This window comes from Streptomyces sp. NPDC054883 (assembly GCF_053610645.1).
Map to the genome: position 1 here is coordinate 54728 of NZ_JBSGYT010000020.1, position 57050 is coordinate 111777.

Genomic DNA, 57050 nt, shown 5'->3' on the forward strand with positions numbered 1-57050 from the left:
GGATACCGCCATGCCGCGTCCGACTGCCGCACAGCTCGCCTACGGGTCCGCCACCGTCATCGTGTCGACGATCGCCATGCTGCTGCTGTCGCAGACCAGCACGGGGATCGGCATCGCGGTCATCTCCGCCGCCGCGCTCGCCCTCGGGCTCCTCGTCGCGCTCACCGTGCCGATCCCGCGCAGGCGCGGCCGGCACGCCGCCCGGCGGGGCGATTCGCTGCACACGGCCGGTGCGGTCCCCGCCGGCCTGGCGGCCCCGGCGCCGGCACGGGTGCCCGAGCCGCGGGCCGCGTCCGAACACCCCGCGCACCCCGTGCACCACTGAACCGGCGGGCACCCGGCGGTGCGGGCGGGGCCCCGCACCTCCCTAAGTCGTGCGGACCACCACGGTCTTCGCCACCTTGTCGTGCAGCCCCTGCTTGTACGGCTTGTCGACCAGCATCGAGACGATCAGCGCGAGCGGCCACAGGCAGAAGCAGCAGATCAGGGTCGGCACCCACAGCACCGCGCCGCGGCTGAGCGCGGGGCCGGACGGCGGCACGCTGCCGTCGTTGAGCATCGCGACGCGCAGGCCCAGCGCCCGCTTGCCGACCGTCTGCCCGTTCCGCTTGGTGAACCACCAGTCGTAGCCGACGTACGCGACGATCGAGATGAGCGTCCAGAGCAGTCCGCTGCCGTTGTACGACTTCGTGATGACCTCGGTGACGTCCTCGCCCTTGCTCGTGTCGACGGAGTAGCGCCGCGAGCCGAACGGCAGCTGGATCAGGAACAGCGGTACTGCGACGATGATCACATCGATGACGCGGGCGCCGAGCCGCTTGCCGAAGTCCGCGAGCGGGGGCATGCCGGCGAGCGGGTCCGGCATCCCGTACGGCCCTCCGGCGCCGCCGCTCCCGTTGTACTGACCCGGTGGCGGCGGGTAGCCCCCGCTGCCGGGCCCGCCGGGGGGCGGGGGCGGGGGCGGCGGGTAGCCGCCGCCACCGGGCGGCGGACCGTACGGCGAACCGCCCGACGGGGGCGTCGGCTCCTGGGGCCTCTTGCGGAACGGGTCGTCCTCGGGCGGCTGGTCCGGCGGCGGCTGATCGGTGCTCATGGCCCGAGTCGACCCCGGGCGCGCGCACCCCGCAACGGGAAGGCGTCCGTCCGGGGGTGGGACAGGGCCGGGCGGGCGCGGCGCAGGGCCTACCGGGCTACGTACGTCTTCGCCGCCTTGTCGTGCCAGGCCTGCCGGCGGGGCCGGTCGACCAGGCACCAGAGGCTGCCCGGGACGCCGAGGGCCGCGTACACCAGCCAGCGCCGCAGGGCCGCCCCGAAGGTGGGCGGGCGCCGGGTGGCGGTCGCCAGGACCCGGACGCCGAGCAGCTTCTTCCCCGGGGTGCGGCCCCAGCGGGCGGTGGGCAGGACCTCGTAGAGGACTCCGAAGAGCAGGACGGCGGCGAGCACCAGGCCCAGGTAGCCGGTGACGGTGGCGTCGAGCAGCCAGACGGTGGTGTGCCGCCCGATCGCCCGGGCGGCGTCCACCTTGGCCTGGACGTGGGCCGTCACCCGGGGGACGAGGGGCCGGGCGGCACCCGCCGCGACGGCGCCGAGTACGAGGGAGTCCAGGAGGCGGGCGAGGGCGCGGCGGACGAGACCCGCGGGGCGGACGGCCCGCTCGGCCATGCGCTCGAAGACGGCGTGCGCGGTGGGGAGCGGGGCGGCGGCGGGCGCGGGCAGCGGGGCGGCGGCCGGCGCCGGGACTTCGGGCGGGGTCGGCGCCGGGACTTCGGGCGGGGTCGGCGCCGGGACTTCGGGCGGGGTCGGCGAAGTCGGTGGGGTGCGGTCGGCGGCGGGCGCGGGCCGTGGGGGCTCGGGGGCCGGCCTGGGCGCCGTCACCGCCGGACGGGGCCGCGCGGGAGCGGGCCGGGCGGCCGACGCGGGCCAGGAGGAGGTGACCCCGGACGGCGCACCGCCGTCCCCGCCGCCGGGAGCCGCCGGCCACGCGGTCGCCGGGGCGGGGGCCGGGGCGGTTGCCGCGGCGGGGGCGGCCGCCGCCACGGGCGAGCGGGCCGACAGGATGCCCACCGCCTCCGCCGGGGCCTGCGCGGAGTACCGGTCCCCGGGCGGCGCGGCGAGCGCCGCCCGGGCGGGCAGCGCCCCGGCGCCCTCCTCGGGGTGGCCCCAGGACACCCGTACGTCGCGCGGGCCGCCGAAGCCCGCCTGGTGCGCGGGGTCCGCCTGCCAGGCCGCCACCTCGGCCACTGCGGCGGCCACCGGCTCGGGGCCGCGCGCGGGCCGGGGGGCGGGTTCCGGGTCGGGGTCGGGCAGCACCTCGGTCGCGGACGTCTCGTCCGGCAGGGCCGGGCCCGTCCCGTCCGCGGGCGTGGCGGGCCTGCTCGTACCCGGAACCCAGTTCGAGCCGTTCCAGTACCGGACGTACCCGGGGATGGAGGGATCGGGGTAGTAGCCCTCGCGGGCCGCGTGCTCGCCGTCACCAGGGGAGGCCGTCAATGTCCCCAACTCCGATCGTGGCTTGAGGCTGTGAAGGGCAGGACCATAGCGAAGAACCTTCCTCCGGCAGGTCCGGTAACGGGAGAATCCAAGCCTTCGAGCGAACCCTTTCCTCAGCCGCCCGGTTTCGGTCATCCGACAGATTTCGGCCAATCTCCGCTTCACCCCGCGAAGTCGCGTCATACCCCGGCACATCGGGGCTCTCTCCGGACGTGGGGCTCGATCCCGGCCCCGCGCACCGGACGCGAGATCCGCAACGAAGTGAGGCCCCCATGCACCACCCCGTCATCGAGCGCGAGCTGGAACTCAAGCTGGTCCTGTCCCCCGAGCGCAGCATCCCCGTCTCCGCCAGGCTGCTCTACCTGACCGACGACCCGTACGCCGTGCACATCACCTTCCACACCGGCTCCAGCGCCCCGGTGAACTGGACCTTCGCGCGTGAGCTGCTGGTCGAGGGGGTGTTCCGTCCGTGCGGCCACGGAGACGTCCGGATCTGGCCCACGAAGGTCGACAACCGCTCCGTGCTGGCCATGGCGCTCAGCTCGCCCGACGGCGACGCCCTGCTGGAGGCTCCCGCCGCCTGCGTGTCGGCGTGGCTGGAGCGGACCCTGCACGTGGTACCGCCGGGGACGGAGGCGGAGCGGCTCGGCCTGGACGCGGCGCTGGCGGAGCTGCTCACCCCGACCCCGGCGGACGACATGTGGCTGCGGGACCCGTGGCCCTCGGACGAGTCGCCGGACGGGGACTTCTGAGGGCCCCCGGGTGGCGACGCGCGGGCGGTCCGCTCGCCGGGCCCGGAGCCCGTATCAGAACAGCTTGCCGGGGTTCAGCAGGCCCAGGGGATCGAAGGCGCGCTTCAGATTGCGCTGCACCTCCAGCCCCACCGGTCCCAGCTCGCGGGCGAGCCAGTCCTTCTTCAGGACGCCGACCCCGTGCTCGCCGGTGATGGTGCCGCCCAGCTCCAGCCCGAGCGCCATGATGGCGTCGAAGGACGCGCGGGCCCGCCGCGCCTCGTCCTCGTCGGCCGGGTCGAAGCAGACCACCGGGTGGGTGTTGCCGTCCCCGGCGTGCGCGCAGACCCCGATGAGCAGATCGTGCGTACGGGCGATCCCGGCGGTCCCGTCCAGCATCTCGGCGAGCCGCGAGCGCGGGACGCACACGTCGTCGATCATCGTCGCGGGCCGCAGGGCCTCCAGCGCGGTCAGCGACATCCGCCGGGCCTGGAGCAGCAGTTCCGACTCGGCCTCGTCCTCGGCCGGTACGACGGCGGTGGCCCCGGCGCCCGCGCACAGCTGCGCGACGGCGGCGAGGTCGTCGGGCGCCTGCGGGGTGTCGAAGGCGGCGAGCAGCAGCGCCTCGGTGCTCTCGGGCAGGCCCATCTTGCCCAGGGCGTTGACCGCCCGGACGGTCGTACGGTCCATCAGTTCCAGCAGCGACGGCGTGAATCCGGCTTCCATGACGGCGCAGACCGCCGCGCAGGCGGCCGCGGCGGAGGGGAACTCGGCGGCGAGCGCGAGCTGCCGGGGCGGCGCGGGGCGCAGTCCGAGCACGGCCCGCACGACGACGCCGAGGCTGCCCTCGGAGCCGACGAACAGGCGGGTGACGTCGTACCCGGCGACGCCCTTGGCGGTGCGCCGGCCGGTGCGCAGCAGCCGCCCGTCGGCGAGGACCACGTCGAGGCCGAGGACGTACTCGGCGGTGACGCCGTACTTGACGCAGCACAGACCGCCGGACGCGGTGCCGATGTTGCCGCCGATGGTGCACTGCTCCCAGCTGGAGGGGTCGGGCGGGTAGTACAGGCCCTGTTCGGCGACGGCGCGGGAGAGGACGGCGTTGACCACGCCCGGTTCGACGACGGCGATCCGGTCGACGGCGGAGATCTCCAGGATCCGGTCCATCTTCACCAGGGAGAGCACGATGCAGCCCTCGGAGGCGTTGGCGGCCCCCGACAGGCCCGTCCGGGCGCCTTGGGGCACCACGGGGACGCGCAGGGCGGTCGCGGTGCGCAGCACGTGCTGCACCTGTTCCACGGTCCGGGGCAGGACGACGGCGGCCGGTGTGCCGGCGGCGCAGAAGCTCGCCATGTCGGTGGAGTAGGAGGCGGTCACCTCGGGGTCGGTCAGGACCGCTTCCGCGGGCAGCCCGTCGAGGAGCGCTGCGAGGAGTGCCTCGTGGGGCGCTGCTTCGCGCAGGTCCGTGCGGGGTGGGGTGGAGAGGTCATCATCCATGGGGTCAGCGTGGCAGCTGGGGCCATAGGTGTGAACACGGACGCGACCTTCTTCGGACACCCCGGCGTACTCTTCATATTGACGCACAGTGACCCCATGGACCGTATCGACTACGCATCGGAGCAGGCCGAGCCGGCCGTGACGTTCACCGGCCGCAAGACGCTCGTGGCGGCCGCGGTCGCGGTGGTCCTGATCGTCGGGGCCCTGGTCGTCAGGCCGGCCCGGACCGGGGACGACGCGCGGCCGCCCGGCCCCGGTGAGCGGGCGGCGTCGGCGATGGGCCTGGGCGCCCCGGCAGCGGCGGTGGACCTGACGGCGCTGGTCACGGACCGGGAGAAGTGGCTCGCGGCACATCCCGGCGACGAGGCGTCGTGGGCGGTGCTCGGTTCGGCCTACCTGGAGCAGGGCCGGCGCACGGCCGCCGCGGACTGGTTCCCGAAGGCGGAGGGGGCGCTGAAACGGTCGCTGGAGCTGCGGCCCGCCGAGAAGGGCAACTTCGACGCGATGACGGGCATGGGCGCGCTGGCCAACGCCCGGCGCGACTTCGGGACGGCGAAGAAGTGGGGCGAGCTGGTACGGGCGCAGGCGCCGCGGCGCTGGACGGCGTACCCCGTGCTGGTGGACGCGTACACCGGGCTCGGCGACTACAAGGCCGCGCAGCAGGCGCTGGAGCAGCTGAACGAGCTGCACTCGGGGCTGGCGGTGTACGTCAAGGCCTCGCAGGTGTACCGGGACCGCGGCTGGCGCGAGGACGCGGTGATGGCGATGGAGCACGCGGCGGGCGCGGCGAAGGCCCCGGTGGAGAAGGCGTACGCGCTGTTCCGGCTCGGGGAGCTGTCCTGGGAGCGGGGCGACGCGGAGGAGGCGCTGGGCCAGTACGAGGCGGCGCTGCGGACGGACCCGGCGCAGGCGGAGGCGCTGGGCGGCCGGGCGCGGGCGCTGGCCTCGCTGGGGCGGGGCGGGGAAGCGGTACGGGACTACCGGATGGCGCTGGGCCGGGCGACCGTACCGCGGTTGCAGCTGGAGCTGGGCGAGCTGCTGGAGTCGCTGGGCCGGGCGGAGGAGGCACGGGTGCCGTACGAGGCGCTGGGGGCGCTGGCGGCGCAGGAGGGGGCACAGCCGGTGGACGAGAGCGTGGTGCTCGGGCTGTACGAGGCCGACCACCGCGATCCGGAGGCGGCGGTACGGCGGCTGACGCAGGAGTGGGGGCGGCACAAGAGCATGGAGGTCGCGGACGCGCTGGGGTGGGCGCTGCACAAGACGGGCGACGACGCGATGGCGCTGGAGTACGCGAAGAAGGCGACGGAACCGGGGCTGCGGAGCGCGGAGTTCTCCTTCCACCGGGCGATGATCGAGCGCGGCCTGGGCGACGAGGCGGGGTCGCGACGGCACTTGCAGGAGGCCCTGCGGACGAACCCGGGCTTCTCGCCGCTGCGGGGCCCGCTGGCGAAGGAGACCCTGGCCGCCCTGGCCCAGCCCCCACCGGGCGGCCCGGAGAACATGCAGCCGACCACCCCCTGGGTGGCTCCGGACCTCCCCAAGGCCACCCCCAAACCCAAACCCCAGCCCACCCCGCCGGCCAAGCCCGCCCCCGCCGACACCTCCAGCCCCGCCGCCACCCCCAGCCCCGCCGGCGCTTGAGGCGCGGGGCGCGGGGCGGAGCAGCCCGGCCGGCCACATCCAGCCCCGCCGGCGCTTGAGGCGCGGGGCGCGGGGCGGAGCCCCGGAAGCCCGGCGCAGCCGGGGCCGCTCCGCGCGACGGCGCCGCACCGGCGAACGGCCCCGCCGAGCCCCCGCAGGGACCCGGCGGGGCCGCGGCCCGGCACGTCGGCGCAACCTACAGGTTGCCCCGCTTCTCCTGCTCCCGCTCGATCGCCTCGAACAGCGCCTTGAAGTTGCCCTTCCCGAACCCCATGGACCCGTGCCGCTCGATGATCTCGAAGAACACCGTCGGCCGGTCCTGCACCGGCTTCGTGAAGATCTGCAGCAGGTACCCGTCCTCGTCGCGGTCGACGAGGATCTTCAGCTCGCGCAGCGTCTCCACCGGCACCCGCGTCTCGCCGGCCCACTCGCCCAGCGTGTCGTAGTACGAGTCCGGGGTGTCCAGGAACTGCACGCCCGCCGCCCGCATCGACCGCACCGTCGCCACGATGTCGTTCGACGCCAGCGCGATGTGCTGGACGCCCGCGCCGCCGTAGAACTCCAGGTACTCGTCGATCTGCGACTTCTTCTTCGCGATCGCCGGCTCGTTGATCGGGAACTTCACCTTGAGGGTGCCGTCCGCGACCACCTTCGACATCAGCGCCGAGTACTCGGTCGCGATGTCGTCGCCCACGAACTCCTTCATGTTCGTGAAGCCCATGACCTTGTTGTAGAACGCCACCCACTCGTTCATCCGGCCGAGCTCGACGTTGCCCACGCAGTGGTCGATCGCCTGGAAGGTCCGCTTGGCCGGCGGCTCGACCATCGGGTCGACGGCGACGAAGCCCGGCAGGTAGGGGCCGGAGTACTCCTTGCGCTCCACCAGCGTGTGGCGGGTCTGGCCGTACGTCGCGATTGCGGCGAGCACGACCGTGCCGTGCTCGTCCTTGACCTCGTACGGCTCGTCCAGGCCGCGCGCGCCGTGCTCGACGGCGTACGCGTACGCCGCCCGGGCGTCCGGGACCTCGATCGCGAGGTCGATCACGCCGTCGCCGTGCTCGGCGACGTGCTCGGCGAGGAACCGGCCGTGGTCCGTGGCCGCCTTGATGACGGAGGTCAGGACGAAGCGGGCGGAGCCGTTGGTCAGGACGTAGCTGGCCGTCTCGCGGACGCCGTTCTCCGGTCCGGAGTAGGCGACGAGCTTCATGCCGAACGCGGTGGAGTAGTAGTGCGCGGCCTGCTTGGCGTTGCCCACGGCGAAGACGACCGCGTCCATGCCCTTCACCGGGAAGGGGTCTGCCTCACGTGCGGTGGCCGGGGTGGTTTCGAGGTTCGCCAAAGACTCAGTCATGAGCGCAGATTCCCGCCGATCCACAAGCTGCGCAATAGTTTCCATTTCCGCTGTACAGAATGACCAGCACAGCCGCAGGATGACTGAAGGATCTGTGCAGTATGACCACCCGCCGAGCGGTCCGGAGGCAGTCATGGGAATCGACGAACTGGACGGGCGCCTGATCGTGCTGCTGGCCCGCGAGCCCCGGATCGGGGTGCTGGAGGCGTCCCGGCGGCTCGGCGTGGCCCGCGGGACGGTCCAGGCGCGCCTGGACCGGCTCCAGTCCAACGGGGTCATCCGCGGTTTCGGCCCGCAGGTCGATCCGGCCGCACTGGGGTACCCGGTGACCGCGTTCGCCACGCTGGAGATCAAGCAGGGCCAGGGGGCCGACGTACGGGCCCACCTGGACGGGGTGCCGGAGGTGCTGGAGCTGCACACGACGACCGGTCACGGGGACATGCTGTGCCGGCTGGTGGCCCGCTCCAACGCGGATCTGCAGCGGGTGATCGACCGGGTGGTCGGCTTCGGGGGGATCGTGCGGGCGTCGACGGCGATCGTCATGGAGAACCCGGTCCCGCTTCGGATCATCCCGCTGGTGGAGCAGGCGGCCGCGGACGACTGACCCCGGGGACGCGCCAGTTGCAAAGAAACCCTTGCATAGGAACCTTTGCAACTCTACGGTAGGCCCGTGCCCGAGACCCCGGAAGTCCCGCAGCCCCAGCCCCGGTTCGCGTCCCAGCCCCGGCCGCAGCCCCTGGTCCGCACCCTCGACGCCCGCTCGCTGCGCGGGATCGCCCACCCGCTGCGCATGCGCATGCTGGCCGCACTGCGCCACGACGGGCCCGCCACCGCCTCCCAACTGGCCGAACGGCTCGGGGAGTCCAGCGGTTCCACCAGCTACCACCTGCGCCAGCTCGCCGCATACGGCTTCGTCGAGGACGCGCCCGAGCACGGCAAGGGCCGCGAGCGGTGGTGGAAGGCCTCGCACGACGGCATGCGGTTCGACGAGGGCCTGCTCTACGACGACGACCCGGCCACCCGCGGCGCGGCGGACTTCTTCCTGCACGAGGTCGCGACGATCCACACGCAGGAGCTGAGCACCTGGCTCGGCAACGCCCACGCCTGGTCCGCCGAGTGGCGGCACGGCTCCGACCTCAGCGACTTCACGCTGCACCTGACCGCCGAGGAGAGCCGCGAGCTGATCCGCCGGATGCACGACCTGGTCAACGGCTTCCGCGACCTGCCGCCCGCGGAAGGCCGGCTGCCGGTCCGCGTCCACACGCACGCCTTCCCCCGCAACGGCGCCGACACCCCCCGGAGCACGTCATGAGCAGGCGACCCTTAGCGGCGGTGCTCACCGCCAACACCATCTCCATAGCGGGCAGTTCGCTCACCGTCATCGGCGTTCCGTGGTTCGTGCTCCAGACCACGGGCAGCGCCGGCCGGGCCGGCGTCGTCGCCTTCTGCGCCACCCTGCCGGTGGTCGTGGCCGCCCTCGTCGGCGGTCCCGTCATCGACCGGATCGGGCGCCGCCGGGTCTCCGCCGTCTCCGACCTGATCTGTGCGCTGGCGGTCGGCGCGATCCCGTTGCTGCACTACGCGGGGGTGCTGGAGTTCTGGATGCTGTGCGCGCTGATGGCCCTGAGCGGCCTCGTGCACACTCCGGGCCTGACCGCCCGCGGCGTGCTGCTCCCGGACCTGGCCGAGCACGCCGGCACCCCCCTCGCCCGGGCGGCCGGCTTCTACGACGCCGTCTCCCGCGGGGCCCGCATGATCGGGGCGGCCCTGGCCGGAGTGCTGATCGCCGCCTTCGGGACCGAATCCGTCCTGCTGGTGGACGCCGCCAGCTACGCCGCGTCGGCGCTGCTGGTCACCGCCTTCCTGCGGGGCGTCCCGGCGGCCGAACCGCAGCGGGCCGCCGGGAAGGTCTCGTTCGCCGGCTACCGGGCCGACCTGGCGGAGGGCTGGGCCTTCGTGGCCCGTTCGAGGCTGCTGCTGGGCATCACGGTGATGGTGATGACGACCAACGGCCTGGATCAGGGCTGGTCTTCGGTGCTGCTGCCGGTGCACGGCCGCGAGGCCCTCGGCGGCCCCTCCGCGCTCGGCCTGATGGTCTCCCTCTTCGGCGGCTCCGCGCTGCTCGGCGCCCTGCTGTACGGAGCGTGGGGCGAGCGGCTGGACCGCCGGGCGGTGTTCACGGTGGCGTTCCTGCTGTGCGGGGCACCCCGGTACGTGGTGGCCGCCGTCACCGACACTTCGCTGCCGCTCTCGGTGACCATGGCGCTCTCCGGGCTGGGCGCGGGCGTGCTCAACCCGATCCTGTCCACACTGGTCTACGAGCACGTGCCGGACGCGCTGCGCAGCCGGGTCGCCGGGGTGACCACGGCGGGCTGCGAGCTGACCATGCCGCTGGGCGGCCTCGCCGCGGGCCTGCTGGTCGACGGCTTCGGCGCCGCCCCGGCGCTGCTCGCCTTCGGCGGCGTCTACTTGCTGGCGACGCTGAGCCCCCTGGTCTTCCCGGCCTGGCGCGGCATGGACCGCCGGGCGGCGGCGGCCGGTGCGTCCGCGCCGGTCAGCAGGACGGAACCGGCTGCCCCCGGTTCAGCGCGCGAAGGGCGTTCACCGCATCCGTCAGAGAGGTGACGGGGATCAGCTGCAGTCCCTCGGGGAGCTCGGAGCCGGCGTCGGAGCATTCGGCCTTGGGGACGAGGAACACGCTCGCCCCGTCCCGCTTGGCGGCCTGCGTCTTGAGTGCGACGCCGCCGACCGCGCCGACCTCGCCCCCGGCGGTGATGGTTCCCGTACCGGCGACCACCCGGCCGCCGGTGAGGTCACCGCCGCTGCCGTCGCCGTCGAGCTTGTCGACGATGCCGAGGGAGAACAGCAGGCCTGCGCTGGGACCGCCGACGTCGGCGAGGTTGAGGTCGGCCTTCACCGCCTTGGGGTCTTTGTGCAGAAAGCCGAGGGCGGCCTCGGAGGCGGTCGACTGGGACTTGGCCATTTCCTCCAGGTTGTGCGCCTCGATCTCCTTGTCGCTTCCGCCCGTCGGGTAGACGGACTCGCGGGGCATGACGGCCCGGGTGCCGTCGAACCAGCGGGCGACGAGTTCGGGCAGCCGCACCGTCGAGGAGGGGCCGGTGGCCTGGATGGTCGTCATCCGCAGCTGGCCCTTGGTCTCGCGGGTGGGGGCGCCGGTGACGGCGATGACCGGCTTGCCGTCGCGGGCGCCGAGCACGTCGGCGGTGAGCCCCGGCTGGGCGATCACGAAGGGCAGCGGCGCGAAGGCCGCCGCGGCGAACAGCCCGAGGACGGGCACGGCGCAGACGGCCAGGGCAGCGGGACGCGGCAGACGTGTGAGGCGAGAGAGCACGCGGTCAATCTATCGGGCCGCCGCGGAGCGCCGGCGTGCGCACGCCGCGGCCCGCGCCCCGGCGGACCGGGACGCGGAGGGCGCGGCCGTAGCGCAGGACGCCGGCGCGGGACCTCGGCGGGCAGGTGTCAGCGCAGGGCGTCGGAGCCGGACCTCGGCGCGAGGCGTCAGCGCAGGGCGTCGGCGACCTCGCGGGCCGCGTCGACCACGCGCGGGCCGACCCGCTCGGGCACCGCGTCGGCCAGCATGACGACGCCGACGCTGCCCTCCAGCCCGGTGACGCCGACGAGGGGTGCGGCGGCACCGCTGGCGCCCGCTTCGAGCTCTCCGTGGGTCAGGGTGTAGCCGGGCTCGATGAGCGCCCCCTGACGGGCGGCCAGGATGGCCCGGCCCGCGGCCCCGCGGTCCAGCGGGTGGCGGAAGCCTGCCCGGTAGGCCACGTGGTAGTCGGTCCAGGTCGGCTCCACGACGGCCACCGCGAGCGCCTCGGTGCCGTCGACGAGGGTCAGGTGCGCGGTCGCCCCGATGTCCTCGGCGAGGGAGCGCAGCGCGGGCAGGGCCGCCTCGCGGACGAGCGGGTGGACCTGTCGCCCCAGCCTGAGCACACCGAGCCCGACCCGGGCCCGGCCGCCGAGGTCGCGGCGGACCAGGGCGTGCTGTTCGAGCGTGGCGAGCAGACGGTAGACGACGGTGCGGTTGACACCGAGTCGGTTGGAGAGCTCGGTGACGGTCAGACCGTGGTCGGTGTCGGCGAGCAGCTTGAGAACTCTGAGCCCTCGGTCGAGGGTCTGGGAGGTTTCCGCAGTCACGACGCCTCTCCCTCTTTCACTGGGCGGCGGTGACTCTCGCGGGGTGGAGCGCAGCCGGTCCCTCGGCGACGCACGGAGAGGCCGCCGGTTGCGGCCATGGCATGGCTCCGGCTGCGCTCCCGCGGCGGCGCTGCCACGGGGCGTTCGATGCGGGGACAGTAGCGAGCAGGTCCGCTCAGCGGAAGGCCTCGTCCAGAATCCGGGCGCCTACCGCCGGTTTGTTCCGATTTTTTCTTCCCCGTGTGTCAATTCGTAATGTTCATTGCCGCAATGTGGCGTTACCCCGACCCTAGGCTGATCACGCTAAAAGGACGCTGGGGGTGGCCGGGCACATCGCCGGGAGCACGCGGAGGGGAAAAGCAACTAATGAAGCTCAAGCGCATGGCCGTCGTCGCCGCTGCCGCCGTGGTCGGTCCGACGGTGCTCATGGCCACGCCCGCGATGGCGGACGAGGTCGAGAACCCGGCGGTCACGACGCCCGACGCGGCCCCGAAGGACGACTCCGCCGCGGCCGGGACCCCGGCTCCGGTGACGAAGCCCCCCGCCAAGGAGACCCCGGCGGCGCAGACGCCGGCCCCGACGGCCCAGACCCCGGCTCCGGTCACCCTGCCCGGGCCGGAGCAGCCGGACATGGGCGACGGCGACTTCTTCGAGCACGGCACCGGCCCCGAGCTCGGCCTGAACGGTGTCCCGGGCACCTTCAAGGCCGGCGGCGAGTGGACGGACTTCACCCTCGCCGTGGACAACTCCCAGGGCAAGGCCCAGGAGAGCTACGTCCTCGTCCTGGCCGTCGCCCACCAGCGCGCGGCGCTGGAGGCCGGCGACGCCCGGGTGCAGGTCCGCTTCGCGGGTCAGTGGCACGATGTCGCGATCGAGGACGAGGGCGGCGTGCTCGTCGCCCTGCTGACGGACGACCTGAACATCCCGAAGGGCGCCTTCGGCCTCGAGGTCCGCGTCAAGTTCGGCGCGGGCGCCCCGGCGGGCGACATCGCCATCGCCGCCGCCGGCGGCAGCAACGCGGACGATGGCGTCTTCTCGGACACCGTCTGGACCGAAGCGAAGATCGTCAAGGGCGGCACCGGCAACGGTGGCGGCCACGACAACGGCAACGTGCCGAAGCCGAACGGCGGCAGCAACACCACGCCGATCGGGGACGACAGCACGCACAGCGGTGGCGCGGGCACCACCGGCAACACTGGCACCACCGGCAACGGCCAGACCGGCGGCCGGCTCGCCGAGACCGGCACCGACGCGGCCACCACCTGGGCCCTCGGCGCCGGTGGTGTGGCCCTCGCGATGGGCGCCGCCCTGGTCGCCGGCACCGGCCGTCGGCGCCGCACCACCGCGTAAGCGGCGGGCGAAGGCGAGCAGCCGGGCACCACATGGGGACGGCCCGCGCGCATGGGCGGGCGGGCCCCGTTCCGCGTTCGGGGACGGCCCGGGACGACCCGCGGGGACGCCGCGGGGACGCCGCCGGGACGGCAACGACTCACCGCATGCGGGTGGCCCACTCCTGGACCTTCTTGATGCGCTCGCGCAGCTGTCCCGCCGTCGCCTCCGCGCTCGGCGGGCCGCCGCACACGCGGCGCAGCTCCGTGTGGATCACCCCGTGCGGCTTGCCGCTCTGGTGGACGTACGCGCCGACCATCGTGTTCAACGACTTGCGCAGCTCCAGCAGCTCCTTGTGCGAAACCACGGGCCGCCGGTCGGCCGGCAGTTCCAGCAGGTCCGCCTCGGTGTCCGGCTTGCGCCGGCTGTGCGCGATCTGCCGCGACTGCCGCTTCTGGAGCAGCATCTGCACCTGGTCGGGCTCCAGCAGTCCGGGGATGCCGAGGTAGTCCTGCTCCTCCTCGCTGCCCGGGTGCGCCTGCATGCCGAATTCGGCGCCGTCGTAGAGGACCCGGTCGAAGACGGCGTCGGACTCCAGCGCCTCGAAGGACATCTGCTCGTCCTCGCCGGTGTCCTCGTCCTCCAGCTTGTTCGCCTCGTCCATTTCCTTCTCGGACTCGGCATAAGGGTCTTCCTCACCCTGTTTCTTCGGTTTGTCGAGAACGTGGTCCCGTTCGACTTCCATCTCATTGGCGAATCCGAGCAGGTACGGAATCGTCGGAAGGAACACAGAAGCGGTCTCGCCGCGCCTGCGCGAACGTACGAAACGCCCGACGGCCTGCGCGAAGAACAGCGGCGTGGAAATGGTGGTGGCATAAACCCCCACCGCCAGGCGCGGCACGTCGACGCCTTCCGACACCATCCGGACCGCGACCATCCAGCGGTCGTCACTCGCGCTGAAGTCGTCGATCCGCTTCGAGGCGCCCGTGTCGTCGGACAGTACGACGGTCGCCTTGGTCCCGGTGATCTCCCGGATCAGCTTGGCGTACGCGCGCGCCGAGTCCTGGTCGGAGGCGATGACGAGACCGCCCGCGTCCGGGATGCCCTTGCGCACCTCCGTCAGCCGCTGGTCGGCGGCGCGCAGCACGTTCGGCATCCAGTCGCCGCGCGGATCCAGCGCGGTGCGCCAGGCCTGCGAGATGGCGTCCTTGGTCATCGGCTCGCCGAGGCGGGCGGCGATCTCGTCGCCCGCCTTGGTGCGCCAGCGCATGTTGCCGCTGTAGGAGAGGAAGATCACCGGCCGGACGACGCCGTCGCCGAGGGCGTTGCCGTAGCCGTAGGTGTAGTCGGCCGACGAGCGCCGGATGCCGTCGTTGCCCTCCTCGTACGTCACGAAGGGGATCGGGTTGGTGTCCGACCGGAAGGGCGTACCGGTCAGCGCGAGCCGGCGGGTGGCCGGGTCGAACGCCTCCAGGCAGGCCTCGCCCCAGGACTTGGAGTCGCCCGCGTGGTGGATCTCGTCCAGGATCACGAGGGTCTTGCGCTGCTCGCACCGGTTGCGGTGCAGCATCGGGCGCACGCCCACGCCGGCGTAGGTGACGGCGACGCCGTGGTAGTCCTTGCTCAGCGGCCCGGCCGAGTACTCCGGGTCGAGCCGGATGCCTATCCGGGCGGCGGCCTCGGCCCACTGCTTCTTGAGGTGCTCGGTCGGCGCGACGACGGTCACCTGCTGGACGACGTGGTGGTGCAGCAGCCAGGAGGCGAGCGTCAGCGCGAAGGTCGTCTTGCCGGCGCCGGGGGTCGCCACGGCGAGGAAGTCGCGCGGCTGCGTCTCCAGGTATCGGCCCAGCGCACTCTCCTGCCAGGCACGCAGCTTGCTGGCGGTACCCCACGGCGCGCGGCCGGGGAAGGCGGGTGAGAGGTGGTGGGAGGCGGTAGTAGTCACGGTCTCCGGTTCGTCGCTCTCGGCAGTCGTACGTAGGACAACCGGGCCACCCTACCGGTGCGCACGCACCCCCCGCGGGGGGACAGGCCCACGACCTCGGCGGGTGCGGCGAGCGTCACACGCGTCCGGCGGCGACGAGGGCGTCAGGCGGCCGGGGCGGCGGCCGGGTCCGGCTCCGGGCCCCGGTCCGGGTCCGGCTCCGGCTCCGAATCCGGGTCCGGGTCCGGGTCCAGCCGGGTCGCGACCCAGGCGCCCACCAGTGCCACCGCGGCCATCGGCAGGAAGACGGCCACGAAGGCCGCGGGATGTGAGGCCGTCGCCCCCTCCGCGGAACCGTGCCCCGCCCCCACCGCTCCGCCGCCCAGCGCGGCGAACGCCGCCCCGCCCGCCGCCAGCAGCACCACGTTCGCCAGCGCGTCCGAGATCTGCAGCGCGGCGGAGTTGGCCCCGGCCTCCTGCGGCGGGGACAGCTTCATCAGCAGCACGCCGGTCGGCCCGATCACGAGGCCCATGCCGAAACACCCCACGCCCCAGGCCAGCGCCGGCGTCCACACCGGCACCCACGGCACCAGCACGGCCGGCGCGGTCGCGATGGCCACCGCCACCATCACCATCCCGGCCGTCATCAGCCGCTCCCGGTACGGCTCCATCCGCCCCTTGGACTGCACCCACGACCCGACTGCCCAGGTCAGCCCGCCGAGCGCCAGCGAGAACCCCGCCATGGTCGGGCTGAGCCCCCGCTGGGTGACCAGCATCAACGGTACGAAGCTCTCCGCCGCGATGAACGCCCCCGCCGCCACCCCGCGCAGCAGCACCACCGAAGGCAGCCCGCGCCGCGCCCGGTAGGTCCCGCGCGGCAGCAGCCCCAGCGCCGCCGGCACCAGCAGGGCCGCGCCCGCCGCGCCCGGCAGCAGCGACAGCCACCGCAGGTCCTGGGCCGCGTACTGGAGCAGCCCCGCGCCCGCCGAGATGCCGAGCGCGAGCCGGATCCGGCGGCGGTCGAACGGCTCGGGACCGTCCGCCGTCCGTACGGGCCCGCCCGCGGTCCGGCGTATCGCCGGCAGCGCCACCACCAGCGGTACGACGACCAGCGCGGGTATCGCGAGGAACACCCAGCGCCACCCGAGCCGTTCGGTCACCGTCCCGGCGGCCAGCGGCCCCACGATGGACGGCACCACCCAGCTCGCGGCGAAGGCCGCCATGATGGCGGGCCGCAGCCGCTCCTCGTAGGCCCGGCTGACCACCACGTACAGGGCGACGATCACCAGGCCGCCCCCGAACCCCTGCACCGCCCGCCCGATCAGGAACACCCACATCACACCGGCGGTCCCCGACACCACCAGCCCGGCGGCGAAGCCCCCGATCCCGACGGCGAGCGGCCGCAGCGGGCCCTGCAGGTCGGCCCACTGGCCGGCGAGCACCATGCCGAAGAGGCTGGTGGTGAAGTAGGCGGAGAAGGCGAAGGCGTAGAGCCCGATCCCGTCCAACTCGCGGGCGGCGACGGGCATCGCGGTACCCACGGCGGTGGCCTCGAAGGCGATCAGGAAGACGACGGAGACCATCCCGATGCTCAGCGTCCGGTACGGCGGCGCGAGGACCCCACCCTGCGAGCGGGGCGGTACAGACGCGTCGGCCGTCTGGGGGACACGGGGTTTCAGGACGCTCATCGCCCCAGAGTAAGGTCCGTAGCCGCGTCCCGCCCCTGTCATTTCGACGGATCCGCCCTCCGCCCCGGGACCTACGCCCAGGCCGGTTGTGAACGCCGCATGGCAATCACATTGCACCCGCGCCCGCCCCCTTCCCCACCCCCGCCACCCCTCGTACGGTCGTCTCAACACCACCACCCAGCCGTGTGCCCGAGTGGTTGAGGGACTCGCCTGCAAAGCGAGTTACGCCGGTTCGATTCCGGTCACGGCTTCTGCAACGGCGGCCCGCTCGGGGGGCTCCCCGAGCGGGCCGCGGTCACGCCCGCTCCGCTACCTGGTGGGGGCGGCCTTCTCCTTCACCACCAGCCGCTCCGGCAGACCGCCGCCGTCCTTGCAGCCGAGTTCCTTGGCCATGGCCCGCGCGGCGGAGTGGACGATGGTGAGGTTCGCCTCGCGCAGCGCCCGTTCATCGACGTTGGCCGGTGGCCCAATGGTGTCCACATTCGTCCTTACCGGTACGGCCTTGTCCGGTCCCGCGAGCCGGTCGCTCGCGCAGTCGAAGAAAAGCCGGCCCTGTTTCGCGCTGGCAAGAGCATTGCGGCCCAGGTCGTACTCCCAGTAGTAACCCTTGCCGCTTTCGCTCTGCTCACCCAGCCGTGTGAGTTCGTGCTCGATCTCGAGCGACACCGAGAGATCACGAGCCTTCGTGCGGTCAACCGGACGGGCACTGCATACCTCCCCGCCGGGCGACGCACGGTTCTGCGCGTAGCCCCGCTCCAGTACGCCCGCCATCCAAGCCACGTCCCCTACGTCCTTGGGCGGTTTGAACGGCGTGCCAGCGCCGGTCAGCAATTCCAAAGCGCGCACGGCGTCCTCGTTGAGCAACCCCTCAGAACAGACCTCAGCGGCGAAGACTTCGCTCGGCCCGGGGGGCGGCTCCTCAACACCACATCCGGTCACGATCACGCTCACGACCAGCAACCTCAAAAGTATGTGGACCTCCGAGCAGAGCCTGGTCATTCGCCCGCCTTCTTCGGCTTCACTGGCTCATTGCCCATGTGCTGTTCGTTTGCCCACCCGCTGTTGTACCCGGTCAGAAGGGCCTGCCGGAGCCGCTCGTCGAACGGGTCCGACGGACCCACGGGGTGCCGTTCCAGGAAGTGTTCAACCGGCCCGGATGCCGATGCCTCTCCTTGGCTGTACACCCTCGCCTTCGTGTCATGTGCCTTGCCGTCGTTGAGGTCCTTCTGCCGTTCGGCCTCGTCGTGAGACCAGTCGCCAACGAGGTCTCCGGCCACCTGCTCCAGCGCACCAGTACTTAGGTCGACCCCAAGTGGCACCAGAACAGCTGCCGCGCCGGCTGCGGCAGCTGTAGCCGGGAGGAAGGCAACGCCAGCAGCGATCGCCCCGGTCGCCCCGAACTCGACCCAGCCCGACCGCTTCTCCAAGGCCCTCTCGTAGTCTTCGTTCCATTTGTCGGCGTCTTGCTGGATCTGCTTCGCCCGGGATTCGTCCAGGGCACCCTGGAACTCGCCGCCTGTCCGGGCGATCTCCTCAAGACTGCTCTGGTTGATGGTGCCGTTCGGCCCCACTTGGGCTTCCAGCATCGAGGCCGAGAAGACTGACTCAGCACGGGACATCGTGAGATACGAGTCGGGGTACTGACCCAGGCTGCTCAGGAACTTCCGGGCGTCTCCCTGGGTGAATTCCGCGTTCCCCTTCGCACCCGGCTCGAACACGCTGTGGGTGTCGTTGTTACGCAGCGCGTAGTTGAGATCGTCGATGTAGCCGGCGCCCATACGCCCCAGGCTGTCGGAAATCGTTTCCTGTTCCTTCAGTAACTCGGCATCCCCGCCGTACTTGGTCACCACTTCATGCATGACGCGCGCTCCGGACTCGGTGCGGACCAGATGGGGCGCGGGGTCGTCCCAGGCGTGGCCGAGGGTGGCGGCCTCGAGGGCGTGGCCCAGGGCGTCCGGCATGTACTTCTGGATCTTCGGGAGGTCGTCGGGGTTGAAGCCCTCCATGTCGATGGTGGCGTCGTACTTCGCGTGGCCGAAGAAGTCGAGGTAGCTCTTGATCGGCTTCTTGTCCACACCCGTGCCCAGGTCCGGGTGGCCCGCCTTCTCCGTGCCGTCCTTGTTGAAGGCGTGCGGTGCGCGTTCCGGGTCGAAGAACTGGGCCGCGGCGTCCGGGCTGTGACCCAGCGCCTCCAGGAAGCTGGTCACCGGGTCGTAGCCGGCGCCGTTGATGCCGGACGGGTTGAGCAGGTTCTTGCCGTAGCCGTTGAGCTGCCGCGACTGGTTGAAGAAGTCGGGATCCTTGGCGTGGATCTGCGTCGCGTGCTCCGCGATCGGCAGCAGGAACTTGGGGTCGTAGTTCCCGTACCGCATGATGCCGCCGAGCAGCTGGTAGCCGAAGGGCGGGTTCTGGTCGTACCTCGCCAGTGGGATCCGCTCGGTGCCGAGCTTGCGCAACTCCAGCGCGAAGCTGTCGGGCAGGCGGGGCTGGGACGTGGACCGGGTGGCCGTCGCGAGGTTCAGGCCGAGGTTCTGCTGTAGCTGCTGGACGTCCTTGAGCCGCTGCGGGTCCTGCTTCGCGTAGTCGAAGGTGTCGGTGGACAGCTGTCCGTAGAACTCCAGCGCACCCTTGGGGCCGAGCGCACCGTAGAAGGCGGTGGAGAACTCGGCCTTCTTGGCGTTGTCCGCCAGCAGCTCGTTCAGTTCCGTCAGCTCGGCGTGGGTGAGGGTCCGGCCCTTGTGTGCCAGGTCGATGGCGTGGCCGGCCTGTTCGGCGGTGAGGTCGGCGTACTTGGGAGCGCCGAAGTTGTGGTCCTCGGCCACGTTCGCGTTGAGCAGGCGGGCCAGTGACTGGTCGACGTCGTCACAGGTGTCGATGATCGCGTCGATCTTCCCCTGCCACAGGGGCAGGTTGTCGCGGATCGACTGCTGGTAATCGGGGTCGTGGCGGGCCGCGGCCCGTTCGGCGTCGGTCAGCGGGACCGGTGTCACCTTGCCCTTGCCGTCCACCTGGAAGCCGGCGGCAGGGGCTTCTTCGTCGGCGATCTTCTTCAACTGTTCGCGGGAGGACTTGAAGGTGGCATGCCCTTGGCTGAGGGCCTGGTGGATGCCCTTGGCCTCCTTCGCGGCGTCCTCGAACTCCTTGGCCGTCTTGTCGACGAACGTCCGCCCCACGCTCGCGGTGACCCCGTGCCATTCGGCTTTGTCGGCCTTGGCCTTCATGCCGTTGCGGGCCGCCTCGGCGAGCTCCTCCAGCTTGGTGACCAAGGCCGCCCAGTCGGCGATCGCGGTCGCGAGCCGGTCGACGGGGGCGTTCAGGACGTTCTCGTACGACAACACGTGTCTACGTCGCCTTCCACGGTGCGGGGCGGGCTAGTTGAGGTACTCGTCGCTCTTGGAGCTGGTGAACTCGGCGTAGAGCTGCTTCTCGTCCTTGTTGTGCGAGGAGAGGGAGTAGTTGAGGCCGTTGGAGATGGTCGCGCAGGCGGCGACGAGGGTTTTGACCTGGCTCTCCCAGCGGTGTCCGGCCTTGAGCAGGGCCGCCCCGGTGGCGAACCCCTCCTTGGACAGCGCACCTGCGGCCGCGGCGGTGGAGGTGTCGGCGTGCTTGCCGTCGGTGGACAGCCGCTCGTGGAGAGTGAAGGCTTCGGTGCCGATGGCGCCGATGTGGTCCTGGTTGAGTTCCAGGTCTCCGGCGCCGGCACCGCTGCCGGGTTCGGTGGGCACGTGGTTGAGCCGCATGGACACGTTGGCCGCGGCCGTGGCGCGCGCGGTGGCCCACTCTTCGTCGAATGACATGCGCTGCTCTCCTTGCGTGGGTGAGGGCGTCGGGACCTCAGCGTCGTGAGCGCTGCCGGACGACGACCGCGGTGACGGCGCCGCCGATGATCAGGCAGGCGCCGAGTCCGAGGGCGATCCAGGGCAGGGCACTGCCGGTGTCACTTCCCTTGGCCTCGGCCTGCGGCGCGGGCTTGCCGCGCGCGGGGGCGGGTTTGCCGCCGGGCGCGGGGGCGGGCGATGCGGCCGCGAGGTCGGGGAGCGGGTAGACGTCGGCCGGGCCGGGGTCGCCGGGGGTGGGCACCGCGATGCGGGGGCGGACAACGCCGTAGCCGACGTAGTCGTTGCGTTCGACGCCGTCGGTCGGCTTTCCGGCGGTGTTGAGGAGGACGCGGAGGATCTGGTTGTTGGTCCAGTCCGGGTGGACGGACCAGAGGAGAGCGGCAGAGGCGGACGCGAGGGCAGTGGCGTCGCTGGTGCCGCTGCTGTTGCAGAGTCCCGTTCCACTGTCGCAGCCAGAAACAATATTTGTCCCGGGGGCCGCCATGTCCACGTAGCGGTTGTGCTGGGACTCCTTCATTGCCTCACCCTTGGCGTCGACCGCTGCAACACCCACCACTCCAGGCGTCGCAGCTGGCCAGATGACGTCTTCGTTCCCGTCGTTGCCGACGCTGGCAAAGATCAGCTTCCCCTTGCCCAAGGCGTACTGGACGGCGTTGTCCAATTCATCGCTCTGGTTGATGCCGCCCATCGAAATGTTGAGAACCTTGGCGTCCGAATCGGCGGCAAAGCGGATGGCCTGAATCATCGAACGGAAGGGGGCGGTACCGTCTCCTCCGAAATCGACCCGCAGAGGTAGGATTTTCACACCAGGCGCCAGACCAAATGCGCTGTCCGCGCCGCCGGGACCCTTGCCATTGCCCGCGATGAGCGCTGCGATGGCTGTTCCGTGGTGACTATGGTCAGTACGCTCGTCACCCTTGTAGCTGGCGGCAGCGAAATTCCGGCCTGGCAGAACCTGACCGTCAAGTTCAGGGATGCGCTTCACGCCGGTGTCGATTACCGCAACAGTGACATCCTTGCCCGTGCTGATCTTCCAGATGTCATCAGCCTTCATGGCATCGAGATGCCACTGCGTAGACCTAACGGTTTCTGCCTCGGCCGGGGTTGTGGCGACCCCGGCCAGCAGGAGACCCACCAGGGCTGAGGTCCCCTTCCGCATGCGCATCCTGTGCAACGTCCGTTCTGCTCAGTCGATCACTGGCGGCACAACAGGACGATCCGCCTGCCAGGTTTCTTCGTCCTCAGCCAGGTAGTCGGGGCGTTCGCCCCCACGGCCACCGTGCCGCTTACCCGGGACATGACTTCCCGCGCCTCCAACCGGGCCGGCTCCCGTCCCGTTGCGTACGAGGCCGGAACCGCCCTGCGTGAACGGCCTACCGCTCGCTGCCGACTGGCCGCCGACTCCGGCCTGACGGCCTCCGACGACTCCGCCCGGCTCCATGGCCAGTCGACGGCCCACAGTCGAGCCAGGGCCACCGTGGGGACCGCTCGCGCCACTCCCCATGCCACCGCCCATCATTCCGCGTCCATCAGTCTGGGAACCTTCCGCGCCGATGACCGTACCCCGTGGGATGCCCGCGCTGGGACCTCGGGGAGTCACCGGACGTCCGCCGACGATGCCTGTCTCATTCGGAGGCAGCCCGGGGGTGGCACCCCCCCTGCCATGAGGCAGGGTGGGGCGCTGGAATGCGCCTCCACCAACCGGCCGTATAAAGCTGCTGGTCGGGGGAAGCGTCAGCCGAGAAACCACCGGAACGGAAATAGGGCCGCCTCCCGAAATGACCGGCCCCGGGCCAGTGGGCAGGTTACTCGTCGGAGGTAGGTTGCTAGGCGGCAGTGTTCCGACGGTGTTCAGGTCCACGTTGACGTCACGCTCGGGGGGCAAGGGGATACTCGCCGGCGTGGAGGCTGGGGCCGGAGGTAGCGCCGCGCCAAGGTGTGATTGGCGATCAGGCGTGCTTATGGGGACACCAGTCTCGGGTGCCGGTGTCGTGTACCCAGAACCGCCCCCCGAGCCGGAGCTACCGCTGGCCCCTCCGCCCGGGCGTGCCCTCTCAGAGGAGGTGAGGGCATAGTCGCCGCCTGGCACGAAGCGCCCCGGCGGCGGCGGGAACGTCGGAACTTCCGCCGCGTTCATGTTGCGCGACGAGTCGTCGTAGGACTCCGCCAGCTTCTTCAGCTGCTGGACCGCGTGCAGCCGGTCCGTCTCCAGCTTCTGCGTGGCCAGCATGCCGATCTTCGCCGAGTCCGGGTCGTTGTGGAAGTCCCGGGCGGCCTGGAGGTTCTCCTTCGCCGACGCGTCGACGCCCGGGGTCTTCTGGGCCTCGTACATGTGCTGGGCGGCCAGGGTCATCCACTTCGATGCGCCCGCGCTGTACTCCGCCAGTCGCAGCGTCGCGTTGCCCGCCGAGTTCACCCACACCTGGAAGGCGTGGGCGGTCTCGCCCTCCCAGCCCGTGACCTTGTGGTTCTTGAGGTTCTCGCCGATCTCCTTGATCGCCTTGGCGGCCTCCTCGAGCTCGGTCGCCCGGGTCCGCACCAGCTCCGGCTTGATCGAGGCGATCATCGCCATCAGCTGTTCGTGGCTGTAGCCGTCGAAGTTCGTCACCATCAGATGTGGCCCCCAGCCTTGCTCGGCCCGGGGGCGGGCGTAGTCGCGCCCTGCGGCTGATGCTCCTTCTGGCCCTGCTTCGCCAGCAGGTCGCGGTCGTACTCCTTCTTCGCCCGCTGGGCGATCGCCAGCATCCGCTGCCGCGTCTCCTCGTCCACGCCCTCGAACCCCTTGCCCCCGGTGCTGATGGCGATGCCGAGGCCCTCGATCTGGTCCGCCAGGCCCTTCGACAAGTTCATCAGCTGCGTGTGCACCGTTCCGTACGCCTTGAACAGCGCCTCCGCCTCCGCGAAGCCCGTGCCCAGCGTGCCCGACGGGAGCGTGCCGTGTTCCAGCTTGGCCGGGTCCGCCGGGGAGCCGCCGAGTTTCTTGAGCTGGGCGTCGACCAGCTTCTTGAAGCCGCTCAGCGTCTCGTACTCGACCTCCAGCGCCTTCGCCTGGCGCATGATCGCATCCGCGACGCCGCTGCTCGCGCCGATGATGCCCTGCAGCCCGCTCGCGCTCGTCTCCCCTGCCACGGTGGCCTCCCCGACTCCCCGTCATCCCCGTACGGGGGCGACGCCCGCGCCGCACCCCGTCCCCGTTCGCCCGATCACTCTAGCGACCGGCACCGACACCCCGGGAACCCAATGCCCCTCAGGACCTCAGGAGTTCGGCGCCGCCACCGCCGCCGATGGCCGGATCGGGATCCTGTTCACCGGGCGGCCCGTCGCCGAGCGCACCGCCGAGGCGATGGCCGCCGGGGTCGTCACCACCGGGACCGCGCTCGCCGCCTTCGCGCCGAACGGGGCCACCACGTCCCGCTCTTCGACCAGCTTGACGATCCGCACCGCCGGGGCGTCCAGCGACGTCGGCAGGGCGTAGCCCGTCAGGTCGGGGTGGCGGATCACCCCCGCCACCGAGCGGAGGCTTTCGGTCAGCGCCGCACCCACGCCCTGCGTGACGCCCGCTTCGATACGGGCCTCCAGCTGGCCGGGGTTGAGGATCCGGCCCACGTCCTGGGCGACGGCCAGTTCGACCACGCGCACCGCGCCGAGTTCCACGTCCACGTCCACCACCGCCCGGACCGCGCAGAACGCGAGGCCGACGAAGGCGTCGCCCTGGCCGTGCGCGTCCAGGGGCTCGGTCGGGTGGGGCCGGCACTGGGCGGTCGCCCAGAGTTCCTTGCCCGCCATCGCCTCCGCGACCGTGGTGGAGAACGCGCCGTCGTACGACGTGATCCGGCCGTCCTGGATCTGCAGCAGCTCGGTCGACATGCCGAGCTTGTGGGCCATCGGCTGGAGGAGCTGCGTGCGGACCATCTTCGCGGCCCGCTCGACCGCGCCCCCGGACACCCACGTGTGGCGGCCGTGCGCCGCCGGGCCGGCCGGCGGCTGGTCGGTGTCGACCGGGGCGGTGACCACCTCGTCCACGCCCAGCACCTCCTGGACGATCTGGCGGGCGAGCGTCGAGAAGCCCTGGCCGGTGTCGACGGCCGCGCAGATCACGGTGGCCGCGCCGTCGACGACCTTCACCGTGGCGGTGGAGACCTCGTCGGCCCCCTCCGCGCCGAGCATGTGCACCATGCCCACGCCGTACCCGACCCCGCGCCGCACCGCGCCCGGCTCGCCCGCGCCCTCCGGGCCGCCCGGCAGCAGCCAGTCCTCCTCGGGGGAGTCCTTGGGGAGCGGGGGCAGCGGGAAGTCCCTTACCGAGCGCAGGAGTTCCGCGACCGGCGCCGGGCACGTGACCGTCTGGCCCGTCGGCAGCAGGTCGCCCGTCGCCAGTACGTTGCGCATCCGCAGTTCCGCGCCGTCGATGCCGAGCGCGGCCGCCAGCTTGTCCATCTGGCCCTCGTACGCGGCGCACACCTGCATCGCGCCCTCGCCCCGCACGTGCCCGGACGGCGGGTTGTTCGTGCGCACCGCCCAGCCCTCGACGAAGGCGTGCGGCACGACGTACGGGCCGCAGGCGAAGGCGACGGCCGCCGCGAGCGACTCCGCGGAGGCGTCGGCGTAGGCGCCCGCGTCCATCAGGATCTGGGCCTCCACCTTGACCAGCCGGCCCTCCGCGTCCGCGTGGTGGCGGTAGCGCAGCAGCGTCGGGTGGCGGTGGGCGTGGCCGAGGAAGGACTCCTCGCGGGTGGCGGCCAGCTTCACCGGGCAGCCGGTGCGCAGGGCGAGGAGCCCCAGCGGGAGCTGGAAGGCGGGGTCCTCGCGGTCGGCGGTCGCGCCCGGGACGCCGGTGACGACGATCCGTACCCGGTCCGGCTCCAGCCCGAAGCAGGCGGCGGCCAGGTCGCGGTCGGTGTGCGGGTCGGTGGAGGCGGTGTAGATCTCCACGCCCCCGTCGGGCCGCGGCACGGCCAGCCCCGCCTCGGCGCCGATGGGCGCGGGGTCCTGGCGGCCGATCCGGTACAGGCCCTCGACGACCACCTCGCCGGTCGCCTCCGGGTCGCCGTAGCGCAGCGGGATGTGCCGGATCAGGTTGCCGTCGGGGTGCAGGGCGGGCGCGCCGAACGACTGCTCGGGGTCGGTCACCGCGTCCAGCAGCTCGTACTCGACCGCGATGGCGGCGGCGGCGAGGCGGGCCGTGTCGGGGTGGTCGGCGGCGACGGCGGCGATGGGCTCGCCGTGGTGGCGGACCACGTCGTGGGCGAAGACGGGCCGGTCGGCGATCCGGCGGCCGTGGGTGGTGGCGCCGGGCACGTCGGCGTGGGTGACGACGGCGCGCACGCCGGGCATCGCGGCGGCGGCCGCGGTGTCGATGGAGAGGATGCGGGCGTGCGCGTGCGGGGAGCGGAGCACGGCGGCCCAGAGCAGGCCCTCGGCCCACAGGTCGGCGGCGTAGGGGAAGGTGCCCTCGGTCTTGGCGCGGGCGTGCGCGGAGGGGACGGAGACCCCGATTCCGCGCAGGACTTCCGGCGCCTCCCCCTCCCCGCCGCCGGCCGGCACCGTCGTGGTCGTCATCAGGGTGGCCGTGGCCGCGTCGTGCCCGCTCACGCCATGCCTCCGTTGTGGTGGATGCCGCCCTCGCCCGGCGCGGCCTGGTGCGGGATGCGCGGCTCGGCGGCCGCGGTTTCGTCCGTGGTGGCCGCCGCGCGCTCGGCCACCACTTCGCGGACCGCTTCGATGACGCCCTTGTAGCCGGAGCAGCGGCAGAGGTTGCCGCAAAGTGCCTGGCGGGTCTCCAGCTCGCTGGGGGCGTGGTTGCCTTCCAGCAGGTCGTGGATGGTCATGGCCATGCCGGGTACGCAGAACCCGCACTGCACCGCGCCCGACCGGCACAACGCCTGCTGCACGTCCGAGAGTTCCCCGTCGGTCGCGAGTCCTTCGACCGTACGGACCTCGCTGGACGCGGCCGTCGCGGCCGGGACCAGGCAGGACGCGACGAGCCGGCCGTCGACCTGCACCGCGCAGGCCCCGCACTCGCCCTGCGAGCAGCCGTCCTTGGCGCCGGCCAGCCCGAGGCGTTCGCGCAGCACGTAGAGGAGTGATTCGCCGATCCACGCACCGGTGACGGGCCGGTCGGCCCCGTTGACGCGCAGGACGTACGAGGCGAGCGGGTGCTCGTGATGGACGGCGGGGGCGTCGATGAGGGTTTCCTCGTACGTCGCATCCCCGGCCGGGAAACCTGCGGTGGTGTCCGCACCCGGGAGTGCTTCGCCGCTGTTGGCGCTTCCCGCACCCGGCGCGAACGACTCGGGGGCTCCGCCGACCGTCCCCTGCGCGAGCCCGCCGAACCCGTGCCCCGGCCCGGGCCCCGGCTCCGGCCCGGGCTCCGGGTGCACAGCGGCGTCCGCCCCCGGCTCCCCCACCGCGTCCGGCTCCGGCTCCGCCTGCGCGACGGCCCCGGCGAACCCGTGCACGTCGGCCAAACGGTGCCCGTCGGCGAACCCGTGCCCGGCCCCCGAGCCGTGTCCGTCGCCCGAGCCGTGTCCGTCGCCGAACCCGTGCCCGGCCCCCGGCTCCGCGCCCACCGGACGCGGCCGTTCCTCCTCGACCGGCATCCGCGCCGCCCCATGGGCCGCCTCGATGTCCGGCGCGGCGTACACCGCGGGCTCGACCTCCGGCTCGCCCGCCGGTGCCGGCAGCGGCGTGCCCACGCCGGGTCCGCCCAGCACCCGGGGACCGCGCCCCGCGCCCCCGGCGGCCGCGCCCGGGTCCTCCGCGCCCGGCAGTACGCCCGAGCTCATGGAGGTGTCGTACGCCGGCGTCGCCCAGGGCGCCGCGGCGCCGCCCGGCAGGGTCGCCGGGGCCTGGCTCCAGTCGGCGGCCGCGTTGCCGGCCGCGTCACCGCCCCCGAACGCCCACTGCCCGGTGGCCTGGGACTCCTCGGGCCGGCCCGCCTCCAGGAAGCGCCACTCCGCGGTGGCCCCGGGGTCGGGCTCGTGCCCGGCGTCCTGCCCGGGCCCCGCCTCCGCGTGCGCGGCTTCGGCGAACGCCGCCGCCACCGACGCCGGGAGCGGGATCGACGCCGGGATGGGCCCGCGCGCCGGTGTGTTGTCGGCGCCGCCGCCACCGCCCGCCTCGGGCCACGGCGTGGGCATCGTCCACGTGCCGGTGGCCGTGGGATCCGTACTGGCCGAGCCCAGCGGCACGATCATCGGCGGCGGCACGTACCCGTGCCCGGGCGCCGCCAGCGGCTCCCCGCCGTCGAGCGCGTCCAGCATGTCCTGCGGCAGTTTCACGAAGGCCGTGGCCTCGGAGTCGTACTCGCCGCCCTGCGGCACCGGCTCCCAGCCCCAGGCGGCGCCGGCCTGACCCGCGGCGGTGCCGGCGGAGCCCGCGCCCCCGTTCGTTCCGCTCACGTTCTCGTTCTCACTCATGAGCTCAGCGCCCTCCCCAGGGCCCTCCGTGCCAGTACGGCCACCGTCCGCCTCAGATGCAGTACCCCGGCGGCCACCGGTTCCCCCTGGTCGGGCACGCAGGCGGCCGCGACGTACTCGCCGAACGCCTCCAGCGCCTCGGGGGCCAGACCGCGTTCGCCGTCCCAGTCGATCAGCGAGGCCACCCACTGCTCGGCCTCCAGCGGCCGCAGCGGCATCGGCGCGACCGCGCCGATCGCGCAGCGCACGCCCCGGCGCGCGGGGTCCAGTACGAGCCCTACGGACGCCACCGCGCGCCCCGGCCCCGTACGCCCCGTCGCCTTCAAGAACACCTGCGGCGCGTGCAGCAGCGGCACCCGCACGAAGCCGATCAGCTCGCCCGGCCGCAGCATCTCGCGCCCGGCCAGCAGGTGGGAGACCGGGATCTCCCGCCGGGCCACGCCCGAGTCGCCGAGTCCGCCGGGCCCGACGATGACCAGCACCGCCTCCAGCGCCGCCAGCACGGGCAGCGCGTCACCGGTCGGCGCAGCCGAGGCGACGTTCCCGCCGAGGGTGCCCGCGTTGCGGATCTGCGGCGGACCGGCGGCCCGGGCGGCGGCCGCCAGGGCCGGGATCAGAGCGGCGAAATCCGGCCGCCCCATCCGCGCGTGGGTGAGCCCCGCGCCGAGCAGCGCGTGGCCGTCCTGGTACTGCCAGCCCCGGATCTCGTTGATCCGGCCGAGGCCGACGAGCGCGGCGGGGCGCAGCAGCCCGGCGTTGACGGCGGCCATCAGATCGGTGCCGCCGGCCACGGGCACGGCGGCGGGCATGGCGGTGAGTGCCGCGACGGCCTCGTCGAGCGAGGCGGGCAGCGTGACGGACTGCACCGTCCGGGCACCCTGAGGCCCCTGAGGTGAATGCGGTGTGTGCAGTGCATGCGGTGCGTGCGTGGTCAACCCAGCTGCCCCTTCCCGATGTCCCGGTCCCGGCGCTCACGCCTGTCCGCCGTACGGTACGTGCTCACCGCCGGGACGTGGCAACTCTGGCACATCTTCCGGGTCTCCCGGCGCGCAGGTCGCCCTCGTACCCCCGCGCCCCCGCCGCTCCCGTCCGGCCCGGCCAAGTCCGCTGCATTCACCGGGTTTCGACCGAATCGGGCAAGAATTCTGACAAACTCCGCATCGTTTACGAACCCGGCGCAACGATTGTGAATCACGGCGAACCACCCGGCCCGACGCCCGCCGGCACCCGGTCGCCCGGGTCACACGATCGGGGGCTCTCCCCCGATCGGCCGTCCCAGCACGCCCGGGCGCCGCTGGCGGGGCAACGGGCCGCCGGGCGGCCGGTAGTCGACCCCGAGCGCGTCCAGTCGCGCGTAGTGCCCGGCCATCCGCGCCTCGAAGGCCGCCGGGTCCCGCTCCGCCGGTTCCGGCAGCCGCGACCACACCACCTCGGCGAAGGCCGCCAACCGGGGGAACACCTGGTAGTCGACGCGGCTCTGGCTCTCCATCACCTCGGTCCACACGTTGGCCTGGGCGCCCAGCACGTGCGCCGCCGCCTCCGGTGACAGTTTCGGCGGAACCGGCTCAAAGCGGTACACGTCGGCCAGAGTCCGTACGTATCCGATCGGCATCGGCTCCTCGGGGCCGGCCGCCTGGCGGTGGTCCAAGTACACCTGCTGCTCGGGGCACATCACCACGTCGTGGCCCGCCTCGGCCGCGGCGACGCCGCCCGCGCAACCGCGCCAGGAGGACACGGCCGCGCCGGGCGCGAGACCGCCCTCCAGGATCTCGTCCCACCCGATCAGGCGCCGCCCGCGCTCGGCGAGCCAGCGGTCGAAGTGCCGGACGAACCAGGACTGGAGGCCGTCCTCCCCGTCCACCCCCAGCTCCCGGATCCGCCGCTGCGCCGCCGGGGAGGCCCGCCACTGCGCCTTGGGGCACTCGTCGCCGCCCACGTGCACGAAGGGCGAGACCTCCGCCGGGAACAGGTCCAGCAGCTCTTCGAAAACCCCTTCGTAGAAGCGCAGTACGCCCTCGGAGGGCGCCAGGACGTTCTCGCTGATGCCCCAGTCGTCCCACACCCCCAGCGCGACCGTGTCCACCACGTCGGTGTTCCCCAGCTCCGGGTAGGCGGCGATGGCCGCCTGCGAGTGCCCCGGTACGTCGATCTCGGGGACCACCCGCACGTGCCGCTGCGCCGCGTACGCGACGATCTCGCGGACGTCGTCCTGGGTGTAGTGGCCGCCGTGCGGCGTCTCGTTCCACAGCGGCGAGGCGCGGTGGCCCCACCGGCTGCGCGGCCGCCAGCCGCCGACCTCCGTGAGCCGCGGGTAGCGCTTGATCTCCACCCGCCAGCCCTGGTCGTCGGTCAGGTGCAGGTGCAGGACGTTCAGCTTGTGCGCCGCGAGCAGGTCGATGTAGCGCAGCACGCCGTCCTTGGGCATGAAGTGCCGGGCGACGTCGAGCATCATCCCGCGCCAGCCGAACCGGGGGCCGTCCTCCACCACCCCGCAGGGGAGTTCCCACACCCGCCCCGGCAGCGGCGCCCGCCGGTAGGCGTCGGGGCCGAGGAGCTGACGCAGCGTCTGGGCGCCCCAGAACGCGCCGGCCGCCGAGCCTCCCGACAGCTCCACCCCGTCGGCGTCGACCGCGAGCCGGTACTCCTCCGCCGCCAGGCCCGGGTCCAGCGCCAGCCGTACGGCGCCGCCCGCGCCCGGCGCCGCGTCCGGGAAGGCGAATCCGGTGGCGGCCCCCAGCTCCCGCCGCAGCCAGCCCGCCACCCCCTCGGTCCCGGACCCGGCGGCCAGCCCCGTCGCGGGCCCCAGCACCAGCCGCGGCCCCTCTTCTCGAAGCTCCGCCCGGCGGGGCAGGGGGATCAGGTCCATGTTCGGCCCTTCGCGACAGCGCGTCGCGCGCTGCGCAACACCCGCTGCGCAGAGCGCCCGTCGGGCCGACCCTACTGGTACGCGACGGGCCCCCGGAAGGCGCCGGGGCGCTTCCGGGGGCCCGTGACCGTACGCGTCCGGAAGCCGCCCCGCACGGTGTGCGGCGCTCGCGGACCGCGCGGCGGGACTACTTGTCCTTGCCGCCCTTGTCCTTGTCGCCGCCCGCGCCCATGGATTCGTAGATCTCCTTGCACATGGGGCAGACCGGGTACTTCTTCGGGTCGCGTCCCGGGACCCAGACCTTGCCGCACAGCGCGACGACGGGGGTCCCGTCGAGCGCGCTCGCCATGATCTTGTCCTTCTGGACGTAGTGGGCGAAGCGCTCGTGGTCGCCGTCGCCGTGGGACACCTGCGGCGTCGGCTCTACGAGGGTCCCCGTACCAGTCCCGCGCTCGGGCTCAAGAGTGCTCATGAAATCCAGGGTACCGACCCTCGCGCGGGTCAGTTGAGCGACGGGTCGTCCGGATAGGTGGCGACCATGGCGAGGTCGCTGCGCTGGCGGCGCAGCACGGCCCGCCAGAGCCGTTCGGGGTCCGGGAAGGACACGTCGCCGGGCTCGGAGTCCACCACGTACCAGGCGCCTTCGCCGAGCTCGTCCTCCAGCTGGCCGGGGCCCCATCCGGAGTAGCCGGCGAAGATCCGCAGCGAGCCCAGGGCGGCCGCCAGCAGCTCCGGCGGCGTCTCCAGGTCGACGAGGCCGATCGCCCCGTGCACCCGGCGCCACCCCAGCGGCCCCTCCTCGCCGGGGATGACCGCGATGCCCAGGGCCGAGTCCAGCCCCACCGGGCCGCCCTGGAACACCACCCCGGGGTCGCCGGCCAGCGGCGCCCAGGGCAGCAGGATGTCGACGACGCCCACCGGGGTGGGCCGGTTGAGGACGACGCCGAGCGAGCCCTGCTCGTCGTGGTCGAGCAGCAGCACCACCGCGCGGTCGAAGTTCGGGTCCGCGAGGGCGGGGGTGGCCACGAGCAGCCGCCCTGTGAGGGAGGACACCTCGGTCATGCGGACATGATCCCGCATATCGGCCCGCGAGGGGGAGCCGAGGACCGCATCCGATCACGGGCGGATCGCGGGGCGCGCGCCCCGTCGGCCCCGCAAGCGGCCCCGAACGACCCGGAAGGCGACACTCCGCAACGCTGCGCGCACGGTGGGTGCCATGCGGGTGCTATGCCTAATTGATGACAGTCCTACGGCCGCGTCAGCCATACAAACAAGGGGGTGGTGCCCCTTACCCTTTTCACTGGCCCCTGCCCACACTCCCCTGTTCGCCGGGGAGTCCCTCTTCGGAACGCGAGATCCATGACCGGCACTGACGATGTCCTGCTTGTCCACGGCGGTACCCCGCTCGAGGGCGAGATCCGTGTCCGCGGCGCGAAGAACCTCGTGCCGAAGGCCATGGTGGCCGCTCTGCTCGGCAGCGCGCCCAGCCGGCTGCGCAACGTGCCCGACATCCGTGACGTCCGGGTCGTCCGCGGTCTGCTCCAGCTGCACGGTGTCACCGTGCGCCCCGGCGAGGAGCCGGGCGAGCTGATCCTCGACCCCACCTACGTCGAGGCCGCCAACGTCGCCGACATCGACGCGCACGCGGGCTCCTCCCGGATCCCGATCCTGTTCTGCGGCCCGCTGCTGCACCGCCTCGGCCACGCCTTCATCCCCGGCCTCGGCGGGTGCGACATCGGCGGCCGTCCCATCGACTTCCACTTCGACGTGCTCCGCCAGTTCGGCGCGACCATCGAGAAGCGCGAGGGCGGCCAGTACCTGGAGGCGCCGCAGCGCCTGCGCGGCTGCAAGATCCGGCTGCCGTACCCCTCCGTCGGTTCGACCGAACAGGTGCTCCTGACGGCCGTTCTGGCCGAGGGCGTGACCGAGCTGAGCAACGCCGCCGTCGAGCCGGAGATCGAAGACCTCATCTGCGTCCTGCAGAAGATGGGCGCGATCATCTCCCTCGACACCGACCGGACCATCCGGATCACCGGTGTGGACGAGCTCACCGGCTACAACCACAAGGCGCTCCCGGACCGTCTGGAAGCCGCTTCCTGGGCTTCCGCGGCGCTGGCCACCGGCGGCAACATCTACGTCCGCGGCGCGCAGCAGCGCTCGATGATGACCTTCCTGAACACCTTCCGGCGGGTCGGCGGCGCGTTCGAGATCGACGACGAGGGCATCCGCTTCTGGCACCCGGGCGGCCCGCTCAAGGCCATCGCGCTGGAGACGGACGTGCACCCCGGCTTCCAGACCGACTGGCAGCAGCCGCTGGTCGTCGCGCTGACCCAGGCCTCCGGCCTGTCCATCGTGCACGAGACGGTGTACGAGTCGCGGCTCGGTTTCACCTCCGCGCTCAACCAGATGGGTGCGCACATCCAGCTGTACCGGGAGTGCCTGGGCGGCTCGGCGTGCCGGTTCGGGCAGCGCAACTTCCTGCATTCGGCGGTGGTCTCCGGTCCCACCAAGCTCCAGGGCGCCGATCTGGTCATCCCCGACCTGCGCGGCGGGTTCTCGTACCTGATCGCGGCGCTGGCGGCCGAGGGCACCTCGCGGGTGCACGGCATCGACCTGATCAACCGCGGTTACGAGAACTTCATGGAGAAGCTCGTGGAGCTGGGCGCCAAGGTCGAACTGCCCAACGGCGACCTCGTCTAGACCCGTCGTTCCCGGGGCCCACAGCGGCCCCGGGCAGGCCTGAGGGCGGCCACCCCGCACGGGGGTGGCCGCCCTCGGCCGTTCTACGTACCACTGCCGTCCCGAGGACCTGTACGGCCCTCGGCACAAGGGCGGTACTACTTGCCCTTGGCGGCTTCCTTGAGCTTGGAGCCCGCGGAGACCTTCACGCTGTAGCCGGCCGGGATCTGGATGGGGTCGCCGGTCTGCGGGTTGCGCGCGGTGCGAGCGGCACGGTGGGTGCGCTCGAAGGTCAGGAAGCCGGGGATGGTGACCTTCTCGTCGCCCTTGGCGACGATCTCGCCGACGGTCTCGGCGAGCGCGGCCAGAACGGCGTCGGCGTCCTTGCGGGTCACCTCGGCGCGCTCGGACAGAGCGGCCACCAGCTCACTGCGGTTCATGTTGTACTCCCGTGTTCAACTTGCCTTAGAGGCGTGAGATCGAAGCCGATGCTGCCAGGGCCCTCGGACAGTCCCCGGACCCGGGTCTGAACGTCAGACCCTCTCGCCCGGTTACGCATCCTGCCCCCACCAGCGGCGGGAAAGCCAATCCGGCACCCGCCAGGGTCACACGAAAAGCGCCACAGTCACGCCGCGGTGACGCTCCGTCCGCACCTGTCGTTCCGGTGGATGCGGACCGCGGGCCCCGCGGGCATCCCCGCAACCCTAGAGGCGCCCGGCCGGGCCCGCATCCCGCGACGCGCCGGGATCAGGCAGAGGTGGGTGCCGTCACAGCGGCCGAGGCGGCCTTGCGGACGGCACCGGCGACCGCGCCCGCGACCTTGTCGTTGAACACCGACGGGATGATGTAGTTGGCGTTGAGCTCGTCCTCGCCGACGACGTCGGCGAGCGCGGTGGCGGCGGCCAGCATCATGCCGGTGTCGACGGTGCGGGACTGGGCGTCCAGCAGGCCGCGGAAGACACCCGGGAAGACCAGCACGTTGTTGATCTGGTTGGGGAAGTCGGAGCGGCCGGTGGCCACGACGGCGGCGGTCTGGCGGGCCACGGCCGGGTCCACCTCCGGGTCCGGGTTCGCGAGCGCGAACACGATCGCGCCCGCCGCCATGGCGGCCACGTCCTCGCCGCTGAGCACGTTCGGGGCCGAGACGCCGATGAAGACGTCGGCGCCGACCACGGCTTCCTTGAGGGTGCCCGTGTAGCCCTCGGGGTTGGTGTTGTCGGCGATCCAGCGCAGCGGGGAGTCGGGGGCCGCGTCGACCAGGTCGGGACGGCCCGCGTGCACGACGCCGTTGATGTCGGCGCTGACGGCGTTCTTCACCCCGGCCGCGAGGAGCAGCTTGAGGATGGCGGTACCGGCCGCGCCGGCCCCGGACATGACCACCTTGATGTCGCCAACTGCCTTGCCCACGACGCGAAGTGCGTTGGTCAGGGCGGCGAGCACGACGATGGCGGTGCCGTGCTGGTCGTCGTGGAAGACGGGGATGTCGAGGGCCTCGCGCAGCCGGGCCTCGATCTCGAAGCAGCGCGGCGCGGAGATGTCCTCCAGGTTGATGCCGGCGAAGCCGGGGGCGATGGCCTTGACCACGGCGACGATCTCGTCGGCGTCCTGCGTGTCGAGGCAGATCGGCCAGGCGTCGATCCCGGCGAAGCGCTTGAAGAGGGCCGCCTTGCCCTCCATGACGGGCAGCGCGGCCATCGGGCCGATGTTGCCCAGGCCCAGCACGGCGGAGCCGTCCGTCACGACTGCGACGGAGTTGCGCTTGATGGTCAGGCGGCGCGCGTCCTCGGGGTTCTCGGCGATGGCCGTGCAGACGCGGGCGACCCCCGGGGTGTAGATCATCGAGAGGTCGTCGCGGTTGCGGATGGGGTGCTTGGACGACATCTCGATCTTGCCGCCGAGGTGCATCAGGAAGGTGCGGTCGGAGACCTTGCCCAGACTGACGCCCTCGATGCCGCGCAGCTTCTCGACGATCTCGTCCGCGTGCGCGGTGGAGGTCGCGGCGATGGTGACGTCGATACGGAGCTTCTCGTGGCCGGACGCGGTGACGTCGAGGCCGGTGACGGATCCTCCGGACGACTCCACGGCGGTGGTGAGCTGGGAGACCGCGGTTCCGCTCGCGGGCACTTCCAAGCGGACCGTCATCGAGTACGAGACGCTGGGCGCCGTTGCCATGGCCGTGTTCCTCTTCTGTCCCTGGTTTTTCTGTACGCAGGGCCCCGCTCGGCGCCCCCAACGATGGCAGGCGCGGCAGGACCTGTTGTCCGATCGTCCCACCTACCAGCCGGTACAAGGTAACCAGCTACAAATTTCGGAAGAACACTTCCACCATACGAGATTTCATGGCAGTGGGAAAGCCCACCGAGGGCCGTTTCCGGCCACCGGGCGCCCGGTGCCCACCACGCACCCGCCGGGCCACGCAAAACAGGTCTGCCCCTCCGCGACGGCGGAGGGGCAGACCTGTCTTCAAGCTGAAACACCGACCCGCCATGCTCGCCTCGCGGCAAGTGGTCGCTCTAGGCGACGAAGGTTGGGCCCGGGGGCTTGGATCGAGCCGGTGTCGTAACCAGGCTAACAAAGGATCGCCGAAAGCGGTCCCCCTCCCCGGGGGTCGTCCCCGTCACCACACCCCTGGCCGCGGGCCATCCGGCCCAGCGGGCCCGTCGTCACCCGGCGTCCGGGGCCAGCAGCGCGGGCACGCCCGAGGCGCCGGGGGTGTCCCGCGCGGCGGAGACCACCGTCAGCTGCTGCGTCGCGCGGGTCAGCGCCACGTACAGCACCCGCAGCCCGGCCGGCGACTCCTCGGCGATCTCCGCCGGGGAGACGACCACGGTGGCGTCGTACTCCAGCCCCTTCGCCTCCAGGCTGCCCAGCGCCACCGCCCGGTCGCCGAGGTCCGCCAGCCATCCGGCGGCCTCCGCGCGCCGGTCCATGGCCACGACCACGCCGACGGTGCCGTCCACCTGCTCCAGCAGCCGCCGGGCCTCCTCCCGCACCGCCTGCCCCAGATCGCCCTCGGCGGCCGTGAAACGGGGCTCCAGGCCCGTCGAGCGGACCGCCCGCGGCGGTTCCATCCCCGGCATCGCCCGCCGCAGCACGCGGGAGGCGACCTCCGCGACCTCAGCAGGGTTGCGGTAGTTCACGGTCAGCGTGAACCGCCGGCGCGGCCGGGTGCCCAGCGCCTCGTCCCGCGCCGCGGCCGCCTCCTGCGGGTCCGTCCAGGACGACTGGGCCGGGTCGCCGACCACCGTCCAGGTGCCGTGCCGGCCCCGGCGGCCCACCATCCGCCACTGCATCGGCGTCAGGTCCTGCGCCTCGTCCACGATGACGTGCGCGTACTCGGTGCGCTCCGCCGCGATCCGCTCCGCCCGCTCCCACTGGGTCTCCTCGCGGGTCGGCATCAGCTCCTCCAGCCCGCTGAGCTGGTCCAGCGGGTCCAGGTCCCGCTTGCGGCGGGGCCGCGCGGGTGCGCCCAGCAGCTGCTGGAGCTCGTCCAGCAGCGCCACGTCGTGCACCGAGAGCGGCCCCTTGCCGTCCGGACCGATCCGGCGCAGCGAACGCGCCAGCAGCCGGACCTCGCGCGGGTTCAGGTCCCGGCGCGACCAGCGGCCGAGCTTGCGCTCGTCGGCCATCGCGGCCAGCACCCCGCGCGGGGTCAGCTCGGGCCACCAGGCGTTCAGGAAGTCGATGAAGGCGTCCTCCGAGGAGACGTCCTCGTCGAAGGCGGACCTCAGCTCGGCGGCCAGCTCCGGGTCGCTGTGCCGCCCGTTGGCGCCGGACTTCGCGTACAGGGCGTCCAGCAGCAGCTTGCGGGCGCGCGGACGCAGCAGGTTGACCGGCGCGGTGCCGCCGAGGACGTTCTGCCGGATCCGGTTCAGTTCGCCGGCCTCCAGCTCCTGGCGCCGGCCGAAGGCCACGACCCGCAGCCGGTCCGGGGCGCTGCCGCCGGCGCCGCCGAGCTCCAGGGCCCCCCGCACGGCCTTGCGCAGCACCTTCAGCATCCTGGACGAGCCCTTGACGCGCGCCACGGCCGGCTCGTCGTACGTGGTCGCCTCGGCCCCGTCGACGAGCGAGCCCAGCGCCCGGATGGAGACCTGCCCCTCCTCGCCGAGGGAGGGCAGCACGCCTTCGGTGTACGCGACGAGCAGCGGCGTCGGCGAGACGATGAGGATGCCGCCGGAGTAGCGCCGCCGGTCCTGGTACAGGAGGTAGGCGGCGCGGTGCAGGGCCACCGCCGTCTTCCCGGTGCCGGGACCGCCCGCCACCTCCGCGACGGACGCGGCGGGGGCCCGGATCACCAGGTCCTGCTCGGCCTGGATGGAGGAGACGATGTCCCGCATGGAGTGCGTACGGGCCCGCCCGAGCGCGGCCATCAGGGCGCCGTCGCCGATGACGGGCAGCTCCTGCCCGTCGAGGAGGGCGGTGACCTCGGGGCGCATGAGGTCGTCCTCGACGCCGAGCACCTTGCGGCCCTTGGATCGGATCACGCGGCGGCGCACGACCCGGCCCGGATCCTTCGGCGTGGACCGGTAGAACGGCGCGGCCGCCGGGGCCCGCCAGTCGATCACCAGCGGCGCGTAGTCGGAGTCGAGTACGCCGATGCGCCCGATGTGCAGGGTCTCGGCGATGTCGGCGGTGAGGTCGGCGCGGATGGCGTCGTCGGCGGGCTCGACGGAGGTGTACGCCCCGTCGGGACCGCGTTCGCCGTCCTTGCCGAGGACCAGGTCGACGCGGCCGAACAGGAAGTCCTCGAACTCGTTGTTCAGGCGGTTGAGGTGGATCCCGGCGCGGAAGACCTGCGCGTCGCGCTCGGCGAGCGCGCCGGGCGTGCCGACCTGCCCGCGCTTGGCGGCGTCGTTCATCAGGAACTCGGCCTCGTGGATCTTCTCCTCAAGGCGTCGGTACACCCGGTCGAGATGCGTCTGCTCGACCACGATCTCCCGATCGCGGACGGAATCCGCCGTGCTGTCGACAGCGGCATTCTGCGCGGCCACCAAGGCCCCCTTCTGACGTGCATGGGCGACCGTCAACCGTACGCGAAGCGGGGCCGGGTCCGCACGCCCGTTCCGGGACCGTTCGCGGATCGCTGCGAAGATCACCGCTAACGGCGGCCTGGCCGGGTCCTCGGCTACGCGGATCCGGCCGCCAGGACGCGCCGGCGGTGGCGGGCGACCCGTTCGCGGTTGCCGCACACCTCACTGGAGCACCAGCGGCGCCGGCGGCCGCGCGAGGTGTCGAGGTAGACGCGGGCGCAGCCGTCGCCCTCGCAGACACGCAGCAGCGCGCGGTCACCGGGGTCGGTGAGCAGCTCGACGGCGCCCCGGGCGACCGCGGCGAGCAGCCCGGCGCACTCCACGCCGCCGCACAACTCCCGTACCAGGTGTCCTTCTTGGTCCCGCACCGCACACAGCCCCGGGGGCGGACCGGCGGCCGCCGCGTTGACCCGGGCCAGGGCCTCCTCGCCGGGCGCGGCCCCGTGCAGCTGGGCCCGTACCAGGCTCTCCACATCGGTCCGCAGCTGCCGGAAGGCCCCGACCCAGTCGGGTCCGACCCGCCCGAGGGGGGTCCGGTCGGGCACCAGCCCGGCCCCGACGAGCCACAGCCGCAATTCGTCGCCGTCCCGGATGCCTTCGGCGTCCCCCCGGGGGACGAACGTGGCCAGCAGGTCCAGGCAGACCCGCCCGGAGTCGAACCACATACCGGTCACCGCCTCGGTTGCCGTGGGCCGCCACCCCAGAGTGCCCGTCAGCCGCCCGGTCGGCTAGTGCTGTGACGGCCCTTGGCGGTCCCCGGTCAGGCTCAGGCCGGCGGGTCGTCGTGCAGCAGGCGCTGGAACAGCCGGTGGTCGCGCCAGGCGCCGTTGATGTGCAGGTAGCGCGGCGCGAGCCCGAACTGCTCGAAACCGGCTTTGGCGAGGACCCGTTGGGAGGCGCCGTTGTCGACGAGGGTGCCCGCCTCGACCCGGTGCAGCCCGACCTCGTCGCGGGCGATCCGGCAGACCTCCTCCAGGGCGGCCGTGGCCAGCCCCTTGCCGGCCCGCTCCCGGTCCACCCAGTAGCCGACGCCGCCGCTGCGGAAGGGGCCGAGCACGATGCCGCCGAGATTGATGACGCCGACGGGCGTGCCGCCCGCGACGAGTACGAAGGGCAGCAGCCGCCCACCGTCCCGGTCGGCCAGCAGCGTCCCGATCCGCTCCCGCTGCCCGGCCTCGGTGTAGTACTCCTCGGGCCGGCGCGGCTCGAACGGCGCCATGTACTCCCGGTTCCGCGCGAGCGCCCCGGCCAGCCCCGCGGCGTCATCGAGTGTGACGCCCCTCATCTCCACCCCGTTGATCATCACCCCGGCACGCTAACCCGCCCCCCGGCCCCCACACCACCCCCGCGGTTCCAGCTTCATGGGGGTCCCCGCGGACGGAGTCTGGCGGGTCTCGGGCGCGGCGCCCCGCTCCAGCCCCGGCAACCCGGCCCCACCCCGGCAAGACCAGCCTCGTGGGGGCCTCCCCCGGACGGAGCCCGGGGGATTGAGGCACGGGGTCAGGGGCGGAGCCTCCGGAAAGCCCGGCGCAGCCGGGGCCGCTCCGCGCGACGGCGCCGCGGACGAACCCCGGCGACCCCGCTCCCCGCTACGTCCCCCTACACCGCCGGAGGCACCGGCACGCCGTACCCGTCCCCGCCCGGGTCCAGCGACAGCCGGTACCCCCGCTTCACCACCGTCTGGATCAGCCTCGGCACCCCCAGCGCCGCCCGCAGCCGCGCCATCGCCGTCTCCACGGCGTGCTCGTCCCGCCCCGCCCCCGGCAGCACCCGTAGCAGCTCCGCCCGCCCCACGACCCACCCCGGCCGCCGCGCCAGCGCGCCCAGCAGTGCCATCCCGGCCGGCGGCACCGGCCGCAGCTCCGCGTCGACGAGCACCCCGTGGCCCCGGATCTCCAGCCGGTGCCCGGCCACCGGCAGGACCCTGGCCCGCCCCGGCAGCTCCTGGCACAGCAGCTGCACCAGCGGCCCGATCCGGAACCGTTCCGGCTGCACCGTCGCCACCCCCTCCGCCTGGAGCGGCAGCGCCGTCACCGGCCCCACGCACGCCGACAGCACGTCCGCGCGCAGCCCCTCCAGTACCGCCTCCCGCATCCCCCGCTCGGCCGCCCGGGACAGCAGCGAGGCCGCCGCCGGGGCCGAGGTGAAGGCGAGCGCGTCGACCCCGCCGGTGGCGACCGCGTCGAGCAGCCGGTCCAGCGGGCCCACGTCCTGCGGCGGCATCCACCGGTACACCGGTACGACCACCACCTCCGCCCCGGCCGCCCGCAGCGTCTCGACGAACCCCGGCAGCGGCTCCCCGTGCAGCTGGAGCGCGATGCGCCGGCCGGCCACTCCCCCCGCGAGCAGCCGGTCCAGTACCTCCGCGAGCGACTCCGACCCCGGGGACCAGGCCTCCACCAGCCCGGCGGCCCGCACCGCGCCCTTGACCTTCGGCCCGCGCGCCAGCAACTCCGTGGCGCGCAGCCGCTCCAGCAGTTCCTCGCCGATCCCCCAGCCGTCGGCGGCCTCGATCCAGCCGCGGAACCCGATCGCGGTGGTGGCGACGACCACGTCCGGCACGCGGAGGATCAACTCCTTCGTCGCGTACATCAGTTCCCCGTCGTCGGCCAGCGGCACGATCCGCAGGGCCGGCGCGTGCAGCACGGTCGCCCCGCGCCGGCGCAGCAGGGCGATCAGCTCGTCGGCCCGGCGGGCGGCGGTGACCCCGACCGTGAACCCGGAGAGAGGCCCGGCGGCCGTTTCCGTAGCGTCGTCCATAGTGGTGTCCTGCCTTGCCCGTGGGGTCGTCACGTGTCCCGCTCAACGGGATCCGAGCCTGCCAAATCGCCGTGACGGACTCGGTTCAGCCGTATTTCGCTGCCGTTAACCGCCGTTACACCGGGGTGAGCTGCTGCTCCGCCGCCGTCCCGGCCACCGGCGCCGACCCGGCGGCCGGCCGCCGAAGGTATACCGCCCAGGTCACCGCGCAGCACGCCGCGTAGAAGCCGAGGAAGGTGACGAACGCGGCGGTGCCCGATCCGGAGTCCGTGAACGCCTGCCGGAACACCAGGTTGATGCCGAGCCCGCCGAGCGCTCCCACGGCCCCGATCAGGCCCATGGCCGCCCCGGAGAGCCGGCGCCCCCAGGCCCCGGCGTCCTCCGCCGCCATCCCGCGGGCCAGCGCCTTCGCCTGGAAGATCCCGGGGATCATCTTGTAGGTGGAGCCGTTGCCGACCCCGCTCAGCGCGAACAGGGCGACGAACCCGACGAGGAACACCGGCAGCGACTCGCGGACCGAGGCCAGTACGACCACCCCCGTCGCCGCCGCCATCGCCACGAACGTCGCCAGGGTGATCCGCGCCCCGCCCAGCCGGTCGGCGAGCGCGCCGCCCACCGGACGGGCCAGCGAGCCGAGGAGCGGCCCGATGAAGGTGAGGGAGGCGGCCTGCAGGGGGGTCCGGCCGAACTCGGTCTGCAGGACCAGCCCGAAGGCGAAGCTGTAACCGATGAAGGAGCCGAAGGTCCCGACGTAGAGGAACGCCATGATCCAGGTGTGCGCATCGCGCGCCGCGTCCCGTACGGCGCCGGTGTCGCTGCGCACCGGCGCCAGGTTGTCCATGCGTACGAGGGCCAGCGCCGCGGCGGCGAGGATCAGCGGGACGTACGCCGCGAGCAGCAGCCGCGGGTGTCCGGCCCCGGCGGTCCCGATCACCAGCAGGGCGACGAGCTGCACCACCGGTACGCCGATGTTCCCGCCGCCCGCGTTCAGGCCGAGGGCCCAGCCCTTCTTGCGCAGCGGGAAGAAGGCGTTGATGTTGGTCATGGACGAGGCGAAGTTCCCGCCGCCCACCCCCGTCAGGGCGGCGACGGCGACGAAGACCCCGTACGGGGTGCCGGGTTCCATCACCGCGTACGCGGCCAGGGTCGGCGCGAGGAGCAGCAGGGCGCTGACGACGGTCCAGTTCCGGCCGCCGAAGCGGGCGACGGCGAAGGTGTAGGGGATGCGGACCAGGGCCCCGACGGCGGTGGCGGTCGCGATGAGGAAGAACTTCCCGGCGGGGTCGATGCCGTAGCCGGGGCCCATGAAGAGCACCATCACGGACCAGAGCGACCAGACGGAGAACCCGATGTGCTCGGAGAACACGGAGTACAGCAGGTTCCGCTTGGCGGTCTTCTCTCCGGTCTCCTTCCAGAACGTCTCGTCCTCGGGGTCCCACCGCTCGATCCAGCGGCCCCTCTCGCGCGGTGCGGTCGTACTGGTGGTCATCACACGCCTCCACAGCTGTCGCGTCCGTGGTGACGACCGTAGGAACGGCGCGTTTCGGCTCCGGTCCCCGGCTGATGACCGCCGGGAAACCTTGCTCTCACCCGCCGCCGGGTACGTCTGTGAGCGCGGCCGGGCGCCAGGCGCCGGGGGGCACGTCCAGCCATCCGCGGGCGGCGGCGGCGGTGGCGGCGGCCTGGTGGAGGGCGTCGAGACCGGGGTGGGCCAGGCCCTTGCGCCACACCATCGACAGCGGGGACAGCGGCACCGGGTCGACCAGCGGCCGTTTCGCGCAGCCGGGCACGTCGGGGAAGTCGACGGTGACCAGGACCGGGTTGCGGGTCTTGGCCATGACCCGGCGGAACTCGTCCTTCCCTACGGCCACGGGCGCGGGCGGGGCCAGCGCGATGCCCCGCCCGGCGAAGAGTTCGCGCGCGAGGCCGGTCCATTCCAGGGTCCTTGGGTTCCCGGCCCCGGCGTACACGGTCTCCCCGGCCAGCGCCGCGAGCGGTACGACGCCGCGCCCGGCCAGCGCGTGCCCCTCGGGCAGCAGCACGGCGAGCGGCTCGTACCGCACGGGGCGGTGCGCGAGGCGGGCGCGCAGCGCGGGGGCCAGGCCGGCGGCGTAGCCGAAGGACACGTCCAGGCGCCCGGCGGCGATCTCGGCGGCGGCGTGCGTGAGGCCGCTCTCGAAGCGGGCCATCAGCTCGCAGGCGGGGGCGAGTTCCCGGGCGCGTTCCAGCACGGTCCGGGCGGTGCTCGGGCCGTCGGTGTTCAGGTCGACGAGCAGTGCCCGGGGGCCGGCGAAGGCGGCGGCCAGCTCCTCGTGCGCGGCGAGCACCCTGCGGGCCGGGGCCAGCAGCCGCTCCCCGTCGGCGGTGAGTTCCACGGCGCGGGTGGTGCGCAGGAACAGGGTGGTGCCGAGGTGCTGTTCGAGCCGCCGTACGTCCCGGCTCAGCGCCTGCTGCGCGACGTACAGGCGGGCCGCGGCGCGGGTGAAGTGGCGCTCTTCGGCGACGGCCACGAAGCCGCGCAGCAGCCGGGGTTCCACATCGCGGGGGATCACCCCGGGAGACTAACAACGAAAGGCGGTGAATCGCCCCGGAACAGGTGTTGGACCGCGGGGCGGGCCACCGCGAGCCTGTTCCCATGCCGTACGCCACCCCGACCCGCAGCCCCCTCATGACCGTCTCGGGCTCCACCCTCGTGCATGCCGCACCGCTCTCGACGCGCCCCTCGCACCGGCCGGTCCGGGAGCCCGGCCCGTACCGGCGGCTGTTCGCCGTGCCCGGGGCGCGCGCGTTCACCGCCGGGAACCTCCTCGCCCGGCTCCCCATGGGGATGTTCGGGATCAGCGCGGTGATGATGATCGCCGGCCAGCGGGGTTCGTACGCGCTGGCCGGCGCCGTCACCGCGACCGGGATGGCGGCCACCGCGCTGGTGGCGCCCTGGACGGCCCGGCTGGTCGACCGCCACGGCCAGGCCCGCATCGCCGTCCCGGCCACGCTGATCGCGGTCCTCGGCTCGCTCTCGCTGGTGCTGAGCGTCCGTACCCACGCCCCCGCCTGGACCCTGTTCGCCTCGTACGCGGCGACCGCCACCACCCCGAACACCGGCGGCATGTCCCGAGCCCGCTGGAGCCACCTGCTGCGCGGGCGCCCCGCCGAACACCACACGGCGATGTCCTTCGAACAGGCCGCCGACGAGCTGTGCTACATGCTGGGCCCGGTCGTCGCGGCCTTCCTCTGCTCGGCCGTCTTTCCCGAGGCCGGCACCCTCACGGGGGCCGCCCTGCTGCTCACGGGGATGCTGCTCTTCACGTCCCGGCGCGCCACCGAGCCCCCGGTGTCGGCGCTGCGCCCGCCCGGCTCGGCGCTGCGCGCGGTGGCGCCGCTGCTGCCGGTGTTCCTCGCCCTCGGCGCGATGTTCGGGGCGATGGAGGTCACCTCGATCGCCCACCTCGGCGCCCTGGGCCTCGGCGCCGCCTCCGGGCCGGTCCTGGCCCTCCAGGCGCTGGGTTCCTGCGCGGCGGGCCTGCGCTACGGCGCCCTGCGCCCGCGGTCCCAGACCACCTGCCTGGCGGCGCTGGCCGGGGCGATGGCCCTGCCCTGGGCGGCGGCGTCGGCGGGCTCCCTGCCGCTGCTGGCCGCGGCGCTCCTCCTGGCGGGCATCGCCACCGCCCCAACGATGGTCACGGCGATGTCCCGCGTCCACCGCGTCACCCCGAAGGGCCGCCTCAACGAGGGCATGACCCTCGCGGTCACCGCGATCCTCGCCGGCATCGCCCTCGGCTCGGCCACGGCCGGCCCCCTGATCGACCACCTCGGCGCCCCGACCGCCTACGCCCTCCCCCCGGCGGCCGCGCTACTGGCCCTGCTCGTCACCGTCCACCCGATCGGAAGAGCCGTACCGGATTCCAGTACCGTCGAGGTACGGAAACCTGGTACGAGTCTCAATCGCGTGGGACGAACCGGGAGCGGACGATGTCGATAAGCGCCAGGGAAGCACGGGCAAGTCTCTTTCCGCTCATCGAGCGCGTGAACACCGACCACGATCCCGTCCGCATCACCTCTCGTCACGGGGACGCCGTCCTGATGTCCGCCGATGACTACGACTCCTGGCAGGAGACCGTCTACCTACTGCGGTCGCCGACGAACGCACAGCGCTTGATGGAGGCGGTCGCCCGCGACCGGGCGGGGCCCCCGCCGTGGCCAAGACCATGGACGAGCTGCGGGAACTGGATCACCCGTCTCGTCGGGGAGATCCAGCGGGACCCGTTCGCCGGGATAGGGAAGCCCGAGCCCCTCAAAGGTGACCTCTCGGGCTATGGGTCCCGCCGGATCGACGACGAGCATCGCCTCGTGTACCGGGCCGATGAGAAGGAAGTGAAGATCCTCAAGGCCCGCTACCACTACTGACCTCCGGGCCGGCCCGGGCGGCCCGACGGGGGCGCCGGCTCCGCCGGCCCCGGCATGACGAAGGCCCCGCAGTCTGACGACTGCGGGGCCTTCGCCCACATGGGATGAGTGGAGATGGCGGGAATCGAACCCGCGTCCAACGGTGCAGAAGCAGGGCTTCTCCGAGCGCAGTCCGCTGCGCTTTTCTCGGCCCCGGAGATCACACGGACAAGTCTCCGACGGGCTCAGTCACTGTTTGGTTTCCCTCAGGCCCCCGTGACCGGGGCTAGAGGTTTAGATCCCTAGTTGACGCCAGGATCCGGACCGGGACCACTTCCGGGCTGACGCTCCTCACAGAGGCTTCAGCTCACTGTTATTAGGCAGCGAGGGTGAAGCGGGAGTTATCGCTCTTGGTGTTGGCGATTATTTTTTGCGACATAGGGTTTACGAGATCATTGCCGCTTCCTCGGCTCGCTTCCCCTGCATCGACATCCGCTGTCGAAACCGATCATCCCCATGTTTTTTTGACAAACCGCGCCACCCGGGGGCGGTGCGGTGCTGAACCCCATGGTACGCGAAGTGGACCACGGGATGCCAGGTGTTTAACCGCGGGTCCGCCGGGCGGGCTACACCGTGCCGCGCTGCTTGCGGCGGATCGCCGAGACCGCGCGGTTCGTCTCGCGGGTGTCCTGCTTCTCGCGCAGCGTCTGGCGCTTGTCGTACTCCTTCTTGCCCTTCGCCAGCGCGATCTCGATCTTCGCCCGGCCGTCCTTGAAGTACAGCGTCAGCGGCACGATCGTGTGGCCGGACTCGTCCGCCTTGCGCTCCAGCTTGTCGATCTCCTCCCGGTGCATCAGGAGCTTGCGCTTGCGCCGGGCGCTGTGGTTCGTCCACGTCCCCTGGCTGTACTCCGGCACGTGCACGTTGTACAGCCAGGCCTCGTTGGCCTCCACCGACACGAAGCCGTCGACGAGGGAGGCCCGGCCCTGGCGCAGGGACTTGACCTCGGTGCCGGTGAGCACGAGACCGCACTCGTAGGTGTCGAGGATCGTGTAGTCGTGCCGCGCCTTCTTGTTCTGGGCGATCAGCTTCCGCCCTTTTTCCTTTGCCATAGTGCGGTCATTTTCGCACTATGGACCCACCCCGAGGCCACCCAATACCCGCAGGGCCCGGTCTTCGGCCCCGTCGGCCGCCGTCAGGTCGGGTTCGATGCCGCGCCCGTCGATGTTCCGGCCCTCCGGGGTGCGGTACGTGCCCACCGTCAGCTCCGCCACCGAGCCGTCCGGGAGCTCCGTCGGCATCTGCACCGCGCCCTTGCCGAAGGTGCGGGTGCCGACCAGGACCGCGCGGCCGCGGTCCTGGAGGGCGCCGGTGACGAGCTCGGCGGCGCTCATCGTGCCCCCGTCGACCAGGGCCACCAGCGGCCGCGCGGTGTCGCCGCCCGGTTCGGCGTACAGGGCGCGCTCGGAGCCCCGTACGTCGTACGTCGCCACGAGCCCGCCGTCCAGGAAGGCGGAGGCGGCCGTGACGGCCTCGGCGACCAGCCCGCCCGGGTTGCCGCGCAGGTCCAGCAGCATCCCCGCACCGGGCGGGGCCGCGCGGACGGCGTCCCGGACGCGCTCGCCCGAGCCCCGGGTGAAGGAGGCGACCTTGACGACGGTGGTGCCGTCCGCGAGCCGCCGTACGGTCACCGGGTCGGCGCTCAGCCGCTCGCGGCGGACCGTCTCGTGGCGGACCGCGCCGTCCCGGCTCAGGTCCAGCACCACCGGGGTTCCGGCCTCACCGCGCAGCATCGCCACCACGTCGGTGACGGGGCGGCCCGTGACGTCCTGGCCGTCGACGTCCAGCAGCCGGTCCCCGGCGCGCAGCCCGGCCCGCGCGGCGGGGCTGTCGGGCTGGACCCGGTCGACCTCGATCCGGCCGTCGCGGCCGCGCCGGGCCCACACTCCGACTCCGGTCCAGTGGCCGTCGAGGTCGTCGGCGAAGGCGGCGTACTCGGCCGGGTCGTAGACGGCGCCCCAGCGGTCGCCGCTGCGGCTGACCTCCTCCTCGGCGGCCCGCTTGCCGGACTTGCCCTCGGCCACGGCCTCGGCGACGGCCCGGGCCACGGCGTCCCGGTCGGCGGTGCCCGCCGTGCGGGGCGCTTCGGCCGCCGCCACCCCCGCCGACCGGGGGGACGCATCGTCCGCACCCCAGCAGCCGCAGCCGGCGGCCGCGGTGACGGCCGCGAGGAAGGCCAACGTCAAAGCGGCCCCGCGACGCAGGTCGCGGGGCCGGAGACAGTGGGCGGGGGGACCCGGCATGGCGCCGAGTCTAGGACAAGGCCCGTGTGCGCACGCTGCGTTGAGCACACCTCACACGGGGGCGCTCGTCACACCTTGAGGTACTTGCGCAACGCGGCGAAGGCCGCCAGCGAGGGCATCAGCAGGCCCACGACCAGCACCAACGGCAGCTTGGTGAGGACGGAGTCCCAGCCGATGAAGTTGATCAGTTCGAGCTTGTGCCGCAGGTCCACCCCGTGGTCGATCACGAAGTACTGCCCGACGCCCAGCATCACGCAGGCGAGCCCCGCGCCGATCAGACCGGCGACGGCCGCCTCCATGATGAAGGGGACCTGGATGTAGAAGCCGGAGGCGCCCACCAGCCGCATGATCCCGGTCTCCCGCCGACGGCTGAACGCCGAGACGCGCACCGTGTTGACGATCAGCAGCAGCGCCACGATCAGCATGATCATCATGATGCCCAGCGCCGCCCAGTTGAGGGTGCCCAGGAGGCTGAACAGGTTGTCCACCTCGGAGCTCTGGTCGGCCACCGACTGCACGCCGTCCCGGCCGGCGAACGCGGACGTGATGACCTGGTACTTCTCCGGGTTCTTGAGCTTGACCCGGAAGGAGTCCGGCATCTGGTCGGGGGTGACGACCGAGGCCAGCGCCGTCTGCCCGTACCGCTCCTTGTAGTGCTTGTACGCCTCGTCCGAGGACTCGTACGTGACGCTCTGCACGAGGTCCATCTTCTTGAGGTCGGCCTCGATCTGCTGCTTCTGCTCGGGGGTCACCGCCCCCTTGGCACAGGCCTTGCTGCCGCCGCCCCCGGCGCCCCCGGCGTCCTTCTGCGCGTCGGCGGCGTCCTGCGCGTCGCTCTTGTTGCAGAGGTAGACGGTGACGTTGACCTTGTCGTACCAGTACCCCTTCATCGCGCTGACCTGGTCGCGCATGAGCAGGGAGCCACCGAACAGGGCCAGCGACAGGGCCACGGAAATGATGACCGCGAAGGTCATGGTGAGATTGCGACGGAGACCGACGCCGATCTCCGACATGACGAACTGGGCGCGCATGGCGTCCTTTCAGTGCTGGTAGCCGTAGACGCCGCGCGACTGGTCGCGCACGAGACGGCCCTGTTCGAGTTCGATGACGCGCTTGCGCATCTGGTCCACGATCTGCTGGTCGTGCGTCGCCATGATCACCGTGGTGCCGGTCCGGTTGATCCGGTCCAGCAGCTTCATGATCCCGACGGAGGTCTGCGGGTCGAGGTTGCCGGTCGGCTCGTCCGCGATCAGCAGGGCCGGGCGGTTGACGAAGGCGCGGGCGATGGCCACGCGCTGCTGCTCGCCGCCGGACAGCTCACCGGGCATCCGGCCCTCCTTGCCGCCCAGGCCCACCAGCTCCAGGACCTGCGGGACGGCCTTGCGGATCTCGCCGCGCGGCTTGCCGATGACCTCCTGCGCGAAGGCGACGTTCTCCGCCACCGTCTTGTTGGGCAGCAGCCGGAAGTCCTGGAACACGGTGCCCAGCTGGCGCCGCATGTGCGGGACCTTCCAGTTGGAGAGCTTGGCGAGGTCCTTGCCCAGGACGTGTACCTGGCCGTGGCTCGCCCGCTCCTCGCGCAGCACCAGCCTCAGGAACGTGGACTTGCCGGAGCCGGAGGAGCCGACGAGGAAGACGAACTCGCCCTTCGCGATCTCCAGAGAGACATCTCTGAGTGCGGGGCGGCTCTGCTTCGGGTAGGACTTGGAGACGCTGTCGAATCGGATCACGGGTGCACCACGGTCGCCGGGAGTAGGTGTGCGTGACCATACGCGAACGGGCGCGGGGTGTGGGCCCGGCATCCGGAGATGCCCGATATGTCCCGGGGCCCCGGGGGACCGAAGCCCGATTGCCCGGACGGGCCGCGCCGAATGTCGCCGAAGCTGGCACAGTGGTAGGGGGAACGGACTCGTTCCCCGCACCGTTGTAGCAGGGGACGAGAGGAGGAGCGCATGACATATGACCGGCTCGTGTGCGCGAACTGCGCCGCACCCGTGAGCCAGGGCCGCTGCCCTGTGTGCCGGGCGAACCGGGAGCGCCTCCAGCAGGAGAGCCCCTTCGCAGGCATGAACCCGATGGCGCTCATCGCGCTGCTGGTGGTGCTGGTCGCCGCCCTGGCGGTGGTGGCCAGGACCGCGTAGTCCTCCGCCGCGTCCCGATCACAGACGTCTGCGCACCACGCGAGACGGCGGGGGCCCGGACACCTCATGGTGTCCGGGGTGACCCGGATGCGGGGGGGGGTGGGGCCCCCCGGGGCGGGGGGGGGGCCCGGAAAACTTTTTGGTGTCCGGGCCCCCGCCATGTCCGGTGGTTACGCGGTCTGCTCCTGCTGCTTGCGCCAGCGGATGCCGGCCTCCAGGAAGCCGTCGATCTCGCCGTCGAGCACCGCCTGCGGGTTGCCGACCTCGAACTCCGTCCGCAGGTCCTTGACCATCTGGTACGGGTGCAGGACGTAGGACCGCATCTGGTTGCCCCAGGAGCTGCCGCCGTCCTTGAGGGCGTCCATCCTGGCCTGCTCCTCCTGGCGGCGCCGCTCCAGCAGCTTGGCCTGGAGCACGTTCATCGCGCTGGCCTTGTTCTGGATCTGCGAACGCTCGTTCTGACAGGAGACCACGATGCCGGTCGGGAGGTGCGTGATGCGCACCGCCGAGTCGGTCGTGTTGACGCCCTGACCGCCGGGGCCGGAGGCGCGGTACACGTCGATGCGCAGCTCGCCCTCGTCGATCTCGACGTGGTCGCTGGACTCGACGACCGGCAGCACCTCGACGCCCGCGAAGGAGGTCTGGCGGCGGCCCTGGTTGTCGAAGGGCGAGATCCGCACGAGGCGGTGTGTGCCCTGCTCGACGGAGAGGGTGCCGTAGGCGTACGGGGCCTTGACCACGAAGGTGGTCGACTTGATGCCGGCCTCTTCCGCGTACGAGGTCTCGTAGATCTCGGTGGAGTAGCCGTGCCGCTCGGCCCACCGCAGGTACATGCGCTGGAGGCGCTCGGCGAAGTCGGAGGCGTCGACGCCGCCGGCCTCGGCGCGGATGTTGACCAGGGCCTCGCGCTCGGCGTACTCGCCGGAGAGCAGGGTCCGGACCTCCATCTCGTCCAGCGCCTTGCGCACGGAGACCAGCTCGGTCTCCGCCTCCGCGAGGGTGTCCGCGTCGTCCATCTCCTGGGCGAGCTCGAAGAGCACCGAGAGGTCGTCGATGCGCCCGCGCAGGGTCTCGGTCTTGCGGACCTCGGCCTGGAGGTGCGAAAGCTTGCTCGTGATCTTCTGGGCGGCCTCCGGGTCGTCCCACAGGGACGGCGCGGCTGCCTGCTCCTCGAGCACGGCGATATCTGCCCTCAGCTTGTCGAGGTCCAGGACGGCCTCGATCGACCCCATGGTCGAGGAGAGGGACTTCAACTCTTCGGAAACATCGACGACTGCCACGGGTCCAGCGTAGCCGGTCCTCCGGCCGCACTCTCCGGCCAGGCCGGTTCGGCCCGTACAGATCAAGGCGGGTACGGGCGTACGCTCACCGTATGACCGTTCTACTCGTGAAGCGCCGCCATGTGGACCACATGCGTGTCACCACCACGAGCTGTCTGCCGCCGGACCTCGCACAAGCCTGATCAGACCCGATCCGACTTCGGTCCTGTACGCGGCTACGCGGCCTCCCGGCGCCACCCTTGCCGACGGCCTTCCCCACCCGCTGCCCCGCCACCTCCGGGGAACAGGACCCCGTGACATCCGAAACGGAGCCGTCATGCCGTCCGCGCACCCTTCTGCCTCCTCCTCCCCGCTCGACTCCGCCGTCCCCTCGCTCGCGGTCATCGACCTGTCCCGGGCGGACGACCCCGCCGAGCGCGCCGACTTCCTCAAGCAGCTGCACGCCGCCGCCCGCGACACCGGGTTCCTGTACCTGACCGGGCACGGCATAAGCGAGGGCGAGACCGCCCGCATCCTGGAGCTGACCCGGGCCTTCTTCGAGCTCCCCGAGGCCGACCGGCTGGCCGTCAGCAACCTGAACTCGCCCCACTTCCGCGGCTACACCCGGATCGGGCACGAGCTGACGGGCGGCTCCTCCGACTGGCGCGACCAGCTGGACGTCGGCGCGGAGCGGCCCGCGCCGGAGCTGGGGCCGGACGACCCGGCGTACCTGTGGCTGGAGGGGCCCAACCAGTGGCCCGAGGCGCTGCCGGAGCTGCGCGAGGCAGTGCTGGACTGGCAGGCGCGGCTCGCCTCCGTCGCGCACCGGCTCCTCCGGGAACTGCTGGCGTCGATCGGCGCCCCGCCGGACTTCTTCGACGCGGCCTTCGCCGAGCGGCCGCACCTGCACACGAAGCTGATCCGCTACCCGGGATCGGCCCCTTCGGGCGCGGACCAGGGGGTCGGCGCGCACAAGGACTACGGCTTCCTGACCCTGCTGCTCCAGGACTCGGTGGGCGGCCTCCAGGTGGTGCGGGACGGGGGCTACGTCGACATCCCGCCGCGGCCGGGGGCGTTCGTCGTCAACCTGGGCGAGCTGCTGGAGATCGCGACGGAGGGCTACCTGACGGCCACCGACCACCGGGTGGTGAGCCCGCCGGGGGCGGTGGAGCGGTTCTCGGTGCCGTTCTTCTACAACCCGCGGCTGGACGCGGTGGTGGAGACGGTGCCGGGCGACTACCTGCGTGCGGCGCCCGGCGTGGCGCACGACGCGTCGAACCCGCTGCACGCCGAGTACGGCCGCAACGAGCTCAAGGGCTGGGTCCGCGCCCACCCCGGGGTGGCGCGCCGCTGGCACCCGGAGCTGGTTCCGGCATAGGGTCGGTCAGGGGCGGGCCGGGGCGGAGTGTTCGACGTCCTTGTCGGCCGGGGCGCCGTCGGAGTTGCCCGACACCGCCAGCCACGTGCCGACGCCGACCGCCGCGGCCAGCGTCACCGCCGACACCGACAGCATCAGCCGGCGCCTGCGCACCGCCTCGGCCCGGTGCCGCGCGGAGCCCGGCCGATGGCCGCCGGCCGGGCGCGGCACCCGGGCGGTGCCCAGCGCGCCCCCCGCCAGCTCGTCCGGGCCCGGCACCCGCATCGAGGTGTGCGTGTCCCGGTTCGAGTCGGTGGCCGAGCCGGGCACGAGCGGCACCACGCCCCGCCTGCGGGTCAGGTCGGCGGGGAGCGCCTCCTCGGCCTCCGCCGGCTCCGGCTCCGCGTCGTCCGGCTCGTCCACGTCCAGCGGCGGCATCCCGGCCAGCAGCGGCAGCAGGTCGCGCAGCCGGGCGGACAGCTCGGAGGCCCGCAGCCGCGAGGCCGGGGCCTTGGCCAGGCACTGCACCATCAGCTGCCACAGCTCGTCCGGGATCCCGGGCAGCGGGACCACCGTCTCGGTGACGTGCCGCCGCAGCACAGCGCCGGGGTGGCCGCCCCCGAACGGGGTGAACCCGGCCAGCAGCTCGTACAGCACGGTGGCCAGCGCGTATATGTCGACCGCCGCCCGCGGGGGCAGGCCCTCCACGATCTCCGGGGCCAGGTAGTCCGGCGTGCCGATGATGCGGGTGCTGGGCGCGGAGGCCCGGCCGGCCCCCGCCCGCCTCGGAGAGTCGATCAGCTTGGCGACGCCGAAGTCGGTCAGCAGCGCGGGATGCGCGCCGCCGGGGCCGAGCGGGCCCTGCATGTCCAGCAGTACGTTCTCGGGCTTCACGTCGCGGTGCACCACGCCCGCCGCGTGGGCGGCCGCCAGCGCGTCGGCGACGTCCGCGACGATGGCCACGGCCGCCTCGGGGGCCAGCCGCCGCTCCCGGTCGAGGCGGGTGCGCAGGTCCGTACCGCGCACGAGGTCCATGACGAGGGCGAGGTCGTCGCCGTCCACGACGAGGTCGCGGACGGAGACGACGTGCGGGTGGTCCAGGCCGAGCAGCGCGCTGCGCTCCTGGACGAAGCGTCCGACCAGCTCCTGGTCGGACGCGAGGTCCTCGCGCAGCAGTTTGACGGCGACGGGCCCGTCCGGCCCCTCGCCCAGCCACACCGTGCCCGCGCTGCCGCGCCCAAGGATCTGGTGCGCGGTGTACCGGCTGCCGATCTTCCGTGCCACGACTGCTCCCTCAGCGGCTGGCGTACGCACCAAAGCTACGCGGCCGGGTGCGGGTTTTAGGCCAGTAGGGGGTCCGATTCGCGGCGACCTTCACTTCTGCGGGCGAAAACACGTCCCAGAAGTCGACAAATCCACGAAGTCGGCAGCAGGACGGTCGTGACGGTGGCTCAGGAACCGCTGCCGCCGGTGGAGTCGCCGAGGCCGGAGATCCAGTCGGAGGCGTCCCGGCCCCAGGACCACAGCTGGTCCCACCAGCCCTTGCCGGTGCCGACCCACTCCTGGAGCGGGGTCAGCTCCCACACCAGCCAGCCCGCCACGAAGAACAGCAGGATCATCACCAGGCAGCCCTTGAGGCAGCCCAGCCCGGGGATCCGGACCGGGTTGGCACTGCGGCGGCGCGGCTCGCGCGGCTCCCGGGGGGCCGGCGGCTGCGGCGGCGGGGCCTGGGGGCGGACCGGCTGCTGCCGGTACTGGGGTTGCTGCTGCTGCGGCTGCTGGTACTGGGGCTGGTACTGGGGAGGCTGCTGGTACTGAGGCGGCGGCTGCGGCTGGTACTGCTGCGGCTGCTGGTACTGCTGCCGCGGCGGCTGCTGCCGGTACGGGGGCTGCTGGGGCTGCGGGGGCGCCTGCCGCTGCGGGCGGCGGCGCAGGGGGTCCTCGTCCGGGCTGAGGTACTGCACCTGCGTCTGCTCGTTGCGGTCCCGGGCGGCCTGCATCTGGGACTGCCACGGGTGCGGCTGGTCCGGCCGCTCCACCGGCGGCATGACGGACGTCGGATCGGCGGCCGGCGCCCCGGTGCTCGGCAGCACGGTCGTCGCGTCGGCACCGCCGACCGGCGGCATCACGCTGGTCATGGCGTTGGGGTCGTAGGCACCCATCGGAGAGGACGCGCCCGCGGGCAGCACCTGGGTCGGGTCCGCGGACCCCGGGGTCGCCGGTACGGGCGCGGGCGAGGGGTCGGGCGCGAGCAGGGCGCCGACACCGAGCGCGGCCTCCACCTCGGCGGGCGAGGAGTGCACGCCGATGCCGGAGGCGACCACGCGCAGGCCGCGCGCCAGGCTCTCGGCGCCGGGACGCTCGTCCGGCTCCTTGCGCAGGCAGTGCCGGATCACCGTCCAGACCGGCTCGGGCAGGCTCGGCGGGCGCTGCGGCTCCTCGCTGAGGTGGCGGTGGAGCACTTCGAGCGCCGTACCGCCGGCGAACGGCGGGCGGCCGGTGACGAGTTCGTAGAGCAGGATCCCGGCGCCGTAGATGTCGACGGCGGAGGTCTGCGGGCGGCCCTCGGCGGACTCGGGCGCGACGTAGGCGGGAGTGCCGACGAACTCGTGCGTGCGGGTCAGGCCCGGGGAGTCGGCGAGGCGGGCGATGCCGAAGTCCGTGAGCATCGGCTTCATCTGGCCGTGGCGCTCGTCGAGCAGGACGTTGGCGGGCTTCAGGTCCCGGTGCACGACGCCGTCGGCGTGGCTGGCGGCGAGGGCGTCCGCGATCTGCGCGGTCAGCAGGCTCGCGGCGACGGGGCTGAACGGACCGTTCTCACGGATGTACCGGTGCAGGTCGGGACCGTCGATCAGGTCCATGACCAGGGCCAGCAGGTCGCCCTCGACGACGAGGTCGCGCGTGCGGACGATGTTGGGGTGCGTCAGGCGCAGCAGGACCGAACGTTCGCGCAGGAAGCGCATGACGATGTCCGGGTCCTGGGCCAGCTCCTCCTTGAGGACCTTGATGGCCACGGTCTCGCCGGGCTGCCCGGCGACGGCCGCCTCCGCGCCGGCGGTCTCCCTCTGGCGGGCCCGCCAGACGGTACCCGTGGCGCCGCGCCCGAGGGGCTCCTCAAGCAGGTACTTGCTGCCCACTGGCCGCACGTCTCGCGCTCCCCTGCTGTCGTGTTTCTGTCGTCTGGTTTCGGATGATTCCGAGCTGTGTTTTCCGGCCCACTCTAGGGGGTGTCCCGGGGGAAGACGCCGGGCGACGGAGGTTGGTTGCCGCACATATGTGCGAAGGGTGAGTTTTGCGGGGTATGCCGGAGGCGATTTTCGGCAGGCCGTTGACCGTATGTGTGCGATGAGCGCGCGGGGCGATGATCAATCAAGATCATTTATTGCCGGGGTCCGGGCGTGTTGTCGGTGACAGGTGCGAGGATGCACCCGTACGGAAAGCCGGGACGGGAGCCCTGCCTTCCGGCAGACCTGACCGGACGACGCGTCCGTGCCGGGCGGGGGGTGATCGGGCGGGCTCGCCCGGCCGTTCCCTCTCCCGGGCGCGCGCACCGTGCACTGCGCTCCGCGCAGAAGGGACCGCTGACGGCGATGCAGATCCGGCTGACCGTCCTCGGGTCGCGCAGCGGCCACCAGACCGCGACCGCACCCGCCGGCTGTGACGTGCTCGTCACCGCGCCCGCCGGTACCGCGCTGGCCGCGGTGGCCTCGGCGCTCGCGGCGACCGTGGGCGGCCCGGACACGGGGGGCACGGTGGTGCTGTACGCGGGCGCCGAGCGGCTCGACCCGCAGCGCCGGATACTGGGCGAACCGCCGCTGGTGGACGGGGCCGTGCTGGCGCTGCACGTGCCGGTACCGGACGTCGTGCCGGCGCTGCCCGAGGAGGGGCTGGACGCGCCGCAACTGCGGGTGGTGGCCGGTCCGGACGCGGGCGGGGTGCACCTGCTGCACCCCGGGGCGGTCCGGATCGGGCGCTCGTCGGACGCGGACGTACCGCTGGACGACCCGGACGTGTCGCGGCTGCACTGCGCGGTGACGGTGCGGGCGGACGGGCGCGTGACGGTGGCCGACCTCGGCTCGACGAACGGCACGACGCTGGACGGCGTCCCGGTGGGGGCCCGGGCGGTACCGCTGGCCCCGGGGGCGCTGCTGCGCATCGGCGAATCGACGCTGCGGCTGGCCGCGGGGGGCACGGAGTCGATCC

Annotated in this window: 47 protein-coding genes, 1 tRNA gene, 1 other RNA gene and 2 pseudogenes (1 of these 51 cut by a window edge); 15 read left to right on the forward strand and 36 right to left on the reverse strand. The window is 72.7% G+C overall.

Translation table 11 applies throughout. From position 1 onward, the window contains the following. The first annotated feature begins 10 nt into the window (after window positions 1-10). Entirely contained in the window at window positions 11-325 is a 315-nt protein-coding gene (locus ACWGH1_RS17100) for a hypothetical protein (protein WP_453356724.1), read from the forward strand. Window positions 326-367: 42 nt separating this feature from the next. Here the strand turns inward: ACWGH1_RS17100 and ACWGH1_RS17105 are convergent, their stop codons facing one another. Continuing rightward, entirely contained in the window at window positions 368-1093 is a 726-nt protein-coding gene (locus tag ACWGH1_RS17105) for an RDD family protein (RefSeq protein ID WP_453408781.1), read from the reverse strand. An 89-nt stretch (window positions 1094-1182) separates the two neighbouring features. Then, window positions 1183-2490 carry an RDD family protein gene (locus ACWGH1_RS17110; RefSeq protein ID WP_453408782.1) on the reverse strand — a complete coding sequence of 436 codons (1308 nt, stop codon included), beginning with the start codon at window positions 2488-2490 and terminating at the stop codon, window positions 1183-1185. 272 nt (window positions 2491-2762) lie between these two features. On the opposite strand from ACWGH1_RS17110, the gene ACWGH1_RS17115 reads away from it, so the two are divergent. Further along, entirely contained in the window at window positions 2763-3242 is a 480-nt protein-coding gene (locus ACWGH1_RS17115) for an SsgA family sporulation/cell division regulator (protein ID WP_453356504.1), read from the forward strand. A 54-nt stretch (window positions 3243-3296) separates the two neighbouring features. On the opposite strand, the gene ACWGH1_RS17120 is transcribed toward ACWGH1_RS17115, so the two are convergent. Then, window positions 3297-4718: an FAD-binding oxidoreductase gene (locus ACWGH1_RS17120; protein WP_453356505.1), complete on the reverse strand. Its 1422-nt coding sequence runs from the start codon at window positions 4716-4718 to the stop codon at window positions 3297-3299. 96 nt (window positions 4719-4814) lie between these two features. Between ACWGH1_RS17120 and ACWGH1_RS17125 the strand changes: the two genes are divergently transcribed. Next, entirely contained in the window at window positions 4815-6359 is a 1545-nt protein-coding gene (locus ACWGH1_RS17125; protein ID WP_453408783.1) for a tetratricopeptide repeat protein, read from the forward strand. Between the two features lie 196 nt (window positions 6360-6555). On the opposite strand, the gene hppD is transcribed toward ACWGH1_RS17125, so the two are convergent. Next, window positions 6556-7710: a 4-hydroxyphenylpyruvate dioxygenase gene (gene hppD / locus ACWGH1_RS17130; protein WP_136214419.1), complete on the reverse strand. Its 1155-nt coding sequence runs from the start codon at window positions 7708-7710 to the stop codon at window positions 6556-6558. 133 nt (window positions 7711-7843) lie between these two features. Between hppD and ACWGH1_RS17135 the strand changes: the two genes are divergently transcribed. The 3 genes from ACWGH1_RS17135 to ACWGH1_RS17145 all read left to right on the forward strand — a co-directional run bounded on the left by ACWGH1_RS17135 (window position 7844) and on the right by ACWGH1_RS17145 (window position 10335). Then, window positions 7844-8314: an Lrp/AsnC family transcriptional regulator gene (locus ACWGH1_RS17135; RefSeq protein WP_190182800.1), complete on the forward strand. Its 471-nt coding sequence runs from the start codon at window positions 7844-7846 to the stop codon at window positions 8312-8314. A gap of 66 nt (window positions 8315-8380) precedes the next feature. Next, window positions 8381-9022 (forward strand): ArsR/SmtB family transcription factor, encoded by a 642-nt coding sequence (locus ACWGH1_RS17140; RefSeq protein WP_453353792.1) that lies wholly within the window; start codon window positions 8381-8383, stop codon window positions 9020-9022. Then, on the forward strand, window positions 9019-10335 hold the full coding sequence (locus ACWGH1_RS17145) for an MFS transporter (RefSeq protein WP_453353791.1): 1317 nt from the start codon (window positions 9019-9021) through the stop codon (window positions 10333-10335). The genes ACWGH1_RS17140 and ACWGH1_RS17145 overlap by 4 nt, the downstream gene beginning before the upstream one ends. Here the strand turns inward: ACWGH1_RS17145 and ACWGH1_RS17150 are convergent. Then, window positions 10265-11062, reverse strand: coding sequence for a S16 family serine protease (locus ACWGH1_RS17150; protein WP_453353790.1), 798 nt, complete (start codon window positions 11060-11062; stop codon window positions 10265-10267). The two genes, ACWGH1_RS17145 and ACWGH1_RS17150, sit on opposite strands and share 71 nt — an antisense overlap. A 167-nt stretch (window positions 11063-11229) precedes the next feature. Continuing rightward, complete coding sequence (locus ACWGH1_RS17155; RefSeq protein WP_453353789.1) at window positions 11230-11871, reverse strand: IclR family transcriptional regulator; 642 nt, start codon at window positions 11869-11871, stop codon at window positions 11230-11232. A gap of 366 nt (window positions 11872-12237) precedes the next feature. On the opposite strand from ACWGH1_RS17155, the gene ACWGH1_RS17160 reads away from it, so the two are divergent. Continuing rightward, the gene (locus tag ACWGH1_RS17160; RefSeq protein WP_453353788.1) at window positions 12238-13221 is read left to right on the forward strand and encodes a hypothetical protein; all 984 of its coding nucleotides are present in this window, start codon (window positions 12238-12240) and stop codon (window positions 13219-13221) included. 139 nt (window positions 13222-13360) lie between these two features. Here the strand turns inward: ACWGH1_RS17160 and ACWGH1_RS17165 are convergent, their stop codons facing one another. Both ACWGH1_RS17165 and ACWGH1_RS17170 read right to left on the reverse strand, forming a co-directional pair. After that, window positions 13361-15145, reverse strand: coding sequence for a DEAD/DEAH box helicase (locus ACWGH1_RS17165; RefSeq protein WP_453353787.1), 1785 nt, complete (start codon window positions 15143-15145; stop codon window positions 13361-13363). A 143-nt stretch (window positions 15146-15288) separates the two neighbouring features. Then, window positions 15289-16812: an MFS transporter gene (locus ACWGH1_RS17170; RefSeq protein ID WP_453353786.1), complete on the reverse strand. Its 1524-nt coding sequence runs from the start codon at window positions 16810-16812 to the stop codon at window positions 15289-15291. Window positions 16813-16991: 179 nt separating this feature from the next. Between ACWGH1_RS17170 and ACWGH1_RS17175 the strand changes: the two genes are divergently transcribed. After that, window positions 16992-17063 (forward strand) — tRNA-Cys (locus ACWGH1_RS17175). 58 nt (window positions 17064-17121) lie between these two features. On the opposite strand, the gene ACWGH1_RS17180 is transcribed toward ACWGH1_RS17175, so the two are convergent. The 12 genes from ACWGH1_RS17180 to ACWGH1_RS17235 form a co-directional block, all read right to left on the reverse strand. Next, complete coding sequence (locus ACWGH1_RS17180) at window positions 17122-17763, reverse strand: hypothetical protein (protein ID WP_453408784.1); 642 nt, start codon at window positions 17761-17763, stop codon at window positions 17122-17124. A gap of 44 nt (window positions 17764-17807) precedes the next feature. After that, on the reverse strand, window positions 17808-20150 hold the full coding sequence (locus ACWGH1_RS17185; protein ID WP_453353866.1) for a hypothetical protein: 2343 nt from the start codon (window positions 20148-20150) through the stop codon (window positions 17808-17810). 33 nt (window positions 20151-20183) lie between these two features. Further along, a complete protein-coding gene (locus ACWGH1_RS17190; RefSeq protein WP_453353867.1) occupies window positions 20184-20609 on the reverse strand; it encodes a hypothetical protein in 426 nt (141 codons plus the stop codon). Between the two features lie 37 nt (window positions 20610-20646). Next, window positions 20647-21786, reverse strand: coding sequence for a type VII secretion-associated serine protease mycosin (gene mycP / locus ACWGH1_RS17195; protein ID WP_453353868.1), 1140 nt, complete (start codon window positions 21784-21786; stop codon window positions 20647-20649). Between the two features lie 51 nt (window positions 21787-21837). Further along, complete coding sequence (locus ACWGH1_RS17200) at window positions 21838-23262, reverse strand: hypothetical protein (protein WP_453408785.1); 1425 nt, start codon at window positions 23260-23262, stop codon at window positions 21838-21840. Further along, window positions 23262-23780, reverse strand: coding sequence for a DUF2563 family protein (locus tag ACWGH1_RS17205; RefSeq protein WP_453353870.1), 519 nt, complete (start codon window positions 23778-23780; stop codon window positions 23262-23264). Before ACWGH1_RS17205 ends, ACWGH1_RS17200 begins: the two co-directional genes overlap by 1 nt. A gap of 126 nt (window positions 23781-23906) precedes the next feature. Then, window positions 23907-26210: a xanthine dehydrogenase family protein molybdopterin-binding subunit gene (locus ACWGH1_RS17210; RefSeq protein WP_453353872.1), complete on the reverse strand. Its 2304-nt coding sequence runs from the start codon at window positions 26208-26210 to the stop codon at window positions 23907-23909. A gap of 29 nt (window positions 26211-26239) precedes the next feature. Continuing rightward, on the reverse strand, window positions 26240-28069 hold the full coding sequence (locus ACWGH1_RS17215; RefSeq protein WP_453408786.1) for a 2Fe-2S iron-sulfur cluster-binding protein: 1830 nt from the start codon (window positions 28067-28069) through the stop codon (window positions 26240-26242). Beyond that, on the reverse strand, window positions 28066-29004 hold the full coding sequence (locus ACWGH1_RS17220; RefSeq protein WP_453356889.1) for an FAD binding domain-containing protein: 939 nt from the start codon (window positions 29002-29004) through the stop codon (window positions 28066-28068). Before ACWGH1_RS17220 ends, ACWGH1_RS17215 begins: the two co-directional genes overlap by 4 nt. A gap of 305 nt (window positions 29005-29309) precedes the next feature. Beyond that, complete coding sequence (locus ACWGH1_RS17225) at window positions 29310-30935, reverse strand: beta-N-acetylhexosaminidase (protein ID WP_453408787.1); 1626 nt, start codon at window positions 30933-30935, stop codon at window positions 29310-29312. Window positions 30936-31122: 187 nt separating this feature from the next. Beyond that, complete coding sequence (locus tag ACWGH1_RS17230; protein ID WP_007264396.1) at window positions 31123-31407, reverse strand: DUF3039 domain-containing protein; 285 nt, start codon at window positions 31405-31407, stop codon at window positions 31123-31125. A 29-nt stretch (window positions 31408-31436) separates the two neighbouring features. Beyond that, window positions 31437-31997: a YqgE/AlgH family protein gene (locus ACWGH1_RS17235; RefSeq protein WP_453357236.1), complete on the reverse strand. Its 561-nt coding sequence runs from the start codon at window positions 31995-31997 to the stop codon at window positions 31437-31439. A gap of 297 nt (window positions 31998-32294) precedes the next feature. Between ACWGH1_RS17235 and murA the strand changes: the two genes are divergently transcribed. Further along, the gene (gene murA, locus ACWGH1_RS17240) at window positions 32295-33635 is read left to right on the forward strand and encodes a UDP-N-acetylglucosamine 1-carboxyvinyltransferase (protein ID WP_190182663.1); all 1341 of its coding nucleotides are present in this window, start codon (window positions 32295-32297) and stop codon (window positions 33633-33635) included. Between the two features lie 137 nt (window positions 33636-33772). Here the strand turns inward: murA and ACWGH1_RS17245 are convergent, their stop codons facing one another. The 8 genes from ACWGH1_RS17245 to ACWGH1_RS17280 all read right to left on the reverse strand — a co-directional run bounded on the left by ACWGH1_RS17245 (window position 33773) and on the right by ACWGH1_RS17280 (window position 43956). Beyond that, window positions 33773-34054, reverse strand: a complete 282-nt coding sequence (locus tag ACWGH1_RS17245) for an HU family DNA-binding protein (protein WP_007264399.1) — start codon at window positions 34052-34054, stop codon at window positions 33773-33775. A gap of 307 nt (window positions 34055-34361) precedes the next feature. Continuing rightward, window positions 34362-35786, reverse strand: coding sequence for a malic enzyme-like NAD(P)-binding protein (locus ACWGH1_RS17250; protein WP_453357381.1), 1425 nt, complete (start codon window positions 35784-35786; stop codon window positions 34362-34364). Between the two features lie 491 nt (window positions 35787-36277). After that, window positions 36278-38605 carry a HelD family protein gene (locus ACWGH1_RS17255; protein ID WP_453408788.1) on the reverse strand — a complete coding sequence of 776 codons (2328 nt, stop codon included), beginning with the start codon at window positions 38603-38605 and terminating at the stop codon, window positions 36278-36280. Between the two features lie 134 nt (window positions 38606-38739). Further along, window positions 38740-39309 carry a CGNR zinc finger domain-containing protein gene (locus tag ACWGH1_RS17260; protein ID WP_453354850.1) on the reverse strand — a complete coding sequence of 190 codons (570 nt, stop codon included), beginning with the start codon at window positions 39307-39309 and terminating at the stop codon, window positions 38740-38742. Window positions 39310-39410: 101 nt separating this feature from the next. Beyond that, on the reverse strand, window positions 39411-39947 hold the full coding sequence (locus ACWGH1_RS17265; protein WP_453354855.1) for a GNAT family N-acetyltransferase: 537 nt from the start codon (window positions 39945-39947) through the stop codon (window positions 39411-39413). A 296-nt stretch (window positions 39948-40243) separates the two neighbouring features. Continuing rightward, a complete protein-coding gene (locus ACWGH1_RS17270) occupies window positions 40244-41404 on the reverse strand; it encodes a uroporphyrinogen-III synthase (protein WP_453354851.1) in 1161 nt (386 codons plus the stop codon). A 115-nt stretch (window positions 41405-41519) separates the two neighbouring features. Further along, window positions 41520-42893: an MFS transporter gene (locus ACWGH1_RS17275; RefSeq protein ID WP_453354852.1), complete on the reverse strand. Its 1374-nt coding sequence runs from the start codon at window positions 42891-42893 to the stop codon at window positions 41520-41522. A gap of 97 nt (window positions 42894-42990) precedes the next feature. Beyond that, window positions 42991-43956 (reverse strand): LysR family transcriptional regulator, encoded by a 966-nt coding sequence (locus ACWGH1_RS17280; RefSeq protein WP_453354853.1) that lies wholly within the window; start codon window positions 43954-43956, stop codon window positions 42991-42993. An 83-nt stretch (window positions 43957-44039) separates the two neighbouring features. On the opposite strand from ACWGH1_RS17280, the gene ACWGH1_RS17285 reads away from it, so the two are divergent. From ACWGH1_RS17285 to ACWGH1_RS17295, 3 genes and pseudogenes are all read left to right on the forward strand, one after another. After that, window positions 44040-45383, forward strand: a complete 1344-nt coding sequence (locus tag ACWGH1_RS17285; RefSeq protein ID WP_453408789.1) for an MFS transporter — start codon at window positions 44040-44042, stop codon at window positions 45381-45383. Continuing rightward, window positions 45374-45705, forward strand: a pseudogene (locus ACWGH1_RS17290) (type II toxin-antitoxin system Phd/YefM family antitoxin). The gene ACWGH1_RS17285 and the pseudogene ACWGH1_RS17290 overlap by 10 nt, the downstream one beginning before the upstream one ends. Further along, window positions 45632-45808, forward strand: a pseudogene (locus tag ACWGH1_RS17295) (Txe/YoeB family addiction module toxin); the annotation flags it as partial. The pseudogenes ACWGH1_RS17290 and ACWGH1_RS17295, both read left to right, overlap by 74 nt. A gap of 106 nt (window positions 45809-45914) precedes the next feature. Here ACWGH1_RS17295 and ssrA read toward each other — a convergent pair. From ssrA to ftsE, 5 genes are all read right to left on the reverse strand, one after another. Then, window positions 45915-46303: a transfer-messenger RNA gene (gene ssrA, locus ACWGH1_RS17300) on the reverse strand. A 110-nt stretch (window positions 46304-46413) separates the two neighbouring features. Next, the gene (gene smpB / locus ACWGH1_RS17305; protein ID WP_453357525.1) at window positions 46414-46899 is read right to left on the reverse strand and encodes an SsrA-binding protein SmpB; all 486 of its coding nucleotides are present in this window, start codon (window positions 46897-46899) and stop codon (window positions 46414-46416) included. An 18-nt stretch (window positions 46900-46917) separates the two neighbouring features. Further along, complete coding sequence (locus ACWGH1_RS17310; protein WP_453408790.1) at window positions 46918-48090, reverse strand: S41 family peptidase; 1173 nt, start codon at window positions 48088-48090, stop codon at window positions 46918-46920. A gap of 68 nt (window positions 48091-48158) precedes the next feature. Next, window positions 48159-49121, reverse strand: coding sequence for a permease-like cell division protein FtsX (gene ftsX / locus ACWGH1_RS17315; RefSeq protein ID WP_453357428.1), 963 nt, complete (start codon window positions 49119-49121; stop codon window positions 48159-48161). Between the two features lie 9 nt (window positions 49122-49130). Next, entirely contained in the window at window positions 49131-49820 is a 690-nt protein-coding gene (gene ftsE, locus ACWGH1_RS17320) for a cell division ATP-binding protein FtsE (protein ID WP_190182673.1), read from the reverse strand. Between the two features lie 222 nt (window positions 49821-50042). On the opposite strand from ftsE, the gene ACWGH1_RS17325 reads away from it, so the two are divergent. Then, complete coding sequence (locus ACWGH1_RS17325) at window positions 50043-50231, forward strand: hypothetical protein (RefSeq protein WP_453357429.1); 189 nt, start codon at window positions 50043-50045, stop codon at window positions 50229-50231. Window positions 50232-50401: 170 nt separating this feature from the next. Here ACWGH1_RS17325 and prfB read toward each other — a convergent pair whose 3' ends face one another. Beyond that, entirely contained in the window at window positions 50402-51511 is a 1110-nt protein-coding gene (gene prfB / locus ACWGH1_RS17330) for a peptide chain release factor 2 (RefSeq protein WP_453408791.1), read from the reverse strand. Between the two features lie 316 nt (window positions 51512-51827). Between prfB and ACWGH1_RS17335 the strand changes: the two genes are divergently transcribed. Beyond that, window positions 51828-52868: an isopenicillin N synthase family dioxygenase gene (locus tag ACWGH1_RS17335; RefSeq protein ID WP_453356311.1), complete on the forward strand. Its 1041-nt coding sequence runs from the start codon at window positions 51828-51830 to the stop codon at window positions 52866-52868. Window positions 52869-52874: 6 nt separating this feature from the next. Here ACWGH1_RS17335 and ACWGH1_RS17340 read toward each other — a convergent pair whose 3' ends face one another. Together ACWGH1_RS17340 and ACWGH1_RS17345 are read right to left on the reverse strand one after the other, a co-directional pair. Beyond that, window positions 52875-54131 carry a serine/threonine-protein kinase gene (locus tag ACWGH1_RS17340; RefSeq protein ID WP_453408792.1) on the reverse strand — a complete coding sequence of 419 codons (1257 nt, stop codon included), beginning with the start codon at window positions 54129-54131 and terminating at the stop codon, window positions 52875-52877. Between the two features lie 167 nt (window positions 54132-54298). Continuing rightward, a complete protein-coding gene (locus tag ACWGH1_RS17345; protein ID WP_453408793.1) occupies window positions 54299-55993 on the reverse strand; it encodes a protein kinase domain-containing protein in 1695 nt (564 codons plus the stop codon). 444 nt (window positions 55994-56437) lie between these two features. On the opposite strand from ACWGH1_RS17345, the gene ACWGH1_RS17350 reads away from it, so the two are divergent. After that, on the forward strand, window positions 56438-57050 hold the start of the coding sequence (locus ACWGH1_RS17350; RefSeq protein ID WP_453408794.1) for an FHA domain-containing protein. Its footprint extends 3197 nt past the window's final position; 613 of the gene's 3810 nt are visible here — the first part of the coding sequence; the start codon lies at window positions 56438-56440; its stop codon lies off the right edge, out of view.

What these genes read in the sequence shown, in the direction of transcription:
- ACWGH1_RS17100 (WP_453356724.1), top strand. Translation starts at nt 11, where the DNA reads ATGCCGCGTCCGACTGCCGCACAGCTCGCCTACGGGTCCGCCACCGTC.
- ACWGH1_RS17105 (WP_453408781.1), bottom strand. Translation starts at nt 1,093, where the DNA reads ATGAGCACCGATCAGCCGCCGCCGGACCAGCCGCCCGAGGACGACCCG.
- ACWGH1_RS17115 (WP_453356504.1), top strand. Translation starts at nt 2,763, where the DNA reads ATGCACCACCCCGTCATCGAGCGCGAGCTGGAACTCAAGCTGGTCCTG.
- ACWGH1_RS17120 (WP_453356505.1), bottom strand. Translation starts at nt 4,718, where the DNA reads ATGGATGATGACCTCTCCACCCCACCCCGCACGGACCTGCGCGAAGCA.
- ACWGH1_RS17125 (WP_453408783.1), top strand. Translation starts at nt 4,815, where the DNA reads ATGGACCGTATCGACTACGCATCGGAGCAGGCCGAGCCGGCCGTGACG.
- hppD (WP_136214419.1), bottom strand. Translation starts at nt 7,710, where the DNA reads ATGACTGAGTCTTTGGCGAACCTCGAAACCACCCCGGCCACCGCACGT.
- ACWGH1_RS17135 (WP_190182800.1), top strand. Translation starts at nt 7,844, where the DNA reads ATGGGAATCGACGAACTGGACGGGCGCCTGATCGTGCTGCTGGCCCGC.
- ACWGH1_RS17145 (WP_453353791.1), top strand. Translation starts at nt 9,019, where the DNA reads ATGAGCAGGCGACCCTTAGCGGCGGTGCTCACCGCCAACACCATCTCC.
- ACWGH1_RS17160 (WP_453353788.1), top strand. Translation starts at nt 12,238, where the DNA reads ATGAAGCTCAAGCGCATGGCCGTCGTCGCCGCTGCCGCCGTGGTCGGT.
- ACWGH1_RS17170 (WP_453353786.1), bottom strand. Translation starts at nt 16,812, where the DNA reads ATGAGCGTCCTGAAACCCCGTGTCCCCCAGACGGCCGACGCGTCTGTA.
- ACWGH1_RS17190 (WP_453353867.1), bottom strand. Translation starts at nt 20,609, where the DNA reads ATGTCATTCGACGAAGAGTGGGCCACCGCGCGCGCCACGGCCGCGGCC.
- ACWGH1_RS17200 (WP_453408785.1), bottom strand. Translation starts at nt 23,262, where the DNA reads ATGGTGACGAACTTCGACGGCTACAGCCACGAACAGCTGATGGCGATG.
- ACWGH1_RS17210 (WP_453353872.1), bottom strand. Translation starts at nt 26,210, where the DNA reads ATGACGACCACGACGGTGCCGGCCGGCGGCGGGGAGGGGGAGGCGCCG.
- ACWGH1_RS17215 (WP_453408786.1), bottom strand. Translation starts at nt 28,069, where the DNA reads ATGAGTGAGAACGAGAACGTGAGCGGAACGAACGGGGGCGCGGGCTCC.
- ACWGH1_RS17225 (WP_453408787.1), bottom strand. Translation starts at nt 30,935, where the DNA reads ATGGACCTGATCCCCCTGCCCCGCCGGGCGGAGCTTCGAGAAGAGGGG.
- ACWGH1_RS17230 (WP_007264396.1), bottom strand. Translation starts at nt 31,407, where the DNA reads ATGAGCACTCTTGAGCCCGAGCGCGGGACTGGTACGGGGACCCTCGTA.
- ACWGH1_RS17235 (WP_453357236.1), bottom strand. Translation starts at nt 31,997, where the DNA reads ATGACCGAGGTGTCCTCCCTCACAGGGCGGCTGCTCGTGGCCACCCCC.
- murA (WP_190182663.1), top strand. Translation starts at nt 32,295, where the DNA reads ATGACCGGCACTGACGATGTCCTGCTTGTCCACGGCGGTACCCCGCTC.
- ACWGH1_RS17245 (WP_007264399.1), bottom strand. Translation starts at nt 34,054, where the DNA reads ATGAACCGCAGTGAGCTGGTGGCCGCTCTGTCCGAGCGCGCCGAGGTG.
- ACWGH1_RS17250 (WP_453357381.1), bottom strand. Translation starts at nt 35,786, where the DNA reads ATGGCAACGGCGCCCAGCGTCTCGTACTCGATGACGGTCCGCTTGGAA.
- ACWGH1_RS17260 (WP_453354850.1), bottom strand. Translation starts at nt 39,309, where the DNA reads ATGTGGTTCGACTCCGGGCGGGTCTGCCTGGACCTGCTGGCCACGTTC.
- ACWGH1_RS17265 (WP_453354855.1), bottom strand. Translation starts at nt 39,947, where the DNA reads ATGATCAACGGGGTGGAGATGAGGGGCGTCACACTCGATGACGCCGCG.
- ACWGH1_RS17270 (WP_453354851.1), bottom strand. Translation starts at nt 41,404, where the DNA reads ATGGACGACGCTACGGAAACGGCCGCCGGGCCTCTCTCCGGGTTCACG.
- ACWGH1_RS17275 (WP_453354852.1), bottom strand. Translation starts at nt 42,893, where the DNA reads ATGACCACCAGTACGACCGCACCGCGCGAGAGGGGCCGCTGGATCGAG.
- ACWGH1_RS17285 (WP_453408789.1), top strand. Translation starts at nt 44,040, where the DNA reads ATGCCGTACGCCACCCCGACCCGCAGCCCCCTCATGACCGTCTCGGGC.
- smpB (WP_453357525.1), bottom strand. Translation starts at nt 46,899, where the DNA reads ATGGCAAAGGAAAAAGGGCGGAAGCTGATCGCCCAGAACAAGAAGGCG.
- ACWGH1_RS17310 (WP_453408790.1), bottom strand. Translation starts at nt 48,090, where the DNA reads ATGCCGGGTCCCCCCGCCCACTGTCTCCGGCCCCGCGACCTGCGTCGC.
- ftsX (WP_453357428.1), bottom strand. Translation starts at nt 49,121, where the DNA reads ATGCGCGCCCAGTTCGTCATGTCGGAGATCGGCGTCGGTCTCCGTCGC.
- ACWGH1_RS17325 (WP_453357429.1), top strand. Translation starts at nt 50,043, where the DNA reads ATGACATATGACCGGCTCGTGTGCGCGAACTGCGCCGCACCCGTGAGC.
- ACWGH1_RS17335 (WP_453356311.1), top strand. Translation starts at nt 51,828, where the DNA reads ATGCCGTCCGCGCACCCTTCTGCCTCCTCCTCCCCGCTCGACTCCGCC.